This is a genomic window from Balneolaceae bacterium (assembly GCA_034521495.1).
GTDB lineage: Bacteria > Bacteroidota > Rhodothermia > Balneolales > Balneolaceae > Rhodohalobacter.
The window spans coordinates 461,372-519,042 of the sequence record JAXHMK010000004.1; the positions used below are offsets into that span (position 1 = coordinate 461,372).

47 protein-coding genes and 1 tRNA gene are annotated in these 57,671 nt (G+C 42.2%); 31 read left to right on the forward strand and 17 right to left on the reverse strand.

Annotation, left to right across the window (positions count from 1 at the left end; all coding sequences use genetic code 11):
• Positions 1-473: 473 nt before the first annotated feature.
• From rpmB to queA, 11 genes are all read left to right on the forward strand, one after another.
• Positions 474-719, forward strand: a complete 246-nt coding sequence (gene rpmB / locus U5K72_03030) for a 50S ribosomal protein L28 (GenBank protein ID MDZ7717780.1) — start codon at positions 474-476, stop codon at positions 717-719.
• A 3-nt stretch (positions 720-722) separates the two neighbouring features.
• The gene (gene rpmG, locus U5K72_03035) at positions 723-887 is read left to right on the forward strand and encodes a 50S ribosomal protein L33 (GenBank protein ID MDZ7717781.1); all 165 of its coding nucleotides are present in this window, start codon (positions 723-725) and stop codon (positions 885-887) included.
• Positions 888-901: 14 nt separating this feature from the next.
• The gene (locus U5K72_03040) at positions 902-1,072 is read left to right on the forward strand and encodes a DUF4295 family protein (GenBank protein ID MDZ7717782.1); all 171 of its coding nucleotides are present in this window, start codon (positions 902-904) and stop codon (positions 1,070-1,072) included.
• A gap of 245 nt (positions 1,073-1,317) precedes the next feature.
• Positions 1,318-1,776 (forward strand): GatB/YqeY domain-containing protein, encoded by a 459-nt coding sequence (locus U5K72_03045; GenBank protein ID MDZ7717783.1) that lies wholly within the window; start codon positions 1,318-1,320, stop codon positions 1,774-1,776.
• A 7-nt stretch (positions 1,777-1,783) separates the two neighbouring features.
• Positions 1,784-2,356, forward strand: coding sequence for a CvpA family protein (locus tag U5K72_03050; GenBank protein ID MDZ7717784.1), 573 nt, complete (start codon positions 1,784-1,786; stop codon positions 2,354-2,356).
• Positions 2,353-3,567, forward strand: a complete 1,215-nt coding sequence (gene tyrS, locus U5K72_03055; protein ID MDZ7717785.1) for a tyrosine--tRNA ligase — start codon at positions 2,353-2,355, stop codon at positions 3,565-3,567. Before U5K72_03050 ends, tyrS begins: the two co-directional genes overlap by 4 nt.
• Positions 3,568-3,639: 72 nt before the next feature.
• Entirely contained in the window at positions 3,640-4,092 is a 453-nt protein-coding gene (locus U5K72_03060; GenBank protein MDZ7717786.1) for a MarR family transcriptional regulator, read from the forward strand.
• Between the two features lie 212 nt (positions 4,093-4,304).
• Positions 4,305-6,722, forward strand: a complete 2,418-nt coding sequence (locus tag U5K72_03065) for a DNA internalization-related competence protein ComEC/Rec2 (protein MDZ7717787.1) — start codon at positions 4,305-4,307, stop codon at positions 6,720-6,722.
• 153 nt (positions 6,723-6,875) lie between these two features.
• On the forward strand, positions 6,876-7,091 hold the full coding sequence (gene xseB, locus U5K72_03070) for an exodeoxyribonuclease VII small subunit (protein ID MDZ7717788.1): 216 nt from the start codon (positions 6,876-6,878) through the stop codon (positions 7,089-7,091).
• Positions 7,092-7,099: 8 nt separating this feature from the next.
• Positions 7,100-9,025 carry a 1-deoxy-D-xylulose-5-phosphate synthase gene (dxs, locus tag U5K72_03075; GenBank protein ID MDZ7717789.1) on the forward strand — a complete coding sequence of 642 codons (1,926 nt, stop codon included), beginning with the start codon at positions 7,100-7,102 and terminating at the stop codon, positions 9,023-9,025.
• 181 nt (positions 9,026-9,206) lie between these two features.
• Positions 9,207-10,208, forward strand: coding sequence for a tRNA preQ1(34) S-adenosylmethionine ribosyltransferase-isomerase QueA (gene queA, locus U5K72_03080; protein MDZ7717790.1), 1,002 nt, complete (start codon positions 9,207-9,209; stop codon positions 10,206-10,208).
• Positions 10,209-10,290: 82 nt separating this feature from the next.
• Here the strand turns inward: queA and U5K72_03085 are convergent, their stop codons facing one another.
• Positions 10,291-10,500: a hypothetical protein gene (locus U5K72_03085; protein ID MDZ7717791.1), complete on the reverse strand. Its 210-nt coding sequence runs from the start codon at positions 10,498-10,500 to the stop codon at positions 10,291-10,293.
• A gap of 230 nt (positions 10,501-10,730) precedes the next feature.
• Here U5K72_03085 and U5K72_03090 point away from each other — a divergent pair, with 230 nt between their 5' ends.
• On the forward strand, positions 10,731-10,964 hold the full coding sequence (locus U5K72_03090; protein MDZ7717792.1) for an addiction module protein: 234 nt from the start codon (positions 10,731-10,733) through the stop codon (positions 10,962-10,964).
• A gap of 643 nt (positions 10,965-11,607) precedes the next feature.
• Here the strand turns inward: U5K72_03090 and U5K72_03095 are convergent.
• Positions 11,608-12,636 carry a hypothetical protein gene (locus U5K72_03095; GenBank protein ID MDZ7717793.1) on the reverse strand — a complete coding sequence of 343 codons (1,029 nt, stop codon included), beginning with the start codon at positions 12,634-12,636 and terminating at the stop codon, positions 11,608-11,610.
• 147 nt (positions 12,637-12,783) lie between these two features.
• Here U5K72_03095 and U5K72_03100 point away from each other — a divergent pair, with 147 nt between their 5' ends.
• Together U5K72_03100 and U5K72_03105 are read left to right on the forward strand one after the other, a co-directional pair.
• Positions 12,784-13,236: a nuclear transport factor 2 family protein gene (locus tag U5K72_03100; protein MDZ7717794.1), complete on the forward strand. Its 453-nt coding sequence runs from the start codon at positions 12,784-12,786 to the stop codon at positions 13,234-13,236.
• Positions 13,237-13,652: 416 nt separating this feature from the next.
• Complete coding sequence (locus U5K72_03105) at positions 13,653-14,258, forward strand: helical backbone metal receptor (GenBank protein ID MDZ7717795.1); 606 nt, start codon at positions 13,653-13,655, stop codon at positions 14,256-14,258.
• A 523-nt stretch (positions 14,259-14,781) separates the two neighbouring features.
• Here the strand turns inward: U5K72_03105 and U5K72_03110 are convergent.
• From U5K72_03110 to U5K72_03130, 5 genes are all read right to left on the reverse strand, one after another.
• On the reverse strand, positions 14,782-15,870 hold the full coding sequence (locus U5K72_03110; GenBank protein MDZ7717796.1) for an HlyD family efflux transporter periplasmic adaptor subunit: 1,089 nt from the start codon (positions 15,868-15,870) through the stop codon (positions 14,782-14,784).
• 3 nt (positions 15,871-15,873) lie between these two features.
• Complete coding sequence (locus tag U5K72_03115) at positions 15,874-16,560, reverse strand: DUF4956 domain-containing protein (protein MDZ7717797.1); 687 nt, start codon at positions 16,558-16,560, stop codon at positions 15,874-15,876.
• On the reverse strand, positions 16,553-17,338 hold the full coding sequence (locus U5K72_03120; GenBank protein ID MDZ7717798.1) for a polyphosphate polymerase domain-containing protein: 786 nt from the start codon (positions 17,336-17,338) through the stop codon (positions 16,553-16,555). Before U5K72_03120 ends, U5K72_03115 begins: the two co-directional genes overlap by 8 nt.
• A 549-nt stretch (positions 17,339-17,887) precedes the next feature.
• The gene (locus tag U5K72_03125; GenBank protein ID MDZ7717799.1) at positions 17,888-18,439 is read right to left on the reverse strand and encodes a T9SS type A sorting domain-containing protein; all 552 of its coding nucleotides are present in this window, start codon (positions 18,437-18,439) and stop codon (positions 17,888-17,890) included.
• Position 18,440: 1 nt separating this feature from the next.
• Complete coding sequence (locus tag U5K72_03130) at positions 18,441-21,161, reverse strand: CotH kinase family protein (protein ID MDZ7717800.1); 2,721 nt, start codon at positions 21,159-21,161, stop codon at positions 18,441-18,443.
• Positions 21,162-21,345: 184 nt separating this feature from the next.
• On the opposite strand from U5K72_03130, the gene U5K72_03135 reads away from it, so the two are divergent.
• From U5K72_03135 to U5K72_03150, 4 genes are all read left to right on the forward strand, one after another.
• The gene (locus tag U5K72_03135; GenBank protein MDZ7717801.1) at positions 21,346-22,305 is read left to right on the forward strand and encodes a hypothetical protein; all 960 of its coding nucleotides are present in this window, start codon (positions 21,346-21,348) and stop codon (positions 22,303-22,305) included.
• Positions 22,306-22,756: 451 nt separating this feature from the next.
• Entirely contained in the window at positions 22,757-24,457 is a 1,701-nt protein-coding gene (locus U5K72_03140) for a tetratricopeptide repeat protein (GenBank protein MDZ7717802.1), read from the forward strand.
• Between the two features lie 17 nt (positions 24,458-24,474).
• Positions 24,475-25,437 carry a DUF4292 domain-containing protein gene (locus tag U5K72_03145; protein ID MDZ7717803.1) on the forward strand — a complete coding sequence of 321 codons (963 nt, stop codon included), beginning with the start codon at positions 24,475-24,477 and terminating at the stop codon, positions 25,435-25,437.
• 5 nt (positions 25,438-25,442) lie between these two features.
• On the forward strand, positions 25,443-26,705 hold the full coding sequence (locus tag U5K72_03150) for a peptidoglycan DD-metalloendopeptidase family protein (protein MDZ7717804.1): 1,263 nt from the start codon (positions 25,443-25,445) through the stop codon (positions 26,703-26,705).
• Positions 26,706-26,855: 150 nt separating this feature from the next.
• On the opposite strand, the gene U5K72_03155 is transcribed toward U5K72_03150, so the two are convergent.
• The 6 genes from U5K72_03155 to U5K72_03180 all read right to left on the reverse strand — a co-directional run bounded on the left by U5K72_03155 (position 26,856) and on the right by U5K72_03180 (position 35,045).
• Positions 26,856-28,055, reverse strand: coding sequence for an NAD(P)-dependent oxidoreductase (locus tag U5K72_03155; GenBank protein ID MDZ7717805.1), 1,200 nt, complete (start codon positions 28,053-28,055; stop codon positions 26,856-26,858).
• A gap of 135 nt (positions 28,056-28,190) precedes the next feature.
• The gene (locus U5K72_03160) at positions 28,191-29,468 is read right to left on the reverse strand and encodes an MFS transporter (GenBank protein ID MDZ7717806.1); all 1,278 of its coding nucleotides are present in this window, start codon (positions 29,466-29,468) and stop codon (positions 28,191-28,193) included.
• Between the two features lie 168 nt (positions 29,469-29,636).
• Positions 29,637-30,935, reverse strand: a complete 1,299-nt coding sequence (gene hemL, locus U5K72_03165) for a glutamate-1-semialdehyde 2,1-aminomutase (protein MDZ7717807.1) — start codon at positions 30,933-30,935, stop codon at positions 29,637-29,639.
• 145 nt (positions 30,936-31,080) lie between these two features.
• Entirely contained in the window at positions 31,081-31,965 is an 885-nt protein-coding gene (gene htpX, locus U5K72_03170; protein MDZ7717808.1) for a protease HtpX, read from the reverse strand.
• 183 nt (positions 31,966-32,148) lie between these two features.
• Complete coding sequence (hemB, locus tag U5K72_03175) at positions 32,149-33,132, reverse strand: porphobilinogen synthase (protein MDZ7717809.1); 984 nt, start codon at positions 33,130-33,132, stop codon at positions 32,149-32,151.
• A 245-nt stretch (positions 33,133-33,377) separates the two neighbouring features.
• Positions 33,378-35,045 (reverse strand): M28 family peptidase, encoded by a 1,668-nt coding sequence (locus tag U5K72_03180; protein MDZ7717810.1) that lies wholly within the window; start codon positions 35,043-35,045, stop codon positions 33,378-33,380.
• Between the two features lie 256 nt (positions 35,046-35,301).
• On the opposite strand from U5K72_03180, the gene U5K72_03185 reads away from it, so the two are divergent.
• The 5 genes from U5K72_03185 to U5K72_03205 all read left to right on the forward strand — a co-directional run bounded on the left by U5K72_03185 (position 35,302) and on the right by U5K72_03205 (position 39,307).
• A complete protein-coding gene (locus U5K72_03185; protein MDZ7717811.1) occupies positions 35,302-36,120 on the forward strand; it encodes an SDR family NAD(P)-dependent oxidoreductase in 819 nt (272 codons plus the stop codon).
• Entirely contained in the window at positions 36,117-37,487 is a 1,371-nt protein-coding gene (locus U5K72_03190; protein MDZ7717812.1) for an aldehyde dehydrogenase, read from the forward strand. Before U5K72_03185 ends, U5K72_03190 begins: the two co-directional genes overlap by 4 nt.
• 66 nt (positions 37,488-37,553) lie before the next feature.
• Positions 37,554-37,823 (forward strand): hypothetical protein, encoded by a 270-nt coding sequence (locus U5K72_03195; GenBank protein ID MDZ7717813.1) that lies wholly within the window; start codon positions 37,554-37,556, stop codon positions 37,821-37,823.
• On the forward strand, positions 37,820-38,236 hold the full coding sequence (locus tag U5K72_03200; GenBank protein MDZ7717814.1) for a PIN domain-containing protein: 417 nt from the start codon (positions 37,820-37,822) through the stop codon (positions 38,234-38,236). Before U5K72_03195 ends, U5K72_03200 begins: the two co-directional genes overlap by 4 nt.
• Positions 38,237-38,314: 78 nt before the next feature.
• On the forward strand, positions 38,315-39,307 hold the full coding sequence (locus U5K72_03205; GenBank protein MDZ7717815.1) for a YhdH/YhfP family quinone oxidoreductase: 993 nt from the start codon (positions 38,315-38,317) through the stop codon (positions 39,305-39,307).
• Positions 39,308-39,778: 471 nt separating this feature from the next.
• Here U5K72_03205 and U5K72_03210 read toward each other — a convergent pair whose 3' ends face one another.
• Both U5K72_03210 and amt read right to left on the reverse strand, forming a co-directional pair.
• Complete coding sequence (locus tag U5K72_03210; protein ID MDZ7717816.1) at positions 39,779-40,462, reverse strand: TorF family putative porin; 684 nt, start codon at positions 40,460-40,462, stop codon at positions 39,779-39,781.
• A gap of 154 nt (positions 40,463-40,616) precedes the next feature.
• Entirely contained in the window at positions 40,617-42,035 is a 1,419-nt protein-coding gene (gene amt, locus U5K72_03215; GenBank protein MDZ7717817.1) for an ammonium transporter, read from the reverse strand.
• Positions 42,036-42,781: 746 nt separating this feature from the next.
• Here amt and U5K72_03220 point away from each other — a divergent pair.
• Together U5K72_03220 and U5K72_03225 are read left to right on the forward strand one after the other, a co-directional pair.
• A complete protein-coding gene (locus U5K72_03220) occupies positions 42,782-43,402 on the forward strand; it encodes a hypothetical protein (protein MDZ7717818.1) in 621 nt (206 codons plus the stop codon).
• A gap of 59 nt (positions 43,403-43,461) precedes the next feature.
• Positions 43,462-44,379: a Nif3-like dinuclear metal center hexameric protein gene (locus U5K72_03225; GenBank protein MDZ7717819.1), complete on the forward strand. Its 918-nt coding sequence runs from the start codon at positions 43,462-43,464 to the stop codon at positions 44,377-44,379.
• Between the two features lie 149 nt (positions 44,380-44,528).
• On the opposite strand, the gene U5K72_03230 is transcribed toward U5K72_03225, so the two are convergent.
• Positions 44,529-46,412: a DUF4914 family protein gene (locus U5K72_03230; protein MDZ7717820.1), complete on the reverse strand. Its 1,884-nt coding sequence runs from the start codon at positions 46,410-46,412 to the stop codon at positions 44,529-44,531.
• 311 nt (positions 46,413-46,723) lie between these two features.
• On the opposite strand from U5K72_03230, the gene U5K72_03235 reads away from it, so the two are divergent.
• Positions 46,724-48,283: a Fic family protein gene (locus U5K72_03235; GenBank protein MDZ7717821.1), complete on the forward strand. Its 1,560-nt coding sequence runs from the start codon at positions 46,724-46,726 to the stop codon at positions 48,281-48,283.
• Positions 48,284-48,451: 168 nt separating this feature from the next.
• On the opposite strand, the gene U5K72_03240 is transcribed toward U5K72_03235, so the two are convergent.
• Positions 48,452-48,587 (reverse strand) — tRNA-Ser (locus U5K72_03240).
• Between the two features lie 73 nt (positions 48,588-48,660).
• On the opposite strand from U5K72_03240, the gene U5K72_03245 reads away from it, so the two are divergent.
• The 5 genes from U5K72_03245 to U5K72_03265 all read left to right on the forward strand — a co-directional run bounded on the left by U5K72_03245 (position 48,661) and on the right by U5K72_03265 (position 57,186).
• On the forward strand, positions 48,661-49,797 hold the full coding sequence (locus tag U5K72_03245; protein ID MDZ7717822.1) for a tyrosine-type recombinase/integrase: 1,137 nt from the start codon (positions 48,661-48,663) through the stop codon (positions 49,795-49,797).
• A gap of 726 nt (positions 49,798-50,523) precedes the next feature.
• Entirely contained in the window at positions 50,524-50,748 is a 225-nt protein-coding gene (locus U5K72_03250) for a hypothetical protein (GenBank protein MDZ7717823.1), read from the forward strand.
• A gap of 139 nt (positions 50,749-50,887) precedes the next feature.
• Positions 50,888-51,097 (forward strand): AlpA family phage regulatory protein, encoded by a 210-nt coding sequence (locus U5K72_03255; GenBank protein MDZ7717824.1) that lies wholly within the window; start codon positions 50,888-50,890, stop codon positions 51,095-51,097.
• A 179-nt stretch (positions 51,098-51,276) separates the two neighbouring features.
• On the forward strand, positions 51,277-51,552 hold the full coding sequence (locus U5K72_03260) for a helix-turn-helix domain-containing protein (GenBank protein MDZ7717825.1): 276 nt from the start codon (positions 51,277-51,279) through the stop codon (positions 51,550-51,552).
• A 5,382-nt stretch (positions 51,553-56,934) separates the two neighbouring features.
• A complete protein-coding gene (locus tag U5K72_03265) occupies positions 56,935-57,186 on the forward strand; it encodes a hypothetical protein (protein ID MDZ7717826.1) in 252 nt (83 codons plus the stop codon).
• Positions 57,187-57,671: the final 485 nt, after the last annotated feature.

Consider the following 57,671-nt stretch of genomic DNA (forward strand, 5'->3'; position numbering starts at 1 on the left):
TTCTTTGATATATAAAGATGAATGCAACTGTGTTAATTCAATTAATCATTATTTGAGAACTCGGGTTAAAAAAAGCGCTGCAAGTAGCTATTTGAATGAGGGCGCATTCAAAAAATCTCTGATGTCAAGTGTAAGTATGAAATGTAAATATGCAAAAGATTAACAGATCAGTGGTAAAGTTTCCATCACATGTTAATGTGATATATCGGTTTTTTGAGAACCCGCTACCAATTGAGTTCAAGAAGCAATGTCAATTGTTTGAATGGGACATGTTTAGAGACTGATCATTCTCCAAATTTTTTAGTGGAAAATATCAAGCATAGTTTACACCAGTAGGGGGCATTTATCATGCTTTTAATGATTGTTTTCGGCGTGATACTGAGAATTGATTTTAGATAGAAATATTAATTGAAATTAAATCCATTTAACTTTATTTTTAAAGTCTATCAAAAATTCAGATAACAACAATTTATATGGCACGCAAAGACGATATTACTGGTAAATCAGCGCTGAATGGATATCGATCGTCTAAATCGAACAATAAGACCAAGCACAAGTTTGAACAGAATCTCCAGAAAAGACGATTTTATATTCCTGAAGAAGATCGATGGGTTACGCTGAAAGTGTCAGCCAAGACGTTAAGAACCATCAACAAGAAGGGAATTTCAGCGGTTCTGAAAGAAGCCAGGAAGAAAGGAACATTATTAAAAGAGGTATAAGTTATGGCAAAAGGTAATCGTATACAGGTAATACTTGAATGCACGGAAAAACCCGGCAGCTCTCGATATGTAACGATGAAGAATCGAAGAAATACAACAGAGAGACTTGAACTGAAGAAGTATAACCCGGTTTTGAGAAAGCACACCGTTCACAAAGAAATTAAGTAAAACAAGGTACACCCATGGCTAAACGACAGATATTTGGCGAAGAAGCAAAATCGTTGAAACAAACACACCGTAAAATGGCAAAAGTAATTATTTCAACGAAAAACGAACGTGGCAAATACGCGTTTAAAGAGACTATTATAGACCAGGAAAATGTTTCTGATTATATTCAGAAAAATAAGTCCTGAGATCTCAGATAAGAATTTGAAAAGGTTTCATCCTAAAGGGTGAAACCTTTTTTTTTGCAATCTGTTTTCTATCATACATACTAATGGAACTGAATCTAATTACAGTCATCCTGAACTTGATTCAGGATCTCCAATTGTTATGAGGATAGGGGATTCTGAATCAAGTTCAGAATGACGAACTTTGGGTTCTGTTTTTGTTAATAAACTCTCATTACATTACAGGAAAAACTTTACCATAATCTATCATGAGTTTAAAAAAGAGAATTTTAGATGATCTGAAAACTGCCATGAAAGCTAAAGAGGCAGATAAATTGAATGTGCTGCGATCACTGAAGGCAAAGTTGCTGGAAAAAGAGATCAGTGAACGAAAAGGAGGCGAAGCTTCACTTAGCGACGAACAAGTAGTGGAAGTTCTGATGAAAGCTGCCAAGCAGCGAAAAGAATCCATTGAACAGTTTGAGGAAGGCGGCCGTGATGACCTTGTCGAGAAAGAAAAGTTTGAGTTGGATATCATCGACAAATATCTGCCTGAAATGATGGATGAAGATGAAATTCGTGAGGAAGTAAAAGAACAGATCGACAAAATGGGTGCAACCGATATGAGCGATATGGGTAAAGTAATGGGTGCACTTATGGGCCGGTTAAAAGGCAAAGCAGAAGGAGCAACTATCAGTAAGATTGTAAAACAGGAACTCTCAAAATGACAGAACCATGAACTTTCTTGATATCATCATCATACTGCCAATTGCATATTTTGCATATAAAGGGTTTGACAGAGGATTTATCAAGGAAGTTTTTGGAATTGTGGGGATTGTACTTGCCGTTTACATCTCGTTTGAATATATGGGTACCATATCTGGAATTTTAGCTCCTCATGTTGAAAACAGGGACCGATCCACGATTGTTACAGGAATCATCTTATTTATTATTATTGTTGCTGCTGTCCAAATTGTGGGTTTTGCGCTTGAAAGATTTATTGATGTGGTACAATTAGGATTTTTGAACAAACTTGCAGGAATGATTTTTGCCGGACTGAAAATAGCTGTGATTATCAGTGCAACACTGCTGCTGCTGGCAGGGATGGGAGTTCCGTCGGAAGAAACTACTTCAAATTCTGTTTCATACCCTGTGGTTATTTATGTAGCACCCGCTGCTTTTGATATTGTTGCTGCCATGGTACCGGGTACGGAAAATTTTATTAATACAATTGAACGATCAATACAGGAAAACAATACACTTAGAGAATTGCCAATTTTTGAAAAGTTAGATACACTAAATACATGAGCTTTAAACCCGTCGAAGAACAATTAGCCGTTATAAAAAGGGGAACGGTGGAAATAGTCCCCGAACAGGAATTAGTTGAAAAACTAAAAAAATCAATTAAAACCAATACCCCTCTCAAAATAAAACTTGGTGTGGACCCTACTCGTCCGGATCTGCACCTGGGACACTCCGTAATTTTGAGAAAATTGCGCCAGTTCCAGGATTTGGGCCACGAAGCGATTTTAATTATCGGAGGATTTACAGCCATGATTGGCGACCCCACCGGCCAAAATAAAACGCGACCGGCACTTTCTCTTGAAGAGGTGAAGGAAAATGCGGAAACCTACATCAGCCAGGCCCAAAAAATCCTGGATGAAAGCAAAACCACGCTCGTAAATAATGTGGAATGGCTGGGCGATATGAGCTTTATGGATGTGGTTCAACTCTCCTCAAAGTTGACTGTTGCCCGAATGATTGAACGAGATGATTTTTCCAAGCGGTTTGAAAACAACGAGCCAATTTCTCTTCACGAGTTTTTATATCCGCTGGCACAGGGACAGGATTCTGTCCACCTCGAATCGGATGTAGAGCTGGGAGGTACTGATCAAAAATTTAATTTATTGGTAGGACGCGAGCTTCAAAAAGCCGACGGACAAGAACCACAAGTTTGTTTGATGATGCCGTTACTTGTAGGAACAGACGGGTCGATGAAAATGAGTAAATCGTACGATAACTACATTGGGATTGATGAACCGGCCAATGATATATATGGAAAGGCCCTTTCTATTCCCGATGAATTGATCTATACCTACTTTGAACTGGTGACAGATATTCCTATTGAAAAATTAGAATCAATCAAAAAGAAAGCTAAAGAAGACCCCAGAAATACAAAACATGATTTGGCTTTTGTTATTACTCGAATGTATCACGGAAGGCAAGCTGCAGAAGGGGCTCGAAAGCATTTTGAGGAAACTGTAATCAAGAAAAATATTCCTGATGATGCTCCTGAATTTCATTTTGAGCCTGGATCAACCCACCGATTGCTGGACATTATTTCGGATGCGAATATGACTTCGAGCAATGGTGAAACGAAACGAATGATGAAGCAGGGCGGAGTTTCTTTGAATGAGGAAAAAATTAAAGACCCCGGGCATGAAATTACATTTGAGGATGGAAAGGAGTATGAGTTGAAAGTTGGAAAACGAAATTTTGCCAAGTTGTTTGGCGGTTAGAAAAGCAATACTACTGAGTTTCCACAAAAATCCTATATTCTATTGTTGTCTAATGACTTAATCTAAAACAGTATGGGTACACATTATCCCGGTACGAAATCGGAAAAGAAAACATTGAATGCGTTCATCAAGCTGATGAGGGCAACTGAGTCGATGAATAACCGGTTAAACAGGCACCTTGCTGAGGCCGATCTTACATTAAGTCAATTTGGAACCCTGGAGGTCCTTCATCATCTCGGGCCGTTGAATCAGCGGTCAATTGGAGAAAAGCTTTTGAAGAGCGGTGGTAACATCACCATGGTGATAGACAATCTCGAAAAATGTGGTCATGTAAAACGAAAGAGAGATCCTGATGACCGCAGAGCTGTTTTGATTCATCTCACCCCTCAAGGCGAAAAATTTATTGAGGACTTTTTTCCTAAACATCTCGAAAAAATCAAAGAAGAGTTCAGCGTGCTTACCGAAGAAGAGAAAGATACGTTGGCGAGTATTTGTAAGAAGTTGGGTTTGAAGGAAGAGGAATAATTGATCCCTGGCTAATTTGGAAGATGCGTGAAAGTCTTCGGTTGAGTAAAATAGAAATTAACTATATTCACTCATTCGATCATCTGCATATCTGCGTGATTTTTTAACAATTAAAAATATAACAAAACAGCCAAGTCTCGGTATTTTCTCTTATCTCAGTCCCAATCAAATAATATTCTGTAAGGATTTCAGATTCTACGGTTCATACAAGTATGAGGGACAGAGACTCATACCGTTTTCCATTCGCTTCGCATCCGGCCGTGCGAATTATGCTCCTGATGGTGATTGGTATTTCAATCACCACAATTCTGTCTTTATCCATAAAATCTGTGCTTTTACTATTAGCAGTAATTACCTCTGGCTGGATTCTGTTTGAGTTTGTATTGAGAAAGAAACTTGTCATTGCATCCAGTTATGGTGCCACGGTATTCTATTCGTTGTTGGTTGTTACCGCATCGATGGCATTGATAACTTTCCAATCCGAGCGGCTTTCTAATCAAATAAAAGAGTCTGAACCGATTGGGTTCTATGAGTGGGATGAATTAATAATACAGGGTGAGATTGCAACTTCAGGGAGAAGTAGTACCGGACGAAATGTCTTTACGATTGACGTTCAAAGAACTACTCTGCCCGAAGGTTTAACCTGGGATGAAGAGTACAAAATACGACTCTATGCAGATTCATTATCGGGCCAAAAACTTTCTGTGGGAGATGAAGCTGAACTACAGATCAGAGTTTATGAATTCCCGGAACAGCAAAATCCCCATCAATTTGATTATGGCGCATGGCTTCATTCAAATGGAATTTCTGCCCATGGTGAACTTCAAACTGTAATTACCGTTGACAAAAACAGTGGTATAAATTTTGGAATTGCCCGGGAAAAGGTGCTCAAAAATATCGATCAATTATTTAATCGTGAAGAAGCTTCTCTTGCAAAAGCCCTTTTGTTAGGCTACAAAGACGATCTGACTCCCGATGAGAAACAGGAGTTTAACAGAGCCGGCCTGTCTCATATCATGGCCGTTTCTGGATTACATGTAGGATTTATAGTGGCTCCATTCTGGTTATTAATTCCATTCCTGTGGGGTTCAAGAAAGGGCAAATGGTTAGGACTCATTGGGCTTACAGTACTACTGATTTTGTATGCAGGCGTTACCGGATTTAGTCCATCGGTCAGTCGGGCATCCTTAATGGCATGGCTTTTAACCTACGGCCGGCTGTTTCACAAAGTACGAAACTCCATAAATATTACGGCAGTTGCTGCTATTATTTTACTATTGATTGACCCCTCTCAACTTTTTGATGCGGGATTTCAGCTTTCATTTGGCGCTGTATTCATTATTCTTTTGGTGATGCCGGAAGCTCAGCGGCTTATCCCTCAGAAATATCGGTTCAAATGGTTGGGCGGTTTATTTACCATTATTCTTGTATCCATTGTAGTTCAACTTGGGCTGTTTCCTATTCTTACAACGTATTTTGGTGAATTTTCTATCGTTGGTCCGATTTCGAACGCATTGGTTATTCCGTTTTTAACGATTGTAGTGCCGGTCGGGTTGCTGGTTGTGGTTCTTTATTCACTTCTACCGGGTGTAATTGGAATCTTTGCAATTCCAGTTGAATACCTGTTGGGGTGGATTCAGGGAGTAGCATCTGCTACAGGCGGGAGCAGTGTAAGTTATATTCGGGTAGATGATATATCATTATCTGTTTTTCTGATCTGGTTCTTTGCCATTCTGGCAATCTCAACCATTCGTATCCCAAAGCTGCGGTGGAAAATGGTTATCTGTCTGCTGCTGGCGGTAAATGGGTTTTTGGTTGAAAATGTTATCAAAGAGACTCAGCCAAAGAAGCTGAAAATAACATTTTTAGATGTAGGCCAGGGAGATGCCATTCATATACAAACACCGAACAGAAAGCATCTGATGGTGGATGCGGGACGATGGTCCCCCGGCGGAAATAGTGGCGAAGATGTGATTCTGCCATACCTGGAGGAAAATGGAGTTCAACGATTAGATGGAATATTGCTATCGCATCCGCATGCTGATCATATTGGAGGGATTACGGAAATCATCGAAAATATTCCTGTGGATACGATTTATCAAACTCGCGCGGATTATGATTCAAATTTGTATCAAAGTTATATGAATCTGGCTGAAGAAAAAGAGATCCCCATAAAATATCCAATCGCCGGAGAGATATTGAACATTGATCCTTCCATTCGATTATTTGTGATTGGACCGAATTCGGGGGCGGAGTCATCAAACATCAACAATCACTCGTTGGCTTTTAAATTGGTTTATGGAGATACATCGGCACTTTTCAGCGGTGATGCCGAGGTTAAGCAAGAGAACCGGATGGCTTCAAATTATGGTGAATTTTTAGAATCAGACCTTTATAAAGTGGGTCATCATGCCAGTAATACAAGTTCTTCTCAATCTTTTATGGAATTTATTCAACCTGAGGTAACAGTGGCATCTCTCGCATTTGAAAACCGGTTTCGGCATCCGGGTCTTGAGGCGGTTAGCAGATTGCATCAGAACAGCAAAGTACAAAATTACACAAGTTTGAATGGTGCAATTATTTATGAATCGGATGGGAGTTCTTTCAAAAGGATAAACTGGAAAGATTAGTCAGAGAGGAAGGCATTTTTATAGATACGGTCCTGGTATAAAAAGATCATCTACTATGAACATTAATTCGTATTTTCACTATAACCATTTGGTTTGATGCTATTCGTTAAGAGGCTTACTTTTCAGTGTATTTACTATCAATAGAAATTAATTATGGCAAATAAGGAACGCCCCAGTTTCGAAGAGGCTTTAGAGAAGTTGGAGACAATCGTTGAAAAACTTAACGATGAAGATATTACACTTGAAAAATCTGTTGAACTCTATGAAGAAGGGCTAAAACTTTCAAAAATTTGTTCAGAGACGCTTGAAAATGCCGCACTCAGAATTGAGCAGATCGATCAATCTACAAATACTGATAAGCAAGTATAAATTGCACCATGGAAGAATCGTATACACCAGAACCGGGAACGCTCTTAAAGGAGATCTATACCCCGTCTGATCTTAAAAAATTAAATCCGGAGCAGCTGCAGCAAGTTTGTGATGAACTTCGCGAATTTATTATCGATATGGTTTCTGTGCATGGGGGTCATTTTGGAGCCAGTCTGGGTGTAATTGAACTCACTGTAGCACTTCATTATATCTATAATACCCCTGACGATAAAATTATCTGGGATGTGGGTCACCAGGCCTACGGTCATAAGATTTTAACCGGCCGTCGTGATCAGTTTCATACAAACAGGCAGTATCAGGGATTATCAGGTTTTCCAAAACGGTCTGAAAGCGAATACGATGCCTTTGGTGTTGGACACTCCAGTACATCCATTTCCGCTGGACTTGGAATGGCTATTGCACGCGATCTGAATAAAGGAAAAAACAAAGTGGTATCTGTAATTGGTGATGGTGCAATGACAGGAGGTATGGCATTTGAAGCGATGAACAATGCCGGTGCCCTGGAGTCGGATATGCTGGTAGTATTGAACGACAATAATATGTCCATTGATCCGAATGTTGGTGCCCTCAAAGAATATTTGGCTGAGATTACCACGAGCAAAACATTCAATAAAATGCGGGACGAAATTTACGATCTGCTCGGTCATTTTAAATCTGCCGGCGATAAAATGCGGAAGGTGGCTTCTAAACTGGAGCGGGCAATGACAGCCGCAATTACTCCCGGAGCTCTTTTCCAGGCGCTGGGTTTTAAATATTATGGCCCGGTTGATGGACATAACGTGGATGCTCTTCGTCGCCACTTAGAAGATTTGCGTACTGTATCCGGTCCCAAACTGCTGCATATTGTAACGGTGAAAGGAAAGGGTTTTGCCCCTGCTGAGCGTGAACAAACAAAATGGCATGCCCAAAGCAGCCCATTCGATAAAATTACCGGTCAACCGCTGGCCGCGCCCAAAAAAACAAAAAATCAGCCCCCAAAATACCAGGATGTTTTTGGACAGGCATTAGTCGAATTGGCTGAAGAAAACGAAGATATTGTAGCTATCACTCCGGCCATGCCAAGTGGTTCAAGTCTCTGGCCGATGATGAACACGTTCCCTGATCGCGCTTTCGACGTTGGTATTGCCGAGCAGCATGCTGTTACCTTTGCTGCCGGCTTGGCTACACAGGGCAAGAAACCGTTTGCTGCTCTTTACTCCACATTTTTACAGCGTGGTTATGATCAGGTTGTCCATGATGTAGCTGTTCAAAACTTACCGGTAGTATTCTGTATTGATCGCGCCGGACTTGTTGGAGCCGATGGTCCGACCCATCATGGATTGTATGATATTTCCTACCTCAGGGCATTGCCGAATATGGTTGTTTCCTCTCCAATGAATGAGCAGGAACTCCGTGATATGCTTTTCACAGCTTCAAAATATAATGAGGCTGCATGGGCAGTACGATACCCCAGAGGCCGCTCAACCGGAATGGACATTCGAAAAGAGTTCCGTGATGTTGAATTAGGAAAAGGCCGGATTATTGCTGAAGGTGAAAAAGTGGCGATTTTGAGTTTTGGCCCGATTGGAAATTATGTTTTAGATGCCAGAACCGAACTCGAAAAAGAGGGCATCACTCCCGGCCATTTTGATTTGCGGTTTGCCAAGCCACTGGACACGGAACTGATCGATCATGTGTTGGCCAATTACGATAAAATAATAACCATTGAAGATGGCACGAAGCTCGGTGGATTTGGCTCTGCTGTAGCTGAGTATGTTGCGGAACAGGGTGTTGCCGTTCCGGTAAAAATTATGGGCGTACCTGATCGAATTGTTGAACACGGCACGCAACGAGAACTTCACGATGAAGTCGGCATCGGCCCCGATGGAATTGTTCAACAGGTAAAAGCAATGTATGGTGTATTGGTTGAATGACTTAGACTCTCCCATTGAGGGGAGACAGAGTTTTTCAATCGTTCTTGAAAAACTCAGAGGGGTGTTCGCGTAATCGCAGAGGACATCCCCCGAGTTCGTTCGCTGGACGCTCACTCACTTTCCCCCTTCGAAGGGGGAATTTTAAAAGCTTCAACATTAGATTTAAGTATACTATTTACCCTTGTCTCTAACACTCGATGACTTCGACTACAACCTCCCCGAGGAACTGATTGCCCAAAAACCGGCTACTCCCCGCGATCATTCACGACTTCTTGTGTATGATCGATCATCTAAAAAAATCACCGATGATTATTTCTACAATATTGGTGATTATCTGCCTGAAAAAACTTCACTTGTAGTCAATAATAGCAAGGTGGAGAAGTGTCGATTACTGTTTGATGATGGCAAAATGGAGATTTTTGTCACCAAATCCATCAATGATAAAACCGTTGAGGCGATGGTTCGGCCCGGTAAAAAGTTCAAGCCGGGTAAGAAAGCAGTACTTACCGATCAGCTTTCAGCGGAAACAAGAGATATCACCGAAGATGGATTGCGGATTATAGAGCTATCCCATCCACTGGATGACCCACTCTTTGAATCACATAAGTATACCCCGTTTCCGCCCTATATCGAACGGGATGAATCACTGGCGGACCGGTATCAAACCGTATATGCCAAAGACAAAGGAAGCAAAGCAGCCCCGACAGCAGGCCTCCATTTCACACCTCAATTAATAAAAAAACTAAAGAAGCAGGGGATACAAAAAAAGGAAGTTACACTGCATGTGGGTTTAGGTACGTTTGCCCCGGTTAAAGCTGATAAAATAGAAGACCACATTATGCACAGTGAGTGGTTTCAGATAACAAAGAACCAGGCCGATGCATTAAATAAATCCAGGAGTATTACGGCGGTGGGCACTACAAGTGTTCGGGTGTTGGAATCTGCTCCAAAAGAGGGCGGATCGTTTAAAGCCTGTTCAGGGGATACGGATATTTTCATCACACCCGGCTATGAATTTAAGTCCGTCGATCACCTAATTACCAACTTTCACCTGCCCAAAAGTACGTTACTGATGTTGATTTCAGCCTTTGCAAGTTTGGAGGAAGTAAAACGAATCTATAATCATGCTGTTGAAGAGAAATACCGGTTTTACTCCTTTGGGGATGCGATGCTGATTTTATAGTTAGAAAATCCGCGAAGTTTAAATTATAAAGGGAGGCAGATGTCTAAAAATTAGAAAGATATCTTCAGGAAACTTTGCGGATTCAGGATTCCTCCTCATACTGACTCTTATAAGCCTTCGTAATCCTTTGATTCATGTGGCTCTTATAATTTTTAAACTCGTAGCGGCTCACTTTAAATTCGGAATGGTAATTTCCGTCGTTGCAATCCACATTTAATTTTTTGGGATCATCCGTTTCTGTGATGGTCACACGGATATTTCCCAGTTTGTATGATGCTACTTCTTTCGGCATTCTTGCAAAGGGTTCAAGGTTTAAGGTCTAAAGTCTAAGGACAAAGATAAAGATATGGGAATTAGTGAAGAATTATGAAGTGAAGTAAAGCACTAAGGAAGCAGAGATTCGGAGAACATATTCTTGGCGACTCGTTGCGGTTTTTAAATTGGCGGTTTTTAATACTTGAATAATGCGCGTGGAAAGTCGTTATTTGTATGTACAAAAAGTGTTACAATAATCAGAACATAATGAGTGAGAATTCAACGAAAAAACTGATTGAAGAGATTGAATCCTTGCCTATTGAGGAAAGAGCAAGGTTTGCCGATTCGGTATTAAAGACGTTAAGTCCTGTTGATTCAGAAATCGAAAAAAAATGGGTTAAAACGGCTGAAAAACGCCTTGAAGAGGTTAAAGCAGGAAAAGTAAATACTATTCCCGGAGAGAAAGTCTTCGAAAAGATTCAAAAACGATTTTCTAAATGAACTACAGTTTTCACCCTGAAGCTGAAGAAGAATTTATAAAAGGAGAAGTTACCCCAATATTTTCATATTAAAATATCTAAGACAAATATAATCAGTGTTTTATAATTTTTATAAAGTGGAAATGGTAAACATGGGAGTGTAATGGGCCTTGAATAGTTGGCGGGAAAAAGGACAACGAGTGAACCGTGAGATGAATCCTTTCATACCGGTGAGAAGCGAAATTTAAGGGCTAAAAGCGTGATGGACCATTGAAAGGATTCCACGGTGAACTCGGATCCGCCGCCAAGTATTCACAGCCTTGATTTTTTTCGTTCTTTTGTATCAAGACAAAAGAACAAACTACATGTAACATGTTTACATCATAAAAATGGGGTAAGTCCTCTTATAAAAGCCATTGATTTTTATGAGGAGCAAGAAAGGGAGCTCGGGTTAGATTTTTCCATTGAGGTGTATGAAGCCATTCAGAGAGTTTTAACAAATCCTAAATCTTGGATATAAATATCTAAAAAAATCAGACGAATCTTGCTCCAGCGCTATCTATTTGGAATTCTTTATCATTTCGATTCACAGGCAAAAAAATTTTCATTATAGCTGTTATGCATCTGCGCCGTGAGCCTGATTACTGGAAGGAACGAATTTAATTCTACCTCGTCAACTGCCGTTTCCGGCGTCCGTCTGCATTCATCAGGTAGATGTGAGGTTCGCCCTCTTCTGTTGCCAAATAAGCGATTCGGCTGCCATTAGGAGACCACGAGCCATGAAATTCATGATACGGTGAATTGGTGAGCTGCTCCGTTGTTCCATCCTCCATATGATAGATATACAGATCAAAATATCCGGATCGATTTGAAGTGAAAAGAATTTTATCTCCCTCCGGCGACCACACCGGCGAAATGTCGATTGCCGGAGATTCTGTAAGTACTCTCATTTCAGAACCATCGGCATTCATTACGAACACATCAAACGAACCCAGCCGATTGGAGATAAAAGCAATTTTTTCACCATCGGGCGACCAAACAGCATCGATATCATACGAATCTGAGTTCGTTAATCTTGTTTGATTCGATCCGTCTGCATCCATCGCGTAAATTTCAGGACGATAATCTCTGTCGGATATAAATACAATTTTACTGCCGTCAGGAGAGAAACGCGGATGGACATCTGTCGCCATATTATCGGTGACGGCAACACGATCTTTTCCCCGGCGATTCATTGTATAAATTTCGTAATCACCTACTTCATCCCTGAAATGTGCTGTGATTGTTTTTCCGTCTGGTGCCCAGGATGGACGATAGCCATCCCGTGCATAGGTTTCATAAAGTCCCTTTACATTATACACAACCGAATCTGGCGGAAATGGCGGGGTTTCCGGCGGACGGTCGGAATAGTAAGCCAAATTCATTCCGTTGGGAGCCCATTCGGGGTACATATCATTGGCGGGGTGATCCGTGATCTGTTGCTGTTCCATACTCCAGATATCAATGGCGTAGATATTAAAATTGCCGGAGTATGATGCTGCGTAGGCAATCACCATACCGTTAGGTGACCATGAAGGGCCATTGTGAAGACTTCTTGGCTCATAGGTTTGACCAAAAAGTAACGCAGGTATCAACATTATAATAAAATAAACCAGCGATACCTTTATAGATCGATAAGAGGTTTGAGTGTTCATGATGTCACCCTTATTGTGTAACAATGTCGATTTTAATAAGATGCAGAACGGGAGTCAATTATTATGTGATGTTAAAACCCGGAAAATATCTTAAGCCATACTTCTTATATTCATTCAATGATTATTTTACACAAAAACGTTCGGTCTATGAAAAAATTGAGCTCAATTCTACTGCTTCATCTCCTTTTGATGCCCGCACTGTTTGCACAGGAAATGGATGAAAATGAGGTTCTCGAAAATTTGCTCGAAGAGTTTTTATCCGGAGCTTCCGAAAATAATGCTGAAATACACGACCGGTTTTGGGCAGAAGATCTGATCTACACCAGTTCAAATGGCGAGCGTGTGACTAAAAAAGATATTATGGATGGTTTGTCGGAGAATCCTGAAAATAGCAGTCAGCAAATGCCGCAATATCATGCAGAAGAAACTCAGATTCAGTTGTTTGATGACATTGCTGTGGTTGCATTTAAACTCGTAGCGATTTCACCAAATCCAAGCGGAGAAGAACGACTCGAATTCTACAACACCGGCACCTTTCAAAAACGTAATGGCCAGTGGAAAGCTCTGGCCTGGCAGGCTACCCGAATTCCTGAGGAGTAAAAACCTCCCCTCTTGAGAGGGGATAAGTGAAGATATAAAGGCGAAGCCGATTATATCAAACAAGGGGTGTGTTCACGTTTATTTATAGATATACAACGAACGTCAGGCCCGTACTTTATATTAGCGGGACAAGCACAAGCGAGACGCTTGCGCCATCAGATTTTAGGTGAATAGCTCCCTCTTGAGAAGGGAAAGTGAAATGAGCGCTTAGCGAATGAACTCGGGGTGTGTTTCGCTGGTGCTACCACATACGTGAACACACCCCTGATAGCTCCGCTGGACGCTTTGCTATCTGTGCCCTTTCGAGAGGGGAGCTTTAAAAACTTAAATTAAATTCCAAGTACTTTATATGCCACCAAAATCAATCGTCAGCCTCGTCCCGTCACTCACCGAACTTTTATTTGATTTAGGTCTTGGTGAAAACGTTTCGGGCAGGACGCGATTTTGCATTCATCCGAAAGAAAAGATTGAGGCAGATTCCGATTGTAGGCGGAACGAAAAATCCGAGATTGGATAAAATTCGCGAAATTAAGCCGGACCTGATTATCGCCAACAAAGAGGAAAACCGACAGGAAGATGTCGAGGAGTTAAAGCGCGATTTTGATCTGCATGTGACAGAGGTTGGCAATATCAATGAGGCGTTATTTACCATTCATGATATCGGCTGGAAGTGCGGGGTTGAAGAGAAAGCCAAAGAAATGATTCACAACATCCAGGAGCGGATGGAAAATGTGCCCGATGAAAAACCGATGTCTGCCGCCTACATGATCTGGCGCGATCCCTGGATGACCGTCGGCGGCGATACCTATATCCACTCCGTGATGGATCACTGGAAACTGGAGAATGTTTATGCAGATAAAACACGCTACCCGAATATATCTCTTGAAGAATTATCCTATAAAAAACCTGATGTGGTTTTGCTGAGCAGCGAACCCTATCCGTTCAAAGAAACACATATCAAAGAAGTAAGTGAGTATTGTAAGAAAGACAAGCATTATTCTTGTCAACGGCGAGTGGTTTAGCTGGTACGGGTCGCGGATGTTAAAAGCGTTTGAGAAGTTGAATGTGCTGCGGCGGGCAATTGCGTGATGAAAATGTGCTTTGAGTCAGCCGTCTGACCGCTTTGAGCGGTCTGACGACTATGTTGATTTTACTCGTTCCACAAGCTCCGCTTCTATTCCCCATCATTGCAATATTGAAGTATTGAAGTCCCAAACTGGCGCAAGTGTTCAATCCGGTATTTGAAAGCAACCATTGGAAGATTGCAGGATTTGTCTTGCCGGAAGAATTATTCTGCCATCTGTAAATCAAGGATGTCACTTGTGCCCATGCTTTTTTTCAAGGGCAAGGGGCACAAGTGACGCTTCGCTGAACACTTGCGCCAGTTGGGAAAGGAGGAATTTGAAATCCCCCTTTGAAGGGGGAAAGTGAAATGAGCGTTTAGCGAATGAGCTCGGGGGATGTCCTGCGAGGGGCACAGACGAACACCCCTCTTGATTTCTCAAGAACATTTGAGAAATCATGTCTCCCCTGAAAGGGAGAATGTTACGGCGCTAAAACAATATCAACCAACTCGCCGGGCATCAGTTCAACATTGGCAGAATCAGCCATAGCAATTTTTACAGGCAATCCGCTTTCAAAGATGGCGCCGGGGCGCTGTAGGTTTCTTTGCAGGAGCCGGATGTGTCCACCTACTTCCAGAATAGTTGAATCAAAAAAAGTTCGATCAGCTTTTCGGGTTCGAACCTGTACATCCATACCCACTTCTGGGATTTGTGCAAAGGGTTGTCTCACATATCCAACAATATGAGTTGGTTCGCGGGATTCAATTACCAAAAGAGAATCTCCGCGTGATACAAACTCTCCCCCAACATTTTGTACCGAACTGATCACACCACTGATGGGGGCATAAAACGGAGTGGGGCCAAACTCAGCCAGAATCGCCTCCATCTGTTGTTCCTGAACTTTGATAGCCGCTAAAATGGGATTCCGATCGCGTCGATCTCCATACGAGGTATACTCTTCAATCTCCTGGATTCGGCCGGAGTAATACTCCAGCATATTTTGATATTCCCGGACCTGCACATTAAAAAGTTCCAGTTTTGTTCGTACCGAATCAAAACGCTGCTCAGAAATCAGGTCGCGATTCCAAAGATCTTCAAATCGTTCAAATTCAGATTTGGCCTGCTGTTGTTGAAGCCTTGCCTGTGCCAGGGAAATTCGCGTTTCCATCTGGCTGATTTTCAGGTCCTCGAGGTCTAAACGAACACGCTGTTCCGCTAAAACAGGTTCTCTTGTCTGTTTGATCCGTTCAATTTCAGCCTGAATCAGGTCCAACTGAGCCTGCAGATAAACGCTATCTCGCGGAAAAACCTGGCCCAGCAATTGTCCCTCTTGTACATTATCGAATGGTTCATAGTAAAAATTGATAACGGTTCCATCCACCGGGCTTGAGATGGCAGCTCGTTCTCCAACTACTTGTCCAATAAGCGTGGGGTGACTTGTAGTGTCTCGCCACAAATAGATAACAGCCGCTCCAACACACAAAAATACAATAATGGGTAAAACACGAACACGCAGTTCCCGCAGGCGTTGTTTCCATGGAATTGGTATCGGTTCAAACTGCTGAGCCATCTCTTAAACCTCCGATTCGTCTTCAGCCCGCATGCTGCTTACATCAGAAACTCCTTCAATCTGTTTGATTTCAGAAAGCAGCAAGTCCACTTTTTCCGGATCACGCAAAAGCAAACGGTATGAAAGGTGTGTTTTATCCAGATCTTCATCAGATCGTTGCGAAGCGAGACGTGTTTTAAGGGAGTGTCGGTTTAAAAAATTTCTGAGATAATCGAGACGGGACAGAGGCTGCGACCAATGGAGATTTAAAATCAGGTCGTACCGCTGACGCGATCCAAAATTTGTGAACCAAATGAAGATAAGTGCGGATGATGCGACTGCAGTGCCCACAAGTGCCGTCGAGAATTTTTGAGTGCCGCACGCCATTCCAATTACGATGAGAGACAGAATGTAGGCAGTATCAAGCGTATCACGTAAAATATTTCTGAAACGGACGATGGCAAAAACGGCGAGAAGACTGAAAGCGGTGATCAGGTTGTTGTCGAGAACCATCATTACAAGGGCAACCGTAATGGGAATGATAATCAGCGAGCTCACAAAATTTCTTGAATAGGAAAGCCCGGTATGCGTGTACATATAAATCCACGCCAGGATCTGGCCGCACATAAAAGAAAGAAGCAGTCCCAAAAGTAAGGTCGGCAGATCCGTTGGGATGGGTGCCGTATCGCCAAATTGAAACCATTCATTCATGATAAACCGGTGTTGTGTTCATTCCTTTTTCAATTCTGTTGAAGCGGATAAATTCAATACTGTCTACATATTTTGAAGCCGATTCACGCCTCAGGTGAAACCGCTGTGTCAACTCATTCAGCCAATCGGGGAATCGGTTTGTAAACTTTAATTCCAGGATGACTGTATTCCCAAACACTGAGAATCCTCCGGACTGTCGAGCTTCAAACCCACCATGATGAACCCGGCTGCCTGTCACATCTCTGTCAATCGTGACCCGCACATCGTTTGATCGTCTTTCTTCATAGGCTTCCCGCATGTATGTGATGTGCATTTTGGGTGATGCCTGAAGTTTACCTTTCAGGAGGCAAAAATGTTCAAGGGCATCCAGTTCAGTCGGAGAATTTTTTACAAGATGATTTTTCGTGGGGGCATGTCCGTCCAGCAGATCCTGTATAACATCCCGATGAACCTGCGCCCGTTTTTTGTGAATCACGCGATTACGACGCTGTTTAATCTCGAAAAATATTGGAGAGTCGTCTGAGTCGTAATATCGCAATCTCAATTTATACCGATTTCGGTCTCCGTTGACCGTACGATGGTAGGTGTTCAATCCCGGGGAATCGAGGTAGAGGCTGTGAACCGGGTACGATCGGTTTGGGTTGTCTGCTCCATGCGGATCGCATTCCAGGTAGTTCTCCACAAAAAAGCGAATTTCCTGCGCCTTCGACTCGCTGATGCGGTACTTCAGCTCAAAGCGTTGCTTCTGAAAAGTTCTGCTCCATAACGGTTTATTTATTTACAGAATAAAAAAATGGCTGGAGTTTAAAAAGTCTCCCTTTCCAGGGGAGACAGAGTTTTTCAAAAAGTTCTTGAAAAACTCAGAGGGGTGTCCAGTTCGTGCCACGGTCATCCCCCTCGATCAGCCAAAAATACTTTTGTCTGATCCTACCCCCTTCAAAGGGGGAATTTTACTACTTCACTACACTCATTTTTTCCTCGATCCGAAGGTCCTCCTTCGGATCGCAATATTTGAAGCTCTGCTTCTGGTCAAAAGTTGAATATGAAGAAGAGCTTCTGTACGAGTTAAAAGCTAAATTAGGGGGATAACCCGTTGAGTCGCGAGTACACCCCTCTGGCTTTTTCAAGAACATTTGTGCAATTGTTCAGCGGCCTGAATCATACAACCTGGCAGAGTGCCGTGCTTTTTCGGCTCCTGCCAGAGTTGTTGGACAAAGAAAATGCCTTTTGAAATAGCAATCCGCGACTCTTGCAGGAGCTCTCTGCCGTTCGCACTCTGCCAGGTCGCTAAACGCTCATTTCACATTCCTCCTTCAAAGGGGATTCATTATTTCACTACACTCATTTTTTTAATCTCTGAAAAATCATCTGTTAAAAGCCGATATAAATAGATACCGGTTGCCAATCCACTCACATCTACATCCACATGATGGCGGCCGGAGTCGGCTTCTCGGTCTTCCAGCGTGGCGATGTGGCGGCCGTCAATCGAATAGAGGTCAATTTTTACATGTTGATCCGACGGCAAGTCATACCGGATCGTAGTATATGGATAAAACGGATTGGGATAATTTTGAAACAATCGAACTTGCTGCGGCGGACCGGGATCTTCACCCAACAATGGTTCGGATGTAACATGAATCTCTGAAATATTCAGCATGGAGCGCTGACCACTTTCTTCATCCACGCGTTCCCCGGAGTAATAATATCTCCATAAAAGCTGGACGTTCGGTTGATCTTCCGCATCGGCGGGAAGGGTTACCGGCCCGATGGATTCGAAATGCCCCGCTTCTTCGTTTCGCACATACTCAACCTGGTTTCCCTCTTCATCCAACACATCCCGAAAAGGTTCATCTGCATCTGTTCGATATTGCAGGCGCAAATTATAAATTCGTCGAGTTGGGTTCTACGGTTCCGGCTGTCCAGTTTACTCGTACTGAACCCTGCCCCTCCGTATTCAAAAAGAGAACAGCGCCGCCCAACCGGGTTCCCGGGTAGCCGTAATTTCCATCGCTATTTCCAGTATTGATAAAGGCGAATCCATCTGCACCCAGCCCGTTAATCCGGGTTCTGGAATCCAGATTATATACGCCCTGTGTCACACCCGCTATGGATGCATTCAGTCCCGGTTCAGTTTCATCCATATAGACAAAAGCCATCGATTCGGGATACGTGTTTGCCGGCGCAACGGCGTACCATTCCGAAAAGTGATAGCTGGTGTCTGCCAACACATGAGGCTCAAAATCAGCCAGGGAAAGATCTTCAAAAACGGCGGTGATGTTATCAGTTGTATCCGGTAGAACGGTCAGTTCCTGTTCATACACCTGTTTTCCATCCACAACCCAGTGCGAATGTTGATTGCCGATTTCGGGATCTGTTTTTAGGGTAACGGGAATCCCCGAAAAGTAAGTACCTGTCCACGGATAGGCATCGGCTGCAATGCCGGGCGTTTCGGGCGAAATCAACAGAGAGTTTACGCGGATTTTTCCCTGATCTGAATTTTCCAGATTAACAGTAATGGTTTCTGTGGATTCAATCCCAAAATGATTAAGAATATTTTGCCACAAAAAATCGGGCCGCTTTTCTGCGAATCTTCTCATTCCGTTTACAAAACCATTCCACTGACCGATATGCGTTGGATAGTGCCACCTCTGGATAAATTGAGGCATCTCCGGTGCAATTTGGTTCTGAAACCGGTCGATGATATCCAACACCCGATCTGTTTGGAATGAGGTATTCAGATGGTCTGCCATCCGGTTGATGAAATCGTGCTTGAAGGATTCGTTTTCCAACAAGTTTCGCATTATTAGGTTGGGCCATTCGGCCCCCTGGTATCCGTCGGGGCGGGTGACCCATGAAAGCATGTTGTTATTCGGTTCGCGCGTGAAACCGAAACTGGCATCCAGGTCATAAAACATCCATCGCCAGCGTCCGTCGTGACCTGCCGGCGAATTTTCATTATAGGGTATATCAAGTCGCCAGAAGTCGATATTACCATGCGGCCAGTCGGTATTGATGAAATAGATTTCGGCGGTAAAGTAATCCAGGTAATTGTCTATGTCCATCAGGGTTTTTACGGAATCCATATTGGCTTCAACAGAGAGATCTTCGGAGTCGATGAAATTCACCATATCCTGATAAGGCCAGTTGGTGCCGTATTCAATCTCCCAGCGGTTGGTCAGGTAGTCGATATTATCGCCATCCACGCCATAAACCCGTTCCAGGTAATTATCGTCGAACCGCTCACGGATGTTGTGAATGCCCCAATACTCCCCGTTGATATACACAACCGTGGGCCGGTACGCCTGCGTATCCATATTAAAATGCCGGACGATTTCATGCGCCGCCGCATCCCGAAACATGGTATATCCCTGGTCATTTCCTGAATTTCTGAGGATCAACCGCTCATATTCATCATAATCTTGATTGGGAAAAATCTCGTAGTTGATGCTGCTCTCACCATAATCGCCGCGTGCATAAAGCCGAAGACTCTTTTGGGCATACCGCCTTGTATAACTCCCGTGAATCCGCACGCCAATCTGTTGAGAAACCTGCAACTCTCCATTCTCATCAAAAAATTCAAAGGAGGATTCCCGCTCCCAGTTTTCCCCGCGTTGGTAGTAATTGCCGGTATCATCCCGACCGTCGTAATGCACGCCGGGAACGTAGATTCCCTCCTCCTCTCCAAAAAAATTGAGGCTGTCTGTGGTGATGGAGATCACCGGGAGTTGGTGTTTACTACTGCCTTCCGGGAACACAAAAAAGGTATATGTAGATTGAGATGGTTGAAATCCCTCCTTCACCGCTTTTACCCGCAAAACCGTTCCTTTGGGAATCAGCACATCCGGTTCTTGAAATCCGTACCGGCCGCCCATAAAATTGGTGGGAATGGTTGAATATGAATTTGGCTCGCTGCTTCTGTCTGTGATGGAGATGGGGCCATCATACACCGCAGATTCTTCCGTCGGGGTTGATCCGTCCAGCGTGTAATAGAAGGTAACATCCTCGCGGGAATGGGAAATTTCGAGATTAAAGGCAGATGTGTAAAAACCCGGTTCGTTAGAAAGATCGGGTTCTTCCAGAGGATCATTCATCGCTTCTGTGGTATTGGCCTCGCCCGGGGTTGGTTCATCAAACCGAAACCATTCGCCGGTGCCGTCGGGTTGGCGGCCTATTGAGATATCCTCCTCCAATTCTCTTTCGGGGGATTGATCCAGGAGCGTTCCGTCGGAATGAGTTAAGAACACCTCTTCGCCACCGGCCGACACGCCGTAGTTTGTATGAAGTTCTGATCCCGGAACGGATCGATCTTTATCAGATGCCCAGATCAGCATAAAATCTCCCGGCTGAATAGTGGTGTCGGGGAAGGCCCATTTGAACGGTTCGTCGCCATCATCCGAAAGGCCAAAGCCCGAAAGGTTGATTGGTTCATCGCCGGAGTTGAAAATTTCGATCCAGTCTTCGAAATCGGCGTCTTCATCGGCCAACGTGGTTTCGTTGGAAGAGAGGATTTCGTTGAGGTGTAGGTTTTGAGCAAAGAGAGGAGTGAGGCCGAATCCAAAAAGGAAAAAGATGAAAACGAATTTTTTAAATAGGGTAGTCATTACGCCTCTCAGTAAATTAAGGACCGGTGATGAAAACGGTCTAAGGATGTAGTAAAATAATCAGACTACAAACAAATACAACCTATTCCTTTGCAATTCATTTGAGCAGTCAATATCTATCTTATAGAAGAAAAGGATGTGAAAAATTTCAGCAAGAGATTCAAATTTATCAAACGGACCAAGTATGAAAACAATCCTGCCTATTTTAGTCTTTTTAGTCGCCAATTTCACGTTCGGTTGTTCTGATAATTCAACCGACCCGAAAGAAGAGGAAGAAAACGAAAAAACATCTACAAATTATGTGTCTGAGGTTTACTATTTAACCGGCACGGAGATTGACAGAGATCCCGACTGCTTTCCTTGCACGGTAGAGTTTGAATACAGCTATGATACAACGTGGGTGGCCTCAGTCGTATCGGTGAAATACCTGGAAGAAAATCCCGACTCGGTCCAGTTTTTTGGACTCAATGGTGCAAATTCCGGGCGCAAATCTGCTTTCCCACAAAACTGTAGAGAGAGCGAGGTACTTTATGAGTATTGTGTTTATGCATCATACAATAACGGGTTGATAACATTGGACCTTTTTAGATCGGGTTATTTATATGAGGGAGAAGGATCACTACAAAATGACGAGTTGCAGATCAATGGCTTGTTTAAGTACAGGGGAGATAGTGTTGGATATGATTTGTCTGGTCGAAAAATTGAAGGACTTGGCGGGTTAGGGGAACCGGAGTATCCTCACACCGGCCTCTACTTCGTAGGTGGCGAAAAAAGAACAACCAGCTATTCCGATTGGCCCATCCCTGAAGGAGAAGTGCCGGAGGTTGAAACTGAGCGAGTTGAGTTTTCAATCCATCTAAAAGTACAGGATGACCAGGAAACGATTCGATTTGTGGGACTTCACGGAGCCGATGCCGGTGAGATGGAAAATCGGGTCTATCCCGATTGCACGGTTTCAGAAGATTGTGTGATTCTTGGACAATCAACCGGCACGGAGTCGTTTGAAATTGATATAGAAAACAATGGACGAACATTTACAGCAACCGGAAATGCAAGGAGTACTGATTTTCAACTCAATGGCCAATATCAATATCAAAATGTCACGATTGATTATGACTTAGAGGGGCAAATGTATATTGAGTAGTAGAAGAATAATTTGAGATCTCTGATATGCGGTATGCGATCTCAGATCTAAATTTTCAAAGTCATCGGATAAGTGTTGGTGGCGTAAAACAAAAATTAAAATAGTTCCACTCATCCGATGACTGAAACCTTCGCATATCTGAGATCAAATATCTCCAATCGCATATCAAGCCTTCCAACAAAAACTTCCCTAACATCCCTTTGCAAAGAATGGTACATTTATTGAACATTCAGGTGGTTTAGAATGAAGTTCAAGTTTTTGAAAAGAACAAAGATTTTGTCATTCTGAACTTGATTCAGAATCCCCATATTTTAATACGACAGGAGATCCTGAATCAAGTTCAGGATGACCGATACAAAGTTACTCTTTTCATAATCTCGAAATCTTGAAATTATAATTACTTTTCCATTCGCTCGTTCTAAGAACGGCGAAGAACGAATTCATACAATTGATGATAAAACGATCCCTGCAATTTCTTCTCACAATCTTTTTGTTGCTTCCTGCGGCTATCGAAGCACAAGACACGACTTCTGTCGATGAAAATATGGCCGAAGCCCTGGACTACTACATCCAGGGCATCAACGATTTTGAAAACCAGGATTATGAACTGGCACTCGATAAACTGACGGCAGCTCACCTGAAATTGTCGGATCACGCCGGTGTGAATTATGCTTTGTCGGATGTGTACCTGGAGATCGATGATTATACAAATGCCGCCTACTATGGACAGATTGCAGCGGAACTGGAACCGGAAAACAAATGGTATCATCTGCACCTGGCGCGGGTTTACACTGAGTCGGGACGAAATGAGCAGGCGATCAATTCTCTGAATAAAATCCTCGAGTATCATCCAAATGATATAGATGTGCTCTATCGGCTGGCTGAAAATTATAAGGAGATTGGTCAGCTTGAAAAATCCAACGAGATGCTGGATAAAATCCTCGACCTGAGAGGCAGTGCTTTTGAAATTCACCTGAGTAAATTCCAGAATTACAATGCGCTCAACCAAAATGAGAATGCACTGGCCGAGCTTCAGAAAATGCGTGAATTGAACCCGGGAAATCTGAGTACGCTTCATACCATCAGCCAATTCTATCTTGAGCTGGATAAAGAGCAGGAGGCGAAAGATGTGTTAATGGAGGCGCGGGATCGAAATCCAAATGATACAAATACGCTGATTCTATTGGCAGAGATCTATGTCGAAAATAACAACTGGGAGGAACTGGGCAATACATTTGTGATGATGGTGGAGAACCCGATGATCAATCCGCGGCAAAAAATGGAACTTGTGCGCTTTTTGATGGTGAAATATCAAAACGAACCGGAGCAGAAAATTCTTGAGGAGCAAACCCGAAAAGTGATTGAGGCATTGAGCGAAGAGGAACCCGATTATGCTCCTGCCCAGTTGGTAGCTGCGGATTATTACCTGCAAAACAACCAGATGGAACGGGCACTGGTGAACCTGGAACGGGCTACGGAGATCAATCCGGACCAGGCGGAGGCATGGGCCCAGCGAATCCAGGTGCTGTTTAGTTTGGGGCGATATGAGGAAGTGATTGAACTTTCGGATCAGGCGAATGAAAATGCCCCCGATAATGCGTTTGTGCAATTTTTTACGGGAGCTTCGTACATGTTTGAAGGTCAGCATGAGCAGGCGGAAACCTGGCTGGAAAATGCAACGATGGCTCCATCGCGGCGAAATTTTCGATCCGCTATTTACGGAACTCTGGGTGATGTTAAACAGGAGCTCGATAAATGGGATGAAACCGTGGATGCATATGAACGTGCCCTTCGGCTCGATCCGGCAAATACCACAGCGATGAACAATTACGCCTATTACCTGTCGGTTAGAGAAGAGAATTTAGAAAAAGCATTGCAGATGGCAACGGAAGCCGTAGAATCCAACCCCGAAAACTCATCTTTCCTGGATACGCTGGGATGGGTCTATTTCAAGATGGAGAATTATGAACAGGCCCGAAACTACATTCAACAATCGATCGATACCGGTGAAGCAAGTGCCGAAGTATTTGAGCATATGGGAGATGTTTTTGAAGCGCAAGGCGATATGGATGCGGCCAGAGAATGGTGGCAAAAAGCATTGGACGAAGATTCCGAACGTACGCACCTCAATGAAAAACTCGAACAGATTTGATCGGTTTGAAGTACTCTATGAAAGCTCTTCATGTTCCATTTGTCATTGCGAAGATGTTGGCCAAAAATGATGTCATTCTGAACTTGATTCAGAATCTCCATTCGTTGATCAAGCTTGGTGATACCGGATCGGGGTCCGGCATGACCAAACTAAGCTTATTATCTTCTTTCACATCCTTTTTGGCCAACATCAAAAAAGCTGATTCTTATACGGACAGCTTCTTTAAACGTATATCACTCCCAGGAATTATGTTACTGCTTCTCTTCATGATCTCCTGTAGCTCATCCAGTGAATTAATCGAGAGCGAAGAGAATCTCACCGAGGCATCTATCTCTGTAAATCAACTATTGGAATCTGTTCCGAACTATCGGGAATCGCTTCAAACGATTTCCGGAAGCGGACGAGCAATTGTTAGCGAACCTGGAAACAGTGAGCGGGTAACACTTCAGTTTTTATCAAACCGGCAAGAAAGCCTGATCACCGTTCGGACCAGTGTTGGCATTGAGGGCGGGCAAATTTTTGTGGATTCAGATTCACTCCTGGTCTACAACCGTGTGGATAAATTTGCTGAAAAAGTGCCATTGAACCAGGGTAAACTGACAAGCGTCGGATCCATCGCCTCGGTGAATATGCTGGATCTTTTTAACTATACATTTACCGAATCAGATGTGGAGGGATTGTTTGAAACGGAGGATCTGTATGTAGCAATTCTGGTGAATCGGGTAAGAGTTCAGGTGGCAAAAGAGACCGGCAGAGTTTTGGAGGTGAATGTGCCTGAGGGGATTCAGGCGGTTCCGTACGGCCGGATTATTTATGAAGGGTATGGCGTTATCGAAGGGTTTCAACTACCGCGAAAAATCACGATTTTTAGCCGGGACGGTAAATCACGAGCCACGTTATTGGTTCAGAATTTAGAGATCAACGAAGAATTACCCGAGCTCGGAATCGAGCTTCCCGATGATATTCCCATTTACAGGTGACAGGTATGATGAACCTCAAATCCTTTTTGATGACATGCTTTATTGCATTGATTGCAATGGCGGGTGTGTCTCAGGCCCAATCATCGTACGAGAGAATGCGGGCCGAAATCCTGGAACGGCAGCAATCTACCCGTTCGCAGATTGAAACGCTGGATGAGCAGATTGAAACATATACCCGGCGCCTAAATGAAAGAACGGAAGAGTATGATGAGGTTTATCAGCAATTTGAAGAGCTGAATCGCCTGATCTCCCTCCAACAAGAACGCCTCCGGCAGATGAACCGGGAACAGCGCCAGATCCAGGAGGAGATTACGTTGATTCAAAACAACCAGGCTGAGCTCAGGCAACGGTTGACTGCCCTTTTGAATGAGTATAAAGAGAGCCTGACCTACCTGTATAAGCACGGACGAACCACAGAGCTTGCGCTACTTCTGACCTCTGCATCTATCAATCAATTGATGGTTCGAACATTTTACCTTGCCAGATTCAATGATTATTTGCAGGAGCAATTGAACGAGATTGAAGAGACCCGGCTGCAACTTGAGCAATCGAGGCAGGATTTGGAAGCATCAAGTGAAAGAAACCAGATTGCCCTTCAGGAAATTGAGGCTGAGACTGAAAATTTGGAACAACAACAGGCGAGGCAACAGCAGATGGTTCATTCACTCAAACAGGATATTGCAAACCTGGAAGAGCAGAAACAGAGCCGGGAGCAGCAGAAGAGAAATTTAGAGGATACAATGGAAAATCTGATCCGGGAGGAGGAGCGATTGCGCCGGGCGGAATCATCGGGGGAAAGTGTTGTAAGACGTGAAATGTCTGTTAGTGATAGTGAACTGAATGAGTACGAAGCAGATTTTAGGGATCAACGAGGTCGGCTCCCCTGGCCGGTGGAAAACGGAACCATCACCGAAAAATTTGGCGAACGTGTGCACCCGGTGTTTGGAACACGAACTACAAATTTGGGTGTGGATATTGCCGCTCCGCCGGCCTCAACAGTAAGAGTTGTAAACGGCGGCTACGTCTATGGAATTCAGCCGCTCCAGGGTTACGGTGATGTGGTATTTGTGAGTCATGGCGACTATAAAACCGCTTATGGAAATTTGAGTGAAATCTATGTGAGAAAAAACCAGGTGCTCAGCAAAGGCGATATGATCGGCCTTTCAGGAGACGGAAACTCTATTCGCGGTGAGGTGCTTTTCTTTTTAATCCGGGACGGCAGCCAGATGGTGGATCCGGAGTTGTGGCTCGAAGAGGCAAGGTTGTAAAAATCCCCCTTGGAAGGGGGAAAGTGAAATGAGCGTTTAGCGAATGAACTCGGGGGATGTCCTGATGATCACATTTATGACCACAAACACCCCTCTGAGTTTTTCAAGAACGTTTGAAAAACTCTGTCTCCCCTCAATGGGAGAATTAGTTTAAATCTGAATCAGAGTCGCACTTATCACCTCATCCTGTCGTGTTCGAATACTTTTCATGATTTCTGAGGATGGTTCCGCATCGAGCTGGATGGTACAGCAAGCGGTTTGTTTACCTTCAAAGATTACATTTGTGAGTTCCTGGGCGTTGATGTCCGCTTCTTTCAATTCATTCATCACGTTAGCAATAACACCGGGTTTATCATAATGCCGCACCACCAACTGCCAGGGTGCATCGGTATGATCGCACCGGTTGAGCCAGTTGCGGACGTGACCTTCCTGAATATATCCGCGGACGATATCGACAGCATCTGATGCGACGGCAAGTTGAGCCTGTTTGGTGCTCGCTCCAATATGATGACTTACATACACATGATCCAACTCCTGGAATCGGCTTGAAAACTCTCCCTGTTTAAATTCCGGTTCGTCGCTGATCACATCCAAGCCTGCTTTAATTCTGCCAGATTCTAATTCATCAAAAAGTGCATCTTCATCCACAATTCCCGCTCTTGAGGTGTTAATGAAATAAGCCCCGTCCTTGAGTTCGGCAAGAATCTCTTTTGATATAATTCCTTTTGTTTCTTCATTGATCGCCAGATGCACACTGAGAATATCACATTTGGAAGCTACCTCTTCGATACTTTCGGCATGGATGATCCCCATCTCCTCTGCTTTTTCTTCTGATAAAGAACGCGACCATGCTATGACCGGCATGCCAAACGCCTTTGCTCGTGTAATTACTTCCGAACCAATCTGTCCGACACCAATCACGCCGAGAGCTTTTCCGTAAAGTCCATCTGCTTTACTGTACGTTGCTTTGTTCCATTTTCCGGCCTTAAAATCAGATACGTTATCTGCCAAATATCGATCGAGGCTGATGATTAAACCCATCGTCAACTCAGCTACAGCAATGGCATTTTTGCCGGGACAGTTGGCCACATAAATTCCAAGATTGCTGGCCGCTTCGATGTCGATATTATTGACACCGGCTCCGGCACGTACAATCAAACTCAGGTTGGGACTGTTCTTGATACATGATGAACTTACAACTGTAGATCGCACAATCAACACGTTGGCTTCTCCCAATCCTTTATCCAGATCTGAGCCCGAAACGCCCGGATTATTAATCACATTCTGACCGAGATGTTCAAGTTCAGAAATGGCTTCATCGGGAAGTTTGTCGGCGATATAAACAGTCATAGTTTTTCTCCTTTATTCATTTGTATCTCTTTCTTTTAAAGGTACTAAAAGAGTTCAATTTCCTGAAATGACGGGTTAGAGCAACGAAAGAATTATGATCGAAACCGTTCCAGCTACAATCACAGCTGTTAAGATTTAAGATATGGATTCCATCCGATTCTTTTCCTTCAGAATAAGTCCGCCCGCAATCCAGATTGTTGCACCCACAATCACAGCAGTTGCAATGAACGGAAGGCCAAAGTAAACCGCAAAAAGAGCTCCGCCCCATGTCGGACCAATCATTCGTCCCAGTCCGGAAAGTCCCTGAGAAGCTCCCATCACGGCGCCGTAATTATTTTCACTTGCCTCTTGAGAAATCAGGCTGGTGATGGTTGGTGTATTCAGGCTTTTTCCGAGCGCCATCAAACAGAGAAAAAGTGCGAGTGTGAGCATGTTATGGGCGAGTGGAATTAAACCGAGCCCGATTACCATCAAAATATTTCCAACCAGGAAAATTTTCTCCTCGGCAAAAAGGTTTGTTAGTGGCTTGATTAGAAATCCCTGAACAACGACCGCGATAATACCGATGTAAAAGAATTGAATTCCAACATCCGCGGCGCTCATATTGAGTTGGGATTCTGCAAAAAGCGGAAAAGCGCTGTAGAGGCTCGATTCTCCAAAAGAGAGTAGAAAAAAACCAATGATCAATGGAATGAGGAATCCTTTTGCAGAGGCGCCTTTCTGCTCTGAAAGCAATCGCCAGAAACGGGGTGAAAAAACACTTGGCCTGCGGTAAACATCTTCTTTCTTCGGTGCTGATTTATCGACGGTTTCCGGTAGTTTGAAGAGAACCATCAGGAAGCTGCAGAAGGAGAGAAAGGCGGCAAAAAATCCGGGAAGGGCAAACCGGTTGGCTTCCATCCATGCGGCGAAATCTGGAAATCCAAAACTGGCTACAAACTCGTGAAAGGCAGGGTGAATCAGGCCGGTGGCTGTGGCCGGGCCAATCACAAAACCGATGCCGAATGCCGCACCTATAAGTCCCATTCCCCGGGCACGATTTTCGCTATCAGTAATATCGGCAATGTATGCCTGCGCTGTGGAGATATTTCCCCCCATGGTTCCGGCCACAATTCGGGATAAAAATAGAACACCAAGGGACTCTGCAAAACCAAAAATGATGTAAGCGATGACCGCCCCGAAAGTGCTCATCAGCATGATGGGGCGCCGTCCTACACGGTCGGACCAACTCCCCCAAATAGGAGAGAAAATAAGCTGCATGAATGAATAGACACTGTAAAGAAGACCAATCGTTACTGCTGAAGCTGAAAACTCCTGAGCGTAGAAAGGGAGTAACGGCAGTACGATCCCGAATCCGAGAAGATCGATGACTACAACAAGAAATACAGTAGCAAGAGCAGATTTGTTCTTCATAAAAGTTTTTTCACAGACCAGTAAAGATAGGGTGATTGAATAAACATTTCATGAAGAGATTTCGCAAGACATTGTATTTTTCTTACTGGTAACAACTCTTAAAGCCAAGACAAAATTTTGAAAATGTAAAAACGCATTTGTCAGCAAGAAAAAATACAATGTCTCTCCTTAACCCAGCTTCGATTTCGCAACAGCCAGAGATTCATCCACAGCCGAGACGGTTTTATCGAGCATCTTATTCGTAAGTGTTGTGGCTAAAAACCAGCTTTCGAAGGGTGATGGTGGGAGATACACGCCCCGCTTCAACATTTCGTGGAAGAATGTTTTGAACAGTTCCTGATCCGTTGTGTTTGCGGTTTTAAATCCGGTTACTTTTTGATCGGTAAAATAGACGCTGGTCATAGAACCGACCTGGTTCAGATGAAAATCGATCTCATGTTGATTCAGAACAACCCGCAGCCGCTTCGTCAAATATTCGGCTTTCTCTTCCAGTTCAACATACAGCTCGGGATGTTTTTCGAGGATACTGAGTTGGGCATAACCGGCGCTCATTGCTAATGGATTTCCCGACAACGTTCCGGCTTGATACACAGGTCCAACCGGTGCCACAACATCCATAATCTCTTTCTTTCCGCCAAAAGCTCCGACCGGTAGCCCGCCGCCAATAATCTTTCCAAATGTGACGAGATCCGCCCACACATCAAATCGCTCTTGAGCTCCACCGCGGGCAAGACGGAATCCGGTCATTACTTCATCAAAAATGAGGATGGTTTCGTGCTCGTCACAAAGTTTTCGCAATCCTTCCAAAAATCCGGGTTGGGGCGGGATACAACCCATGTTACCGGCAACCGGTTCAACGATGATGGCGGCTACCTTATCCTTATTCTTTTTGAGGAGTTTTTCGACAGAATCGAGATCATTGTAATCGGCATTAAGAGTGTCTTTAGCCGTTCCTTTTGTGACTCCCGGACTGCTCGGCTTACCAAGAGTCAAAGCGCCACTTCCGGCTTTGATCAAGAATGAATCTCCATGTCCGTGATAGTTTCCTTCAAACTTGATGATTTTGTCTTTGCCGGTGTATCCGCGGGCGACCCGAATGGCACTCATGCATGCTTCGGTTCCGGAGTTGACCATCCGGACCTTCTCCACATTCGGCACCATGGTTTGAACTAACTCGGCCATCTTGATCTCAATCTCAGTCGGTGCCCCAAATGATGTGGAATTAAAGGACGCATCCTGAACCGCTTTGATCACAGCCGGATAAGCGTGACCCAAAATCATCGGTCCCCAGGAACCTACATAATCGATATACTCGTTACCGTCTTCATCGGTGATGATCGATCCCTTCGCCTTTTTGAAAAACACCGGGACGCCGCCGACAGATTTAAAGGCTCTGGCCGGAGAGTTGACTCCGCCCGGGATGAATTGTTGTGCTCGGTTATAGAGATACTCGCTTTTTAACAACATAGATTTTTAGTCTTGAGAAAAGTACAACGGGCAGCTTGCCCGTTATATCCATTATTATTCACAATTATTAATCGTAATATTAGATTAAGTGGCCGGGCAAGCTGCCCGGCATACAAAATTTTAGAACTCATTACTGTGTGTGCCCTTAATCCGTCATATTTTGCAACGCCGCAATTCGGTCTTCCAGTGGTGGATGCGTCATAAATAAGGCTTTCAAACCACTTCTTTTTCCACCTGTAATTCCAAATGCCTGCATCGATTCCGGCAGTTGGTTAGGCACTTCAGATTCCTTTCTAAGTCGTTGCAATGCGTTGATCATGCCATTGCGGCTTCCAAATCGTGCACCGGCTTCATCGGCCCGGAACTCACGTCGTCTTGAAAACCAAAATACAATCGTGGAGGCAAGAATCGCCAAAACGATCTCGGCTGCAATGGTTGTAAGGAAATAGCCAATTCCAAACCCTCTTTCATTTTTGAGAACAACGCGGTCTACAACAAAGCCGATCACCCGCGCCAGGAACATCACAAACGTGTTGACGACACCCTGGATCAGGGCGAGGGTAATCATATCGCCGTTGGCAACGTGGCCAATTTCATGGCCCAGTACCGCTTCAATTTCATCCTGATCAAATCGCTGAAGCATTCCCTGGCTAATAGCAACCAACGCTTTATTTCGGTTTGAACCGGTTGCGAAAGCGTTTGCCTGTTGAGCTTCAAAAACCCCAACTTCCGGCATACCGATTCCGGCATCTTTTGCCTGCCGTTCAATAGTTCGTACCAACCACTCCTCGCGGGAGTTTTGCGGATTTTCTACAATCTGAACTCCCATCGACCATTTTGCCATTTTTTTGGACAGAAGCAGGGATACAAACGATCCGCCCATCCCAAAAATAAAACAAAAGATCAGGAGAGCTTGCAGGTTCAATCCGGTTCCGTCCAGGTAAGATCCAACTCCTAAAAGGGAGAGGGTAATACTTGCAACGATGATAATTGCCAGGTTAGTGGCAAGGAATAAGAGAACTCGTTTCATAGTCAATTTCTTAGTTAAATAAGGGTTTGAAAACTCCCCTCTTGAGAGGGGACAGATGGCGTAGCGTTGAGCGGAGCCATCAGGGGTGTGTTCACGTCCGTGGTATAATCACGATAACACACCCCTCGTCATTCTGCTAAACGCAGTCTGACTTTTCCCCTCTCGAGAGGGGAGGTAAAAAATCTACAACAATCGTGCCGCATCTTTGGCAAAGTAGGTGGCGATCAGGTCGGCGCCGGCTCGTTTGAAACCGATCAACGCTTCCATCATCGCTTCTTCTTCGTTTAGCCAGCCGTTGGCTGCGGCCGCTTTGATCATCGCATATTCACCGGAAACGTTGTACACGGATACCGGAATTTGCACCGCTTCTTTTACGGCGCGAAGTACATCAAGATACGGTAATCCTGGTTTTACCATTACAATATCGGCACCTTCCTGCTGATCGATAACCGCTTCTTTTACCGCTTCTGTAACGTTTGCTGGGTCCATTTGATATGTTTTCTTATCGCCAAATCCGGGAGCTGAATCGAGCGCATCCCGAAACGGGCCGTAATAGCTCGATGCATATTTTGCGCTGTATGCCATAATTCCGGTGTTATAAAATCCGGCATCTTCAAGAGCTTCACGCATCAACAAAATTCTGCCGTCCATCATATCCGAGGGAGCCACAAAATCGGCTCCGGCCTCTGCATGGCTCACCGCCATTTTGGCAAGCAACTCCGCGCTTTCGTCATTGAGAATCTGCCCGTCCTCAACAATTCCGTCATGACCATAACTGCTGTACGGATCGAGAGCTACATCTGTCATTACAATCAAATCCGGAAATTCTTTTTTGATGGCGCGAACGGTCTGTTGCATCAGTCCATCGGCATTCAGCGCTTCAGTTCCCTCATTATCTTTCTTCTCATCAGGAACCTTGGCAAACAGAAGCACCGACTGAATTCCAAGCGATTGAATCTCCTCAACCTCTTTCAGCAGAAGATCAATCGTAAAGCGATAGTAATCCGGCATGGAAGCAATCTCCTCTTTTTTTCCTTCGCCTTCCATCACAAAAAGAGGGGCGATGAAATCATCAGCAGACAGATGGTTTTCGGCGACCATTTTGCGTACTGCATCGGATGACCGGAGCCTGCGCGGGCGTGAATATGGATATTCGAAATTACTCATGTTTGTAGATTTAATGTGATTTTTAAAAGTGTTTGAACATACATTTTAACTCGTTCCGAAGCTTCTGCTTCTCATCATTAGAAACTGGAATAGAAGCAGAGCTTCGTCCTTTATGATCCGAAGGAGACCTTCGGCTCAAGTAAAGAAATCCCAGATATTGCCATCAACAGAGGGCACAAGCGAGACGCTTGCGCCATCATCCTACTAAGGGGAAAATAAAATACATCTGCTAAATGAAGACTCCGTTAATTCTCGGGGGCTTCTTCTATCATCTGTTGCCGGGCGGCTTGAAATTCATCACCTTCATTCCATTTCATCATCTCATCCTGATTGAGAATATCGAAACTGACTCGGAAGAACAGCCGCACATCCTGAACTAATCCTGTTGGATCCCAATATTCATTGATCTCATCATTCACAGAGTGGTAATTAGCGGTATCCACGCTGTCTATGGTTTCGCTCCAATCTTCCGGTTTGTCAATATAATCCTGACCCGGGTTTGGAAAAATGGCGGGAACTCCTTTTTTAGCAAGTGAGAAATGATCAGACCGGTAAAAATATCCCTGCTCTGGGTGTGGGTCAGGTTTCACTGTTCGGCCGGCTTCTTCGGCATATTCTTCGAAGACGGGTGTAATAGAATTTCGTCCGTAGCCAACCAAAACCACATCTTCCGTCGGGCCGTAGACTTGCATGCCATCCATATTAAAATTGGCGGAGATTTTTCCGGGATGAACCGTCGGATTATTTGCCCAGTATTTGGATCCCAGTAATCCCATCTCCTCAGCGCTCACAAACAAAAACAGGGCACTTCGCCGCATCTCGGGTTCTACTTCTTTATACGCTTTTGCAAGATTCAGGAGCGTGCTGATTCCAGCAGCATTGTCAATCGCACCATTGTTGATGGAATCACCATCAACCGGTGTCGTAATTCCGAGATGGTCGAGATGGGCTGTGAACACAATGTACTCGTCCATCAAATCCGGGTCACTTCCTTCAATTTCTCCCACCACATTTTCAGAAGACATATTGCTGTAATTGGCCTCTAAATCCACATCAGCTGTAATTCCATCAAGCGGAACCGGTTGGAACTCGGGATCATCGGCGGCTTCAAGCATTTCATTCAGATCATATCCTGCTGCTTCAAACAGTTCGGCACTTGTGGATTCGGTCAGCCAGCTATCAAAGGTCGTCATGTTAGAAGCTTCTCCTTCGGCGCTTTTCAGATAGAATTGTTCTCCACTCCAGCTGTTGGAAACCACATTCCATCCATATCCAGCGGTGGGTGTTGTGTGAATGATGATTGCCCCGAGCGCTCCCATCTCGGCTGCTTTTTCAAATTTGTAACTCCATCGTCCATAATAAAGCCGACCTTCCCCGCCGAAGAGATTTTCATCATACGACGGATCGCTGTTTTTAAAGACCAACACCTTACCTTCCACATCAGCATCTTTGTAATCATCCCAGTTAAACTCCGGCGCTTGTATTCCATAACCTACGTAGAGAAGTTCGGCGTCATTTACATCTACCTGCTCCTCTTGGTTAGATGGCCATGCAACAAAATCTGTACGGAACTCCAGATCGTTCAGAACCTGTCCATTTTGTTTGAGGACAAAAGAAGCTGATGAAGGATCAACTGTTTGCCCCAACAGCGGAAATTCCTGTACGTACGAGCCATCATCCATGCCCGGCTCCACGCCAATACTCTCAAGTTCGTTAACGAGATAGTTGACCGTTTTTTCCTCTCCCTCAGATGCGGTGGCACGTCCTTCATATTCATTAGAAGAAAGAGTTTCGATATGGTTCATCAGTGTCTCTTGTGTGATGGTTTGGGCGGCTTCCTCAATATTTGGAGAGGATTGACAACCAGCTAAGAAAAAAGACAGAATTAAGGTGGTGGCTAAATATTTTTTCATGCGGAAAAGTGATTTTGTTCAGTTTGATGAAAAATAAGAGTTTCATCCGCAACGTGACAATAAAAAGGATTAATGTAAATCAACAAGCGAAGAGACATTGTATTTTTTCATAATTGGATTGAATGTTGATATTCTATTGTGGTTTTGAATATTTCAGAAAATATTAATTGCAAGAAAAATACAATGTCTTTCACATCACCATCTCTCATAAAAACATTTTTTACAGGCCTGCTAATTTTGTAAGCTTTAAGTAGAAATGATGAATTACTACCAACATAAAACTATATTGATCACCGGCGCTGCCAGTGGAATTGGTAAACTTTTTGCTGAGCGAGTTTCAGAGATTGAAGGTGTCAGGCTGATTTTATGGGATCTGAACTCAGAGGCACTGTATGAAACGACCGATCGCTTGAAGGAAAACTGTAAAGTTGATAAATCCATCATCGATATTACCGATGCCAACCGTGTGGAGCTGGAAGCAGAGCGGTTGATAAAACAAAAATTGGTACCCGACCTGATACTCAACTGTGCCGGAATAGTAGCCGGTAAACTTTTCCATGAACATCGGTATCAAGAAATTGATAAAACGATCCGAGTGAATGTAAACGGCAGCATGTACGTAGCTCGTGCATTTCTTAATAAGATGATTGAACGCGGGTCGGGACACATTGTGAATATGGCATCGGCATCGGGCTACATCGGGAATCCAAAAATGAGCGTCTATGCGGCCAGCAAGTGGGCGGTGTTGGGGTGGACCGAATCGCTCTATCTTGAGATGAAACAGAATCGAACCGGAATTGATATCACTGCGGTAATTCCCAGTTATATTGATACGGGAATGTTTGAGGGAGTGAAAGCTCCACTTTTGACTCCAATTCTCACAACAGAAGATATCGTCGACCGAATGCTGAAAGGAATTGCAAAGCGAAAGCGATCGATTAAAGCTCCTTTTATGGTGCGATTCACTCCATTTCTAAAAGGGATTCTGCCGGCAACACTTTTCGACTGGATAGCTGGCCGTGTTTTTGGAGTGTATGAAACAATGGACTCATTTAAAGGACGAGAAACCAAATGACGGATATCGAACAAGTTGTCGCCAACCAAAAAAAGTGTTTCAGGGAGGGAAGAACCCGGAGTTTTGAGGCTCGGAAAGAGGGGCTTGAGAAGCTAAAAATTCTCGTTTCCGAAAACGAAAAGGAGCTGTGCAACGCCATTAAGAAAGATTTCGGGAAACCCTATTTTGAATCCTTTTCAACAGAGATCTATACCATTCTTCATGAGATCGATTTCCATCTGAAGAATCTGCAAAAGTGGATGGAACCGGAGTCGGTCGGCGGACCGATGGTTTCCTTCCCATCAAAAAGTGTGATTTATAAACAACCGCTCGGAACAGTACTGATTATTGGTGCCTGGAATTACCCGATTCATCTTACACTCATGCCATTGATCGGTGCAATTTCTGCCGGGAATACTTCTGTTTTAAAACCTTCTGAGATAGCCCCTGAAACGTCTTCTGTTCTCAAAACATTAATTTCTGATTTTTTTGATCCGGGTATAATCACTGTGGTGGAAGGTGCGGTGAACACAACGACCGAACTCCTCAACCAATCTTTCGATAAAATCTTTTTTACAGGAAGTACCCGCGTTGGAAAAATTGTAATGAAAGCCGCGGCTGAGCAACTGATTCCGGTCACGCTGGAGTTGGGCGGAAAGAGTCCGGCGATTGTTCATCATGATGCAGATATCGAGGTAAGTGCCCGGCGAATCTGGTGGGGCAAAACCATCAATGCAGGTCAGACTTGTGTGGCCCCGGATTTTGTGACGGTTCACGAATCCGTTCGGGATGAATTCATAGATCAATCAAAAAAAGTGCTGTCTGAGTTTTTCAGGGATGATTATCAGCCGGGCGAGAACTACACGAAAATTGTCAATGAATCCCATTTTGAGCGTCTTGTCAATCTTCTGGAGAATAGTGATGTGATTTTCGGAGGCATTCATAAAAAAGAAACTCTTTTTATTGAACCGTCAATTATTAAGGCTGATTGGAATTCGGAGATCATGAAGGAGGAAATTTTTGGCCCTTTAATGCCTGTATTAACGTATTCTGATCCATCTGAACTGATTGAAAAATTGAGAGATAAACCATCACCACTTGCTCTTTATCTGTTTACAAAAGACAGTGTATTTGAAGAGCAGATTATAGAAAAAGTGCCCTTTGGCGGTGGGTGTGTGAATGAAACGGTTCAGCATCTGGGAAATCCCAATTTGCCGTTTGGGGGAGTTGGGAACAGCGGAATGGGATCGTATCACGGCAAATACAGTTTTGATACATTCAGCCGAAATCAATCGGTGATGAAAAAAACGTTCTGGCCCGATCCCGACTTTCGATATCCGCCGTATGATGATACCATCGTTTCCTGGTTTAAGAGGATATTTTCGTGATAAACTTTTTAAGTATGTTGCAACGTTTCTATATTCCTGTTGCAACATGCATAAATTTTAAGAGTTATGAGCACTTCAAAAGAGAAAAAGAAAACAGAGTGGTTTGGGATGAAGTTAACACCTGAAGAGAAGGGAAAAATACGTTCTCTTGCCAAAAGATGGGGTGTGAGCCAAAAGCAGGTTGTGCTTGAATTGATAGAAAAAGAGGTAGAAAGAGAACCCATTGAAACAAAGCCTGACTCATTATTAGAACTTAACAAAGACTTATATGGAGTTGGAGTTGGTCCGGGAGATGTTTCAACAAATTCCAAATATATGGAAGGATTTGGTAAGTGAGCATATTTATTGATACAGGACCTTTATATGCATTTTTTGATCGAAGAGATCAATATAACCGGTGGACAGGAGAACAGTTCGCAAATATTACAGAGCCGCTCATTACTTGCGAAGCTGTAATCGCTGAAACCGTATTTTTAATGTTGGGGAGTGGAATCTCTCCAGACAACTTATTTGAATTCACACAACGTGATCACCTGCAAATTTTACCAGTACTGAGTAAGGTAAAAGGATTAGAAAGAGTCAGAGAAATTATTTCTAAATATAGCAACCTTCCTGCCTCTGTTGCTGATGCTTCTCTTTTGTACTTGGCAGAAAGTGAACGAGAATCCAAAATTTTTACATTGGATCATCATTTTACAATCTATCGAACTAAGAAAGATAAGCCGGTTTCACTGATAAGTCCTTTTTGAGCTCTTTTATAGATAAAGCTTTTTAAGAATTTGGAGATTCCGGGTCAAGCCCGGAAGGAGAATCAATGAGACAATTATATGAAATCAAAAACCTACAAAGCACTTCTCGCTGAAGAGAAAGAGGGAGAGTTCATTCAGTCGATCAAAAAGCTGAATACAGGTGATCTGCCGAATAACGATGTATTGATCCGCGTGCATTATTCCTCCCTCAATTATAAAGATGCACTTTCTGCCACGGGACATAAAGGAATCACAAAAAAATACCCATTTACTCCCGGAATTGATGCGGCTGGAATTGTGGAAGAAAGTCAGGATGATCGGTTTAAATCCGGAGATGAAGTTATTGTAACCAGTTACGATTTGGGAATGAACACTCCGGGCGGGTTTGGTCAGTATATCTCGGTTCCGGGGGATTGGATTGTACCGCTGCCTGATGGGTTGACACTGAAAGAGAGTATGATGATCGGTACGTCCGGGTTAACCGCCGCAATTGGGGTGGAAAAAATTTTGGGTCAACATGTGAAACGTAAAAGTGGAAAGGTGTTGGTGACCGGAGCAACCGGAGCTGTTGGATCTTTTGGAGTTGCCCTGTTTGCATATTTGGGATTTGATGTGATCGCAGCTACGGGAAAACTGGATCAAGCCGATTTTTTGAAAAGATTGGGAGGTGCTAAGGTGATCCATCGGGACGAAGTTTCGGATGTAGAGTCAAAACCGATGCTCTCCTCAAAATGGGTTGCTGCATTGGATACGGTTGGAGGATCTATGTTAGATGCCGTTTTACGTCAAACAGCTCACAACGGCGTGGTGGCTTGCTGCGGAAATGTATTGGGACACAAATTACACACAAATATTTATCCTTTCATCTTGAGGGGTGTTAGCTTAATGGGTATTGATTCGGGAATTGCTTTGATGCAAGACCGTATGAGAATTTGGAACAAATTAGCGGATGAGTGGAAACCTGAGGTTTTAGACAAATTATACATAGAAGAGCCGCTTGAAAATCTGCCCGAAGAGATTCAGCGTATTCAAAAAGGAGAGCAGGTGGGTAAGGTAGTTGTAAATCTTTAAGGTTGATACGATTAGCTCCCACTGTCTCAAAGAGTCTTATCGTGTGTACACATCTTCTACATTATTCAAGTATATACCAAGAACTTATAGAGTCGTGAAGGCATGATAGCCTATATCATGAGATCCTCCATGCGTTCGCTCCACTCTTAGTCGGGATGACACACAGGGGTAAGAAGCGGCGGGCATAAGGACTGTATTTGGAAAAAACTTGCGTACTGCCCGCCGCCGATACCCACCACACCTTGTCATCCGACCGAAAACCCCGATGCGATTTTCTGTCGGGGTTCAGTGGAGGATCTCATGAAAACTATTGATCATTCATTTGGGTAGACTTATAGATAAACTTGTGTGCACACGGGAAGTCGGACGCTCCTTCGAAGACATAAAAAAACCAGGCAAATACGTCAATATTTGCCTGGTCCGGAGTAGAAAATTAGGATGGTTTTCTACATATGAATAAGATGTTTTGTCTTAAAGAGAAAATCCTGCCAGAATGTAAAATTGTTCGGTATCAGGATTAAGAACCACGGCACCGCTTATTGGCAGTGAGAAAGAGTCCGTAATTTCGATCTCTTTAGAGGCACCTACACCCACGTTAACGATTGCAAAATCGCCATCAGTTGAGTGCCATCCGTCACCCCCGCCAACAAATACGGGACCATAACCAAGCTCGAAATAGGTATCACCGCCGGCTGATCCGGCTCCTGCTGCTTCATTTAAAATATAGTTTGCTGATATTGAGAAATCGCCAGATGAAAATCCGCCGTTCAGTTCAAAGGCATGACTTTCTCCATCAAAGTAAAGAGAACCGGGATAGTAGTAATCCGTGATTCCAAGGCTCAGCCCGAAATCAAAACTGTAAGAGGCGTAAAGGTCCATCTCCTGGAAGCCGTTGCTGGAAACTCCTCCGCCCGCTATTCCGTCAATTCCTTGTGATCCCCACGCGCCAAGAGTAAATCCACCCGCGGTGAAATCTACATAGGGCTGAATGGAAGGGCCGGAATACGCAACACCACGCCATACATACGTGCTGTAGAAGTCAACTCCGGGTGTAAGTTCCTGAGCTTGAGCGTGGTTAACGGCAACGGTGCTGCCGATGATGACAGTAAGTACAACAGTTAATAAAAGAGATTTTAATAGTTTCGTTAATTTCATAATTGTAAGTATTAAAAAGATTATTAGAGATAGATTAGTTGAGTTAGCCAGAAAATTTTGAAACAGAATAATCTGGATTCAGATAAGAAATAATTTTAAAGTCCTGCTCTCAACGCGGAGAACAGGACCTCAAATTGTTATTACCTATTGATAATTAATCTGAAAAAGCACCCAGTTGTGATGTTTTAACAGGTGAGAAATCAGGATAGGCCTGGTTGCCGTGTTCAGAAATATCAAGTCCGTCGGATTCAATCTCCTTGGATACCCGAACACCTACGGTTGCTTTAATCGCCCCGAATACAATGAGGGTGAAGACAAATGTGAAAGCAACAATGCTCAGGGTACCTAACAACTGAACACCAAAACTTACATCCGGCGAAAAGATACCGACAGCAACAGTACCCCAGATACCGCAAACACCGTGAACGGAAATTGCACCGACAGGATCGTCAATTTTAAGTTTGTCGAACATAAGGATTGACAACACAACAATAATCCCTGCAATGGCGCCAATAATAACGGCATCCATCAATGAGACTGCATCCGCACCGGCTGTAATTCCTACCAGGCCGGCAAGAATACCGTTGAGTGCCATAGGGGCATCGAGTGACTTCATAACAACCTGAGTGGTTACCATAGAAGCCAATGCTCCGGCACATGCTGCCAATGCGGTTGTTACAAATACGTAAGAAACGGTTGATGGATCTGCATTCAACACAGAACCACCGTTGAATCCAAACCAGCCCAGCCAGAGAATAAATACACCCACAGTGGCAAGTGGAATGTTATGGGCGGGTATTCCATGAATTTTTCCGTCTTCATATTTACCGGTTCGTGCACCTAATAAGATTACACAAGCAAGTCCGGCTGCGCCGCCTACGCCGTGAACAAGGGTAGAGCCCGCAAAGTCATAAAAACCGAGAGAATCTAACCAGCCGCCGCCCCATACCCAGCTTCCTGTAACAGGATAACTGAATGCAAGCAGTAAAACACCAAACATCATAAAAGAGGGTAATTTAATACGTCCCGTTACACAACCGGAAACGATTGTAGCCGCGGTAGCTGCAAACATAGCCTGGAAGATAAAATCTGTCCATATCGTCATATCCATGCCGTATGCTGGAGTGAGCATAGAGACCGGATCTGAGGGGTCAAATCCGATTCCAAAACCTCCGAATCCGAAGATTCCGTTGAAATCCCCCGGATACATAATTTGGAAACCCACAAAGGCGTAGAGCAAAATGCCAACGGTTACAATAAAGACGTTTTTATAGATAACGTTTACCGCATTTTTCGCTTGAGTAAGACCGCTTTCAACGGTTGCAAATCCCAGGTGCATCATGAGTACCATGAAAGCAGCAATCAGGATCCAGAGATTATCAATCGTAAACTTGATAAAGTCTGTAGATGCCTGGAACTCCTCCATAGAGGTGTATTCGTTCCCATTCGTTTGAATTACTGTTGTAGTTGCTGCTTCTTCAGCAGGTATAGACTCCGTTTCAAACACGTCAAATGCTGAAGCGCTGAGAAGCAGAACCAGTAAAGTGAATATTATTCCATATCGTAGCTTCATTCTATAAATAAAACTTTAATTAAGGTTGATTTAGTTAACAAGTTAAAGCTAAGCCGTTTTGGCTTGATTTAAATTAGTTAGGAAAAAGAAAGATTCAAATAGGTTAATTAAGTCTAATAGCAATTTTAACATAATTATAATAGACAGACTTGAGAATAGAATAAAAATTATTTATGGAACCGCTTCCGTAGTTTGTTGTGACAATTGTGGATAAATGGTTGATAATTCTCCCTGATCATTCCTAAAGCATTAATTTTTATAGATTATCTAAGGATGTGGAGAAGTTGATAAATCCTCTTTTTTTGAGAAAATCGAAAAATGTAGAGAATGGCAGAAAAGACCGTTGACCTTATATCGAAATTTGCCTCATTTATTTAATTATTCTGTAATCCTCACAAAATTAATTTAATCAGAATCGGATTTTCTGTGCGCGAACGCTTCGTCAATCAAAATAACATCAGGGTCGAATTGAATGACAGTCTGTAAGATTTGCGTGCAATATTTTGATTTATGACTTTAAAGGGGCAGCGATGTGAGGGGGGTTAATCTTTTCTCTTTAGTATAGTAAAGTAGTGTAGTTCTGAAGGCGGGTAGTCATTGATACTACTGAAATCCACATATAGCTTTTAGGGACTGCCGGTCACAAAATTTGTTCAAATAAGTAAACAAACATAGGGCGTATGGAAATAAAGCGGTAACTATAGTATGTTAATCATCAATTTAAAACAGAAAACGGAGGACGTGTGATGCATCGAATTCTAATTGGATTTGTAATAATACTATTTGCATGGATTGAGCCGATACAGGCACAAACAGAGATTCCCTCGCCTGAAAAGCAGATCATGGCTGCTGTTAGCCCGGCACCAGCTGATATGAAGGATGGAGCCACAGTGTTGGGGTATAATGTTGATGGCGAATTGACAACATTACGTGAAGGTACAAACGAATTGATCTGCATTTCGGATGACCCCAACGCCGATCGATTTCATGTAGCCTGCTATTTTAAAGAGATGGAACCCTTTATGGAACGAGGACGCGAACTTCGTGCCCGGGGCCTGGAGAGAGAAGAGATCATGGAGATTCGAAAACAGGAAATTGAATCAGGTGAAATTCCCTGGCCGCAGAAACCGATGGCGCTGTATTCACTTTCAGGATCTGAAAATGGTTTTAATTATTCAACCGGCCAGTTGAAGTCCGCCAGTCCGTTGTATGTAGTTTACATACCGTTTGCAACCGAGGAGACTACCGGTATTGCAACTAAACCGGCCAGCGAGGGAGCGCCCTGGCTGATGAATCCCGGAGAACCCTGGGCACATATTATGATTAGTACGGGGCGGACGCTGGGAGATGAATCATCAGATGATTAGATCATTAGATTTGATATGACCGAACTCGACTTTTGAAAAGCATCATTTAAAAAATAAAGATGAAAGAAAACAATCGAATGACACGTGCTGCAAAAACCCGACGAGAATTCATTTCCGACCTCTCCAAAGCATCCGCCGGTGGATTGTTATTGAGTACTCCATTCAGACATACATCTTCTAAAAAAATGTGGACGGTTGGTGAAATTATGGATCTCTTTATTAAGGAAGCCACCGGTGAGCCATTGCCGGAGACGGTTGATACTCTCAAGGCCGGAAACCGGGACACAGAAGTGACGGGTATCATTACAACCATGTTTGCAACAGTTCCGGTTATAGAATACGCCATTGAGACCGGTGCAAACTTTATCATCCCACACGAACCCACCTTTTATAATCATTTAGATGAAACGGATTGGCTGGAGGACGATGACACATTCCAGTACAAATCTAAGCTTCTGGAGGATAACGGGATTGCCATCTGGCGAAATCACGATTATATCCACCGGCATAACCCCGATGGTGTGTACAGTGGTATTCTCGATAAGCTGATGTGGAAGCCATACGTCAAGGATGATTCGAATTCCAGGATTATTGAGATTCCCGAAATTCGATTGTCGGAGTTAATCAACCATGTAAAAGGAAGGCTTGGGATTGATACGGTGCGTTACATGGGAGATCCGGATCAAATCTGTCGAAAAGTTCTTCTCTTGCCTGGTGCCATGGGAGGGGAAAATCATATTCGATTGACCAGTGAACTTAATCCCGATGTACTTATGATAGGTGAAGCCCAGGAATGGACGACTCCCGAATATATCCGCGACAGGAGTGCATCAGGGAAAGAAACGTCCCTCATCGTACTGGGACATGCCGATAGTGAGGATCCCGGGTCTATCTATATGAAAGACTGGCTGCTGAAAAATGTGCCGGGAGTTGAGGTGATGCATGTGCATTCGGGGAATCCATTTATGTATAGATAAATCAGTGTTAGAATGCTTTTTGAAAAAGTTGAATGTAAACAAAGAAAAACCCCTGTAAGTTTGTATCTAATTGTCCTACAGGGGTAATTTTTGGGATAAACTCCTCAAAAAAGTAATGTTGTTTCTTCGACTAAAGCAGTTGATTATTTTTATTCGTTGGGCATTAATTGCTCATAGTCCTCTACAGATCCATTATTAAGGCAGCATTCTATGATCTTCTTGCCGAGATCGTCCAGCTCAGGTGTCAGGAATTGGTTAAGCATTCTGTGGAAGAACTCAAGCAGAATTTCTGCACCGGCATCATATCCCTCTTCCTGAACTTCTCTTTGCAGTTCAACTTGCAGTAACCATTCCGGAATTGTACGCCCTTCAAACGTCATATATTTCAGGGCATAACCAAGCACGTTACATCTGGCAGGTGTTATTTGATGATCCGTGAAAGTAGCATTTCCTTTTCTTGCCAAATATTCACGAACGACCCACTGAGACATAAAGCCTACTTTCCAGGCGCCAATGTTTTGATTTGGAGTGAGGATATACTCTACATTTGGCGTTTCTACAATTTGTTTAAGCAGAAGATTGGCTTGTTTTACCTTCTTGCCGGTAGCAAAAGGCCAGTAACTGCCTACACCTTCACTGCTGATTCCCTCCGTTTGAATAATGCTTGGATTTGCATATCCACGCGGAGCTACAAGACGCCATAGCCATGCAAGTGCGGGAGGAAGTACGTGCATAAGACCCACAATACCATAATTGGGTTCTTTAGCGGTACAGGGCGGAGTACGCATGCCAATACTTCGAATGTCAATACTAACCGGTTCTTTAACGATATTCGGTACAATGTCCCTGGGCAAGATAACTCTTGGATTGGGGCAAGGTTTTCCGGGCTCATCATAGGTGTGATCCCATATCATCGCCCTGCCTCCCGGTACCGATTGGATATTTAAGAAAAGCAGTGGTTTTGGCGGTACAGCCGTCAATTTTTCCAGAGCGGGATCTGTGCCATACTCTTTGATATGATCCACACGGACAAACCAGCCCTCTTCAGCATCTTCCAGCCCCAGTTTCCCGTCCTCTTTCTGCAGCGATGGGTGACAGAGCGCCATGTCATCGGCTACCGGCATTAAATCACAGGTTTGCGATAGCTCCAGATACCGCTTGTCATCTTTATATAAATTATCCCCCAATAATAACCGTCCGTCAGATAAACGATGAGGCTGCTGCAGCATTTCACTTTTACCGCCGCCGCTTGCACCCTCATGCATAAAGGTAACCACATTATCATAAGGAGTTTTTACCTGTACGGAAGAACAGTGAGCCGTAACCCATCCCTCTTCCTCGCCCTGACCAATCAACATTCCATACACACCTTTTTTAGCACTGGGCCCGGGGTATAAATTATAGGCGAACATCTCGTAGTTACCAGGCTGCCGGTTGTGTATTACCACTTGCTTGCCTTCGAAATGTGTATGTCTGAATGGCGGAGCAGTGTAGATAAAGGCAGTTGGTTTAAATTCTTCATCAAGCTCATCTGGATTCACGATGCCCTGCAATAGCGCCAATCCCAGGCCAAAGAAACCTGCGTTTGCAGGAATTACAGCTGCGGCCTTGTATCCCATACCGGCTTTTCCGGCATTAAAGAAAAACAGGGCAAGATCTTGAGTTTTCAACCACTCAAAAGTTTCATCGCGCAACTCTTCAAAATCGTAGTCAAACCGATCTTCAAATTTGGTTTTATCTGTGGGAAAATCATCGGCAATGACCATACAATTAGGGTCTCTCCGACGCATATAGGCTTCTGTATAATTTGCGGCAATTCCGTTTTTAACTCTGTGAACGATCGCCTCCTTTTTTCTTTCTCCGTCTGGGAGATCATAGGATACTTCTTTCGACAGTCCATCTTCTCCATCTACAGAAAGATTGACAAGATCGCCAATGGTTTTTGCAACAGTTACACTGGGTGCTTCATTTAATAATTCCTTGAACTTGGCATGAAGGTTAGAGTCAAGAACGGTCTCTGCAGGTAAATTCATAGGTTAAAAATTTTATAACGAGTTATTTGATAGAATCTATAAGATAAGGTAGTTCGGTTTGATACAAAAACATACAGGCATTTGTTTATAATAACTTAACCGCAGGTAATTAGGAATAAATCGATCTCTCAGAGAAACAAAAAACCCCTGTAAGATCATAAATCAAAGCCTCACAGGGGTTTAGGTATGTGTGGGACCGGGCGGAATCGAACCGCTGACACATAGCAGCTAATTTTATTACAATCAAATAAGCTAATTTTCATACATTTGAATAAGCTAATTTTAAAACTAATATTAGAATTAAATTTTTAATGGCTTCTCCACAAGAAAAACTTGCAGAATCACTTGAAAAGCTTAAAGAGCTTCAGGTTGAAAATGGAATAGCTGCCATACGATCTAAAGAACTATCTCAAACACATCGGGAGAGATTATTGAGAAATGGATTCATAAGACGGGTTATGAAAGGATGGTATATCCCAACGGATCCAAGTGAAGGACCTGGAAGCAGCACTTCATGGTATACATCTTTTTGGGGGTTTTGTGCAAAATACTTAGCACATCGTTTCGATAATAAGTGGTGTATAGCTCCTGAACAATCTCTTTCATATTGGGTTGGTAACAGAAAAGTACCTTCACAGCTCATTGTACGATCCCCAAAAGCAAGAAATAAACCGACTACGCTACTACATGATACCTCAATCTTAGATATCAGGGCAGAACTGCCTTCAAAGGATGAAATTGAGCAGATCGATGGATTAAATCTTTATTCAGTTGCTTTTGGACTCATTGCTTGTTCGCCTCGCTTTTTTAGAAATGAACCAATAGATGCAAAGGCAGCTTTAGAAATGATACGTGATTCATCTGAAATACTACGTCCACTACTTGAGGGAGGGCATAGTACAATTGCGGGAAGAATAGCAGGGGCTTTTCGAAACATCGGTCGGGATAGAATTGCAGATGAAATTATCAAAACAATGGAGTCTGCTGGTTATGAAATCAGAGAAAGTGATCCATTCAATAGAAAAACTGATATTGCAAAAATAGACAGAAAAAATTCGCCGTATGTAAATAGAATGAACTTGATGTGGGAAGAAATGCGAGAAGAGGTTGAAAAAGTATTCCCTGATTCACCTGGAATTCCTAAAAATGCTGATAAGTATTTGAAAGAAGTTGAAGATCTGTTTGTAACAGATGCCTATCATTCTCTTTCTATAGAAGGATACAGAGTAACTTCTGAATTGATAGAACGAGTTCGAACAGGAGATTGGGGCCCTGAAAATATTGAACAAGACAGAGAACACAGGAATGCTATGGCAGCACGTGGTTATTGGCAAGCATTTCAACCAGTGAAAGCGTGTGTTAAAAAAGTATTAGAGGGTAAAAATGCAGGCAAAGTTGTAGATGAAGACCATGGCAATTGGTATCGTGAATTATTCGCTCCAAGTGTGACGGCGGGAATCATAAAAGCGACTGATCTTGCCGGTTATCGTTCTGATCAAGTATGGATACAGAACTCTATGCATGTACCACCCCGAAGTGAAGCCGTTCGGGATATGATGCCTGCTTTTTTTGACTTATTGAAAAAAGAGGAAAGTGCTTCGGTTCGGGTTGTATTAGGGCATTTCATATTTGTATACATACATCCGTATATGGATGGAAATGGACGTATGGCAAGATTTTTAATGAATGTGATGCTTGCATCAGGCGGGTATCCGTGGACGGTCTTGCCGGTAGAGGAGCGAGATGAATATATGCAATCACTTGAGGAAGCCAGTACATCCAATAATATTTCAAGGTTCGCAAAATTTATTGCTCATCACGTAGAGGAAGGGATGAAAGGGAATCCTGTAGCTAAAGTTCAAAGCAAATAGATTAAAACATTTCTATTCGCGCACAGAAAATTCACTTGAAAAAGTGTGGGTAAAACATTCTATAGTGTCCCATACGTGTCCCAAAATGGAAATGGAATCGAATTTAATCAAAAATAATAAAGCCCTGAAAGCTCATAAGTATATGGCTATCAGGGCTTTATATATGCGTGGGACCGGGCGGAATCGAACCGCCGACACACGGATTTTCAGTCCGCATATCATTAGTTCTCATTAATTACCATTAGCAACTCTAAATACTTGGTTTATAGCCGTTTAAGGCGTATTAAGGCCAATTGGTACTCCCATTAAATACCACTATATTATCACCGGTGCTAATTAGTCGAGTACCCAAATCGTACCCAAATTTTAGATGATTTATGCCAAAAACCAAGCTTACTCATCAGTCAATTAAAGGATTGTCAACTCCGGAGAAACCTACAGAATACTACGATACAAAAGAAACGGGCTTAATACTAAGGTTATCAAAAGCCGGAACTAAAACATTTGCATACAGATATCAGATCGGGGACAAAAAAAGACGAATGACACTGGGTAAGTTCCCAGCTATAAGTTTAGCGGAGGCAAGGCAAAGAGTTCAGAAAATCAAAGTTCAAGTTAACGACGGAATAGATCCACAGGTAGAAAAGAAAAGAAAAAAGAGAAAAAGGGCTGAGAAGAAGATAACATTGCTCTATGCGGTTAATGAATATAAGAAGCGACACCTACCGAAATTGAAACAGTCAACCCAAGATGATTATGAAAATCGGATTAAACATATTGTAAAGGGGCAGGGTGAGGGTATTACAAAATCAAGAGGCCTACCTTCGGATTTGGAATTGAAAGATATTAAGCGGGCTGAAATTTTAGAACTCTTAGAAGGCATTGCCAAGACAGCTCCTACACAGGCTCAACGTGTGCAGGCAATCATATCTGGTGTTTACAGTTTCTCTATTGACCGTGGTTGGATTGACTTTAATGTGGCCAGAAATATAAATTTTAAGCCTCGCAAAAGAAAGAAGAAAAAGAAGTGGCAAAACATTGCATTTGACGATGAACAAATACGACTTTTATGGAAAAATTTTTGTGAATACAATCAACCAGTTGGAGCTTGGTTTAAATTACTTATGATATTAGGCCAGAGAGCTGGCGAAACCAGGAAAATGGAATGGAAGCATATTAACTGGAAGAAAAATGAGTGGTATATACCAGGGCCAAATGCAAAAAATGATCGTAACCACTTTGTACCACTAAATGAGAGGGCCTTAAATGTACTTGAAGAAATGAGAAAGCATACCGGTAAAAAAGAGTTTGTTTTCTTAAGTCCGGTAAAAAAAGATAGGCCCATCGGCCATCAGCAAAAAGCAGCTGAAAGAATAAGTGAGCGATCAGGTGTGAAGGATTTTAATATTCACTCATTACGTACTACTGTTTTGACGAGAATGGCAGCCTTGGGTATTTCCCAGCATGTAGTATCAAAGTACTATAATCATACAACGACACGGTACGGCGAGTAAAATTACGGCTATTTATGACAGGTATAATTACAGTCAAGAGAAGCGTGAAGCAGCAGAAAAATGGGGATTAGAACTCAATAGAATTATAAATGGAGGTAAATAAGTGGAATATAATAAAAGGCATCACTTTGTAGAAAGCATAACTGAAAGGCTTTGCAGAGTACCAAAGTAAATTTATTGAACATTACAACAATTCAGAGAATAAAATTAAAGCAACTTCAGAGCTAAATTCGATAAAAAAAGGTCTTAAAATTCTTTCATATCATCAGAATGACGTTTTAGATAAATTGGATGCAGTAGAAGAGATTACTTAATTATGAGATAAAGAGCATTTCTAAAAACGATATAACTAAATAGTAATTTCAGAAAAGGGAGAAACTTATCAAAATGGAATAGCAAAAAACTAACAGAACTAAAGTTTGATTTGGTAGATAGAATCAATAAAGATATAGATGAAGGAATGTTGACTTTAAAGCCCAGAAGAGCTTACGAACTTTGGAATTGATAATCACGGAAAATTTTATCAAAATATCTGACAGCAGGAGCAATACAGAGCAGAAAGTGCTATGATTTTTTAGATTCAATTTATCATGAAGCGAGTAAAAAGAAATAAGAATTTCAATATTTGACGTAGTTTTGACAAGTATTCTTGAAGAAATTTATATGCAAGAATTTCCTCAGGAACTTCAGTACTGTAAAGGACCAAGTAGCTGCAAATTACGTAGCATGAGTGCAGCTATAGGAAATCCGGCATTCAAAAAAAATAAATGGAAAGCACCAGAAGGTTTTTATAAGCGTGCAACCGAAATTAAAAGGGACAATCCCAATTTTGGCCAGGAAGGAATATATGAAGAGCTAATGGATGAGTTTTACAGTGATCCCTCAGATGAAGACGATAAACCTTCATTTCCAACGGTTCGAAGAAGACTAAAAGAAAGGCATATATTCTAAAAAAATCACAATTATTCACTATTCATCATCGAATATCACAACTTTAATGCCAATACTGAAAATCCTTTTTTTGTTATCAATGGCTATTTCTGGGAGTTTGTAAACGCAATCAGTTAGTTATAAACTCTAAAAAATAGTTATGAGTAATATTGATTTACTTTCCCCAAAGGAAGCATCAGAAAGATTAAGCATACCAATCTCTACTTTATACAGGTGGATTTCAGAAGGTAAGTTTCCGCGTCCTATCAAAATCGGACCTCGCAGAACGGCCTTTAAAATTGAAGACATCATAGAGTGGAGAGAAAACCAAGAGGAAGCCAAAAGTATTTTGCACCGGGAAGATGATTAAGAGATTGATGCAAAGTACAAGATCTCTTTTAAAAAATCGGTTTCTTCAATCAATGCCATAAATCCGGTTCAAAATTACTTTTGTATTGTTATCAAGAATTGTCAGAAGTCTTGAATTGAAGTCGGCACCATGCAGATATATAATATGGGTGTTAATGATTCAACATAACCCATTACGATATGGACGAAATAATTGTCACGAAGCGAGAAACACTCTTAGAATTAATCTCCGAAGTGGTACGAGAGGAATTGGAAACTCACATGGAAAAAGTGGAAGTTTCTGATGGTAAAAATGAAGTACTCACAAATAAACAAGCAATGAAGCACCTCCACGTGAGCCGATCAACACTTCAAAGATGGAGAAAGAGCGGAAAGCTTCCTTATCGAAAAGTTGAAGGGAAAATACTTTATACAAAATCCGATTTGAACGAACTCCTGGAATACGCCGCTGTTTGAAAGTGGAATCAAAACAGATCTCCATTGAATAAACTTCGTCGGCCGATAAACTTACCTGGTTTGAAATCATAAAAGATAAATCACTAAAAAATCTATCCTCCCCGCCTACCTTTCCTCATCCAACCCCTATTAACAGTTGATTTGATCAAATACTCACTAAACCGGGGATATACAAGCGACTTATACCATTAATAAGAAATTTAAGCCGCTTAGAAGCGAAATTTGAAACCCGCCATTAAATTTAGAGTTCAAACCCGCTTATATAACCTCAAAAGGCATATCTGTGCCCGATAATAGATATTCCTTTACAGATTCAATGTTCTTATAAATAAAATGAAACGAAGAGAGAGTGCCACTATTGAAATCAGGAATCCCAGATAAATAGATCAAAGCTACTTTAGTATAAAAGAGATCTCTTGTAACTACCGGCCAAGATAGCACGAAGATTTATTATTGATTTGTGTCTGGCACAAGGGAAAAAGCCATCATGCTTGCGAGACTATCAATACAGTAACGTACAATCAAAGCTGAAGGTCCAACTCACTGTGGATGTTTAAACTGCGAGCTCCCAGAACGTTTAACCCCAATCAAAAAGCGTTAATTATTCGTCTATAATTGAGTCATTAAGTGCAAATCCTAAACCTAAATTATTTAACCGGGTTTTCCGATGGGGGAATCAATGGCCCAATTATCAAAAAGACATCTAACCAAAGGCACTTTTTTAACTGTAAGTCATTGATATTACTTATTTAATTATGGTTAGATTTTTGGTTAGAAATGGGTTAGAATAGGGTTATGAAGGTTAGAAATGGGTTAGAAAATTAGAAAGTATCTAACCCTATTTCTAACCAAGAATTATTCAATAAAAACAAACACTTATGGAAAAGGTTAGAAAGGTTAGAAACTCAAACACCCCCAAGTCAAACCCCCCAAAAATCACCATTTCAAAATATATGTGTAAAATATGTGTATTAAATTATTAATGATTTCCGGGTATTTTACCAAATATATTTAACCTTAGATAAGTGGCTTTTTGGACTTTTAGAGTTTAAAATTGAAGCCAGCAAGGAGTGCCGCTACATGGGTGTCTCAAAAAGTTTATTCTTATCTCTGACCCTGTATTTTCTACTTTCTTAGCGCCTACAGTGATCCCCCTCGTAGTGTACCTCTATGAATGCACTATGGGATGTTTATGATCGTCGCTTTGAATGATTAACAGGTCTTTATTTTTCAAATAATTGCTATCAAGCTCTACACAAAACCGTGATAAGCAGCATTTTAGGTCAAAGAGAGAATGAGCAGAATTTTTTTGATAATTAATTTTAAAAATATTGGAGTGGTTGTTGCTTCTCGGGCCTGTTTTAGAGGGAAAGTGAATAGAAATTCAAATTTTGAACGTGTTCGTAGTTGTAAAATCGTACTGTTAAGTAGCCGGAAGGGAGGTTCGCCAATCAACAGGTATTTTTTTGATTTTTAAACGATCATACCCGGTGACGCCACTGTTGGTTAAAAAGTTGAATATTGGTTGAATAGCGGCAAAAGAACGCCAATTAATAAAATTTTGACTGGCTTTCCGTAGAGATAAACCGGAAGCCATTGCAAGCTTCGTCCAAAAAATTCAGATTATTGCTCAAATTATTTCCTTCACCCGTGGATGACTGGTTGTATGAAACAACGTCGGCGTTAATGGTCCTGAAAAGTTACTTTTTAAAAAGGTTTCTTTTGCTTTAGAAGGGCCATCGTGTGTTGTTTTACCGTGAAAATTGGCCAATTTTTAAAATTTTAGGAGGGATTTTGTTCTATACATTCATAAAAAACCTAAAAAACTTTAGAGTTTAGAGTGGTTGACTGCAGTACAATTGCATTGATTTCATAAAAATGGATGGCAGTTCAAGCCGATTTGCCATCAAAGGTAAATAAGCCAGGAATGAAAACCGGAAAATTAGTGATAGAGAGCTAATAGAGTTGAACGTGAACACATTATAAACCACAGATATTGGATAAAACAATTCACTTATCGTAAAAAGACAACTACGTTTTTTGAATTTTCTACAACTACTAATATCAAACACTCTATGAGATTTTGATTTTGTAAATCAAAAAAGATAGATCGTAAAAAAAATCTATCCTCCCCGCCCACCTTTCATCATTCAACACCTATCAACAGTTGATTTGATCAAATACTCACTAAACCGTGGATATATAAGAAAGCTATACCACTGAAAAGAAATTTAAGCCGCTTAGAATCGAAATTTGAAACCCACTTTTTTGAGTTTAGCAGAAAATGCGGTTATGAGCCGTCAGCGTAGGTTTGCAGTGGATATGACAATTTTTTTGAAAATTCGAGGATTGTATAATTGATATTCAGATACAAGTAGTAGCTATGGCTGAATATTTTGCTCCGAGCAGTAGAGAAGCGAGGTTCGGTAAAAAATCAAAAAAATATGGTCTCCATATCAAAAAAGAAATTCAGCGAGCTTGCATGCGTGGGATAAAAATTAAATAATTGGCTTCGCCCGGCCGGATTATGGGGAGCTTATTGAAAGTATAGCAATCAATCGATTCCTCTGGGTGGATGAAGAACGTTGAAGCCTTCAGAATTTAAATTTCGAGACCACAGTTCAATGTGGCCGCCAACGCTACTTACGGTTAAGCTTTGTCCGCGTGTGGATTAAAACCAATTGGACTTCAACGAGATTACAAATTGTTGAAAATCGACAATTATTTGATTTTTAATCGCAACACAAATCAAAGTATCTTCTGATATTTTGATTTTGACATCAAAAAAGATTGAAGGCTAAAAAGCAATATTCCAACCCACATTTTCCTTTGTAAACGGAATTTTCTTCCATACAATACCATCCGTTGACCAGAGCAATGTTGTGGTAATGAAACGAATATCTATGAACAGAGGTCTCTGTAAACGGGAATTGTTCCGGGGTCTTTACATTCGCGGATACGTTGGCCGTTTCAAGGGTAGCTGACACCTGTAAGCGAACCGGTCGTGTAAACGATCTACAGAGATATGCAGAACGGACAGGCTACTCTACTGAACGTGTTACTGAGAAGGATGCCCACCTGACTTCCAGGCAACGTAAAAGTAAAATGGAAAGGTTTAACTACAAAAGAGACACAAAATTCTCTATGGACCGAACATGAACGGGCAGACGATATGTATGCCCAGGGATACATTTGTAAACAGCATCCATTACGCCATTGAAATGAATCATATAGACTTGAAACCATCCGTTTTTCAACAATTTGCCAAACCTAAATTATTTAACCGGGTTTTCCGATGGGGGAATCAATGGCCCAATTATCAAAAAGACATCTAACAAAACGGTATTTATGAGATGTAAGTTACTGTTTTTATTTATTTATTTAACGTTAGATTTTACGTTAGAAATGGGTTAGAAAAGGGTTAGATACGTTAGAAAAGGGTTAGAAAATTCGGAAGCGTCTAACGTACTTTCTAACGTTAAATTATTCAGTAAAAACAGGTACTTATGCAATTTGTTAGAATGTTAGAAACTCAAACACCCCCAAGTCAAACCCCCCAAAAATCACCATTTCAAAATGTATGTGTAAAATATGTGTATTAAATAATTTATGATTTTCGGGTGCTTTACTAAATATATTTAACCATAGATAAGTGACTTTTTGGACTTTTAGAGTTTAAAATTGAAGCCAGAATAGGAGTGCCGCTACATGTGTGTCTCAAAAAGTTAATTCTTATCTCTGACCCTGTATTTTCTACTTTCTTAGCGCCTACAGTGATCCCCCTCGTAGTGTACCTCTATGAATGCACTATGGGATGTTTACGATCATCGGTTTCAATGATTAATAGGTTTTTATTTTTTAAGTAATTGATATCAAGCACTACATAAAGCCGTGATAAACAGCTTTTTGAACCAAAGAGAGAAGGAGCCGAAATTTTTTTGAATATAAATTTTCAAAAATTTTGGAATGGTTGTAGTCTCTCGGACCCGTTTTCGAGGGACGTTGTGTTAAAATTCAAATTTTTAACGTGTTCGCAGTTGTAAAATCGTACTGTTAAGTAGCCGGAAGGGAGGTTCACCAATCAATAGGTATTTTTTTGATTTTTAAACGGTCCTACCCGGTAACGCCACTGTTGGTTAAATAGTTGAATATTGGTTGAATTGCGACAAATGAACACCAATTAATAACATTTTGACTGGCTTTCCGCAGGGATCAACCGGAAGCCATTGCAAGCTATGTCCAAAAAATTCAGATTATTGCTCAAATTATTTCCTTCACCCGTGGATGACTGGTTGTATGAAACAACGTCGGCGTTAATGGTCCGGAAAAGTTACTTTTTAAAAAGTTGCTTTTTGCTTTAGAAGAGCCTTCTTGCGCTGTTTTACCGTGATAGTTGGCCAATTTTTAAATTTTTTGAGAGGGTTTGTTCTATTCATTCGTCAAAAACCTAAAAAACTAAAGAACGATGTGTAGTAATTCGTGATCGTCCGAATAGACAGCAAAAGCGACCTTTAAAATTTAAACTTTTGTCCGTAGAAGGCGAATTGCCAACCAATGTTAACAATTCGATCCTGAAAACTTAATAATTGATGACTGATGGGTATATGGATCGAAGTTGATCTTTTTAAAGCTCAAAATTAATAGATAAAAAAATTGATTATCGGTATATGTTGGCTGTAATTATTAGGTTTTTGAACGCTACAAAAATCAAATTGACTTCTGTCTTTTTGATATCGAAATCAAAAAAAGAGGCACCTTTCTAAAACGCGAATTGAACCAATACCTCTGAATTCGCGGCGATGTTGATCGGAATGAATATGCATTCATCTACACCGGCGGCCGGTTCAAGGGAAGGCCGGTAAGCGGACAGGTAGTGTATAAAGAGTTTAAGCGGTATGCAGAACTGGCTGGCCACTCTACTCAACGAGTTACAGAGAAGTATGCACATCTAACTTCGAAGCACCTAAAAAGCAAAATGGAAAGGCTTACTACAAAAAAAGGCAGTGGTTGAAACCGATGTACTTTTCAGTTGGTGATCTCATTTGCTAATAACGACAAAATAAAATATTCTGCGAAACAAAGCGACAACCTACCTGTCGTGAGAATTATACGTTATAACACCAATATTCTTACTATTAATTTCAGATATGGGAAAATATAAAGAAGGATTCAGACGGTTATCAATTTCCTTTGGAGTTCTGGGTGTACTTGTTTGGATTATTATTTTTGCTAAAGGAGGGGAATTTGGGAGATTTAGAAAAGTTCGGGCTTGGGAATGGATACTTTAGTAGTCCTTACTTTTTTTGCCTACTTAATCCCGTACTATTTTGTCAAAGGTATTTACTGGATTTTGTCTGGATTTAGTCAAAAAACCAATAAATTATGAATAAGTTTATCGAAACAGATTGTGAAGTGATTAGAATAACTTTTGTTAATGAGGATAAACAAGATGAACCTCTTGAACGCTATATTTTGGCACAAGATTTAAAAACAGCCATCAATATTTTTAAAGCTTATTCAAAGGATTGGGAAAATCCAATTTTAATTAATAAAGCAGAATTTGTTTCCACGATGGCGCTTTGTGACGTTCAGAGAATATCTGATAAATTCAACAAGAATTCTGAATATTGGTAAGGAACAAGCGCATCAACTGGAAACTCAGATTTGCCGTTAGTTTCTAATGTTGCTTGTTTTGAAATATTTAGCGCGTTAATTAACTCATACTTTCTGCGGCCTAAGTGCACTGGAACGTTAGGTAAATCAGATTATTACCTCATATGATATTTAAAGTTACAAGATTTTGATCTCGTAGATATCAAATATGAAATCTCAATTCTGAAACGTCAATTAAACTTCATTTCTGATGAGTTTAAGAGACAAAGAGAACAAAGTAAAAGAGCTACAGACAAAGAAATAGAAGAATCAGATTTTGATCCAAATAATCCAAGTGATGAAGCATATTATTGGTATTTAGTGGGTGAACATAGACATCTAATAGAAGTGATGTTGACCACGCATTTTGATCAATCCGTTTATAGTCTCTTTATGGTCATTGTATGAGACAGCTATAAAAGAGCTTGCAGATTTAATAAAAGGAAAAGAGAGTATTAAAAAATCTT

Excerpts from the sequence above, each read along its gene's own strand:
- U5K72_03090 (MDZ7717792.1), top strand. The coding sequence starts at position 10,731 with ATGAGTGAGAATTCAACGAAAAAACTGATTGAAGAGATTGAATCCTTG.
- U5K72_03180 (MDZ7717810.1), bottom strand. The coding sequence starts at position 35,045 with ATGAAAAAATATTTAGCCACCACCTTAATTCTGTCTTTTTTCTTAGCT.
- hemL (MDZ7717807.1), bottom strand. The coding sequence starts at position 30,935 with ATGTTGTTAAAAAGCGAGTATCTCTATAACCGAGCACAACAATTCATC.
- U5K72_03135 (MDZ7717801.1), top strand. The coding sequence starts at position 21,346 with ATGAAAACAATCCTGCCTATTTTAGTCTTTTTAGTCGCCAATTTCACG.
- U5K72_03095 (MDZ7717793.1), bottom strand. The coding sequence starts at position 12,636 with ATGAACACTCAAACCTCTTATCGATCTATAAAGGTATCGCTGGTTTAT.
- U5K72_03235 (MDZ7717821.1), top strand. The coding sequence starts at position 46,724 with ATGGCTTCTCCACAAGAAAAACTTGCAGAATCACTTGAAAAGCTTAAA.
- U5K72_03195 (MDZ7717813.1), top strand. The coding sequence starts at position 37,554 with ATGAGCACTTCAAAAGAGAAAAAGAAAACAGAGTGGTTTGGGATGAAG.
- U5K72_03040 (MDZ7717782.1), top strand. The coding sequence starts at position 902 with ATGGCTAAACGACAGATATTTGGCGAAGAAGCAAAATCGTTGAAACAA.
- U5K72_03225 (MDZ7717819.1), top strand. The coding sequence starts at position 43,462 with ATGAAAGAAAACAATCGAATGACACGTGCTGCAAAAACCCGACGAGAA.
- U5K72_03155 (MDZ7717805.1), bottom strand. The coding sequence starts at position 28,055 with ATGACTGTTTATATCGCCGACAAACTTCCCGATGAAGCCATTTCTGAA.
- amt (MDZ7717817.1), bottom strand. The coding sequence starts at position 42,035 with ATGAAGCTACGATATGGAATAATATTCACTTTACTGGTTCTGCTTCTC.
- U5K72_03130 (MDZ7717800.1), bottom strand. The coding sequence starts at position 21,161 with ATGACTACCCTATTTAAAAAATTCGTTTTCATCTTTTTCCTTTTTGGA.
- U5K72_03210 (MDZ7717816.1), bottom strand. The coding sequence starts at position 40,462 with ATGAAATTAACGAAACTATTAAAATCTCTTTTATTAACTGTTGTACTT.
- U5K72_03150 (MDZ7717804.1), top strand. The coding sequence starts at position 25,443 with ATGATGAACCTCAAATCCTTTTTGATGACATGCTTTATTGCATTGATT.
- U5K72_03230 (MDZ7717820.1), bottom strand. The coding sequence starts at position 46,412 with ATGAATTTACCTGCAGAGACCGTTCTTGACTCTAACCTTCATGCCAAG.
- U5K72_03265 (MDZ7717826.1), top strand. The coding sequence starts at position 56,935 with ATGAATAAGTTTATCGAAACAGATTGTGAAGTGATTAGAATAACTTTT.
- U5K72_03255 (MDZ7717824.1), top strand. The coding sequence starts at position 50,888 with ATGAGTAATATTGATTTACTTTCCCCAAAGGAAGCATCAGAAAGATTA.
- tyrS (MDZ7717785.1), top strand. The coding sequence starts at position 2,353 with ATGAGCTTTAAACCCGTCGAAGAACAATTAGCCGTTATAAAAAGGGGA.
- xseB (MDZ7717788.1), top strand. The coding sequence starts at position 6,876 with ATGGCAAATAAGGAACGCCCCAGTTTCGAAGAGGCTTTAGAGAAGTTG.
- U5K72_03060 (MDZ7717786.1), top strand. The coding sequence starts at position 3,640 with ATGGGTACACATTATCCCGGTACGAAATCGGAAAAGAAAACATTGAAT.
- U5K72_03220 (MDZ7717818.1), top strand. The coding sequence starts at position 42,782 with ATGCATCGAATTCTAATTGGATTTGTAATAATACTATTTGCATGGATT.
- U5K72_03190 (MDZ7717812.1), top strand. The coding sequence starts at position 36,117 with ATGACGGATATCGAACAAGTTGTCGCCAACCAAAAAAAGTGTTTCAGG.
- htpX (MDZ7717808.1), bottom strand. The coding sequence starts at position 31,965 with ATGAAACGAGTTCTCTTATTCCTTGCCACTAACCTGGCAATTATCATC.
- U5K72_03100 (MDZ7717794.1), top strand. The coding sequence starts at position 12,784 with ATGAAAAAATTGAGCTCAATTCTACTGCTTCATCTCCTTTTGATGCCC.
- rpmG (MDZ7717781.1), top strand. The coding sequence starts at position 723 with ATGGCAAAAGGTAATCGTATACAGGTAATACTTGAATGCACGGAAAAA.
- U5K72_03145 (MDZ7717803.1), top strand. The coding sequence starts at position 24,475 with ATGAAAGCTCTTCATGTTCCATTTGTCATTGCGAAGATGTTGGCCAAA.
- U5K72_03185 (MDZ7717811.1), top strand. The coding sequence starts at position 35,302 with ATGATGAATTACTACCAACATAAAACTATATTGATCACCGGCGCTGCC.
- dxs (MDZ7717789.1), top strand. The coding sequence starts at position 7,100 with ATGGAAGAATCGTATACACCAGAACCGGGAACGCTCTTAAAGGAGATC.
- U5K72_03245 (MDZ7717822.1), top strand. The coding sequence starts at position 48,661 with ATGCCAAAAACCAAGCTTACTCATCAGTCAATTAAAGGATTGTCAACT.
- U5K72_03115 (MDZ7717797.1), bottom strand. The coding sequence starts at position 16,560 with ATGAATGAATGGTTTCAATTTGGCGATACGGCACCCATCCCAACGGAT.
- U5K72_03140 (MDZ7717802.1), top strand. The coding sequence starts at position 22,757 with ATGATAAAACGATCCCTGCAATTTCTTCTCACAATCTTTTTGTTGCTT.
- U5K72_03065 (MDZ7717787.1), top strand. The coding sequence starts at position 4,305 with ATGAGGGACAGAGACTCATACCGTTTTCCATTCGCTTCGCATCCGGCC.
- rpmB (MDZ7717780.1), top strand. The coding sequence starts at position 474 with ATGGCACGCAAAGACGATATTACTGGTAAATCAGCGCTGAATGGATAT.
- U5K72_03110 (MDZ7717796.1), bottom strand. The coding sequence starts at position 15,870 with ATGGCTCAGCAGTTTGAACCGATACCAATTCCATGGAAACAACGCCTG.
- U5K72_03260 (MDZ7717825.1), top strand. The coding sequence starts at position 51,277 with ATGGACGAAATAATTGTCACGAAGCGAGAAACACTCTTAGAATTAATC.
- U5K72_03205 (MDZ7717815.1), top strand. The coding sequence starts at position 38,315 with ATGAAATCAAAAACCTACAAAGCACTTCTCGCTGAAGAGAAAGAGGGA.
- U5K72_03160 (MDZ7717806.1), bottom strand. The coding sequence starts at position 29,468 with ATGAAGAACAAATCTGCTCTTGCTACTGTATTTCTTGTTGTAGTCATC.
- U5K72_03250 (MDZ7717823.1), top strand. The coding sequence starts at position 50,524 with ATGAGTGCAGCTATAGGAAATCCGGCATTCAAAAAAAATAAATGGAAA.
- hemB (MDZ7717809.1), bottom strand. The coding sequence starts at position 33,132 with ATGAGTAATTTCGAATATCCATATTCACGCCCGCGCAGGCTCCGGTCA.
- U5K72_03085 (MDZ7717791.1), bottom strand. The coding sequence starts at position 10,500 with ATGCCGAAAGAAGTAGCATCATACAAACTGGGAAATATCCGTGTGACC.
- U5K72_03050 (MDZ7717784.1), top strand. The coding sequence starts at position 1,784 with ATGAACTTTCTTGATATCATCATCATACTGCCAATTGCATATTTTGCA.
- U5K72_03045 (MDZ7717783.1), top strand. The coding sequence starts at position 1,318 with ATGAGTTTAAAAAAGAGAATTTTAGATGATCTGAAAACTGCCATGAAA.